The sequence below is a fragment of the Gemmatimonadales bacterium genome, assembly GCA_041390145.1.
Classification (GTDB): Bacteria; Gemmatimonadota; Gemmatimonadetes; order Gemmatimonadales; family GWC2-71-9; genus SPDF01.
The window spans coordinates 113,444-171,114 of sequence record JAWKQM010000002.1 but is presented as its reverse complement, the minus strand read 5'-3'; the positions used below and the strand labels follow the sequence as shown (position 1 = coordinate 171,114).

General features: G+C 67.7%; 44 protein-coding genes and 1 tRNA gene (2 of these 45 running past the window's edge). 12 read left to right on the top strand and 33 right to left on the bottom strand.

The window, feature by feature from the left end:
- The 7 genes from R2910_00770 to R2910_00740 all read right to left on the bottom strand — a co-directional run.
- A protein-coding gene (locus R2910_00770; protein MEZ4411499.1) for a GWxTD domain-containing protein crosses the window boundary here: on the bottom strand, window positions 1–1,377 show its 5' portion. Its footprint begins 759 nt before the window's first position; the window shows 1,377 of its 2,136 coding nt (coding positions 1–1,377); the start codon lies at window positions 1,375–1,377; the stop codon falls past the left edge of the window.
- Window positions 1,378–1,379: 2 nt separating this feature from the next.
- Window positions 1,380–2,474, bottom strand: a complete 1,095-nt coding sequence (locus tag R2910_00765) for a hypothetical protein (GenBank protein MEZ4411498.1) — start codon at window positions 2,472–2,474, stop codon at window positions 1,380–1,382.
- On the bottom strand, window positions 2,474–3,298 hold the full coding sequence (mutM, locus tag R2910_00760; protein MEZ4411497.1) for a DNA-formamidopyrimidine glycosylase: 825 nt from the start codon (window positions 3,296–3,298) through the stop codon (window positions 2,474–2,476). Before mutM ends, R2910_00765 begins: the two co-directional genes overlap by 1 nt.
- Window positions 3,299–3,363: 65 nt before the next feature.
- Window positions 3,364–3,720, bottom strand: a complete 357-nt coding sequence (locus R2910_00755) for a plastocyanin/azurin family copper-binding protein (GenBank protein ID MEZ4411496.1) — start codon at window positions 3,718–3,720, stop codon at window positions 3,364–3,366.
- Window positions 3,721–3,790: 70 nt separating this feature from the next.
- Window positions 3,791–5,074, bottom strand: a complete 1,284-nt coding sequence (gene purD, locus R2910_00750; GenBank protein MEZ4411495.1) for a phosphoribosylamine--glycine ligase — start codon at window positions 5,072–5,074, stop codon at window positions 3,791–3,793.
- The gene (locus tag R2910_00745; protein MEZ4411494.1) at window positions 5,071–6,099 is read right to left on the bottom strand and encodes a M48 family metallopeptidase; all 1,029 of its coding nucleotides are present in this window, start codon (window positions 6,097–6,099) and stop codon (window positions 5,071–5,073) included. The genes purD and R2910_00745 overlap by 4 nt, the downstream gene beginning before the upstream one ends.
- Before the next feature lie 79 nt (window positions 6,100–6,178).
- The gene (locus R2910_00740; protein MEZ4411493.1) at window positions 6,179–7,345 is read right to left on the bottom strand and encodes a cystathionine gamma-synthase; all 1,167 of its coding nucleotides are present in this window, start codon (window positions 7,343–7,345) and stop codon (window positions 6,179–6,181) included.
- On the opposite strand from R2910_00740, the gene R2910_00735 reads away from it, so the two are divergent.
- Genes R2910_00735 through R2910_00715 form a run of 5 tightly spaced genes read left to right on the top strand, consistent with a single transcriptional unit; the run spans window position 7,339 to window position 12,795 of the window.
- The gene (locus R2910_00735; GenBank protein MEZ4411492.1) at window positions 7,339–8,499 is read left to right on the top strand and encodes a response regulator; all 1,161 of its coding nucleotides are present in this window, start codon (window positions 7,339–7,341) and stop codon (window positions 8,497–8,499) included. The genes R2910_00740 and R2910_00735 overlap by 7 nt on opposite strands.
- A 26-nt stretch (window positions 8,500–8,525) precedes the next feature.
- Window positions 8,526–9,890: a phosphoglucosamine mutase gene (glmM, locus tag R2910_00730; protein MEZ4411491.1), complete on the top strand. Its 1,365-nt coding sequence runs from the start codon at window positions 8,526–8,528 to the stop codon at window positions 9,888–9,890.
- A gap of 18 nt (window positions 9,891–9,908) precedes the next feature.
- Window positions 9,909–11,735, top strand: a complete 1,827-nt coding sequence (gene glmS, locus R2910_00725; GenBank protein MEZ4411490.1) for a glutamine--fructose-6-phosphate transaminase (isomerizing) — start codon at window positions 9,909–9,911, stop codon at window positions 11,733–11,735.
- A gap of 41 nt (window positions 11,736–11,776) precedes the next feature.
- Window positions 11,777–12,220 (top strand): D-aminoacyl-tRNA deacylase, encoded by a 444-nt coding sequence (dtd, locus tag R2910_00720; GenBank protein ID MEZ4411489.1) that lies wholly within the window; start codon window positions 11,777–11,779, stop codon window positions 12,218–12,220.
- Window positions 12,217–12,795 carry a Maf family protein gene (locus R2910_00715; GenBank protein MEZ4411488.1) on the top strand — a complete coding sequence of 193 codons (579 nt, stop codon included), beginning with the start codon at window positions 12,217–12,219 and terminating at the stop codon, window positions 12,793–12,795. Before dtd ends, R2910_00715 begins: the two co-directional genes overlap by 4 nt.
- 15 nt (window positions 12,796–12,810) lie before the next feature.
- Here R2910_00715 and R2910_00710 read toward each other — a convergent pair whose 3' ends face one another.
- Together R2910_00710 and R2910_00705 are read right to left on the bottom strand one after the other, a co-directional pair.
- Complete coding sequence (locus tag R2910_00710) at window positions 12,811–14,427, bottom strand: adenylate/guanylate cyclase domain-containing protein (GenBank protein MEZ4411487.1); 1,617 nt, start codon at window positions 14,425–14,427, stop codon at window positions 12,811–12,813.
- Window positions 14,428–14,457: 30 nt separating this feature from the next.
- Window positions 14,458–14,946, bottom strand: a complete 489-nt coding sequence (locus tag R2910_00705; GenBank protein MEZ4411486.1) for a hypothetical protein — start codon at window positions 14,944–14,946, stop codon at window positions 14,458–14,460.
- A 135-nt stretch (window positions 14,947–15,081) separates the two neighbouring features.
- On the opposite strand from R2910_00705, the gene R2910_00700 reads away from it, so the two are divergent.
- The 4 genes from R2910_00700 (at window position 15,082) to R2910_00685 (ending at window position 21,366) form a co-directional block, all read left to right on the top strand.
- A complete protein-coding gene (locus R2910_00700; GenBank protein ID MEZ4411485.1) occupies window positions 15,082–17,124 on the top strand; it encodes a hypothetical protein in 2,043 nt (680 codons plus the stop codon).
- Window positions 17,125–17,194: 70 nt separating this feature from the next.
- The gene (locus tag R2910_00695) at window positions 17,195–19,447 is read left to right on the top strand and encodes an ATPase, T2SS/T4P/T4SS family (protein ID MEZ4411484.1); all 2,253 of its coding nucleotides are present in this window, start codon (window positions 17,195–17,197) and stop codon (window positions 19,445–19,447) included.
- Window positions 19,448–19,471: 24 nt separating this feature from the next.
- Complete coding sequence (locus R2910_00690; protein ID MEZ4411483.1) at window positions 19,472–19,939, top strand: NUDIX domain-containing protein; 468 nt, start codon at window positions 19,472–19,474, stop codon at window positions 19,937–19,939.
- On the top strand, window positions 19,933–21,366 hold the full coding sequence (locus tag R2910_00685) for a NosD domain-containing protein (protein MEZ4411482.1): 1,434 nt from the start codon (window positions 19,933–19,935) through the stop codon (window positions 21,364–21,366). Before R2910_00690 ends, R2910_00685 begins: the two co-directional genes overlap by 7 nt.
- A gap of 6 nt (window positions 21,367–21,372) precedes the next feature.
- Here R2910_00685 and R2910_00680 read toward each other — a convergent pair whose 3' ends face one another.
- From R2910_00680 to R2910_00660, 5 genes are all read right to left on the bottom strand, one after another.
- Complete coding sequence (locus R2910_00680) at window positions 21,373–21,969, bottom strand: hypothetical protein (protein MEZ4411481.1); 597 nt, start codon at window positions 21,967–21,969, stop codon at window positions 21,373–21,375.
- Window positions 21,970–22,042: 73 nt separating this feature from the next.
- Window positions 22,043–23,749: a fibronectin type III domain-containing protein gene (locus tag R2910_00675; protein ID MEZ4411480.1), complete on the bottom strand. Its 1,707-nt coding sequence runs from the start codon at window positions 23,747–23,749 to the stop codon at window positions 22,043–22,045.
- Window positions 23,750–23,869: 120 nt separating this feature from the next.
- On the bottom strand, window positions 23,870–26,623 hold the full coding sequence (locus R2910_00670; GenBank protein ID MEZ4411479.1) for a TonB-dependent receptor: 2,754 nt from the start codon (window positions 26,621–26,623) through the stop codon (window positions 23,870–23,872).
- Window positions 26,624–26,787: 164 nt separating this feature from the next.
- A complete protein-coding gene (locus R2910_00665; GenBank protein ID MEZ4411478.1) occupies window positions 26,788–28,788 on the bottom strand; it encodes an ATP-binding protein in 2,001 nt (666 codons plus the stop codon).
- A gap of 59 nt (window positions 28,789–28,847) precedes the next feature.
- A complete protein-coding gene (locus R2910_00660) occupies window positions 28,848–29,699 on the bottom strand; it encodes an acyltransferase (GenBank protein ID MEZ4411477.1) in 852 nt (283 codons plus the stop codon).
- Between the two features lie 122 nt (window positions 29,700–29,821).
- On the opposite strand from R2910_00660, the gene R2910_00655 reads away from it, so the two are divergent.
- Window positions 29,822–30,850: an FAD:protein FMN transferase gene (locus R2910_00655; GenBank protein ID MEZ4411476.1), complete on the top strand. Its 1,029-nt coding sequence runs from the start codon at window positions 29,822–29,824 to the stop codon at window positions 30,848–30,850.
- Between the two features lie 12 nt (window positions 30,851–30,862).
- On the opposite strand, the gene R2910_00650 is transcribed toward R2910_00655, so the two are convergent.
- The 16 genes from R2910_00650 to R2910_00575 form a co-directional block, all read right to left on the bottom strand.
- On the bottom strand, window positions 30,863–31,513 hold the full coding sequence (locus R2910_00650) for a hypothetical protein (protein ID MEZ4411475.1): 651 nt from the start codon (window positions 31,511–31,513) through the stop codon (window positions 30,863–30,865).
- Window positions 31,510–32,103, bottom strand: coding sequence for a ribosome biogenesis GTP-binding protein YihA/YsxC (gene yihA, locus R2910_00645; protein MEZ4411474.1), 594 nt, complete (start codon window positions 32,101–32,103; stop codon window positions 31,510–31,512). The genes R2910_00650 and yihA overlap by 4 nt, the downstream gene beginning before the upstream one ends.
- Before the next feature lie 44 nt (window positions 32,104–32,147).
- The gene (gene clpX, locus R2910_00640; protein ID MEZ4411473.1) at window positions 32,148–33,395 is read right to left on the bottom strand and encodes an ATP-dependent Clp protease ATP-binding subunit ClpX; all 1,248 of its coding nucleotides are present in this window, start codon (window positions 33,393–33,395) and stop codon (window positions 32,148–32,150) included.
- A 69-nt stretch (window positions 33,396–33,464) separates the two neighbouring features.
- Window positions 33,465–34,073, bottom strand: a complete 609-nt coding sequence (clpP, locus tag R2910_00635) for an ATP-dependent Clp endopeptidase proteolytic subunit ClpP (GenBank protein ID MEZ4411472.1) — start codon at window positions 34,071–34,073, stop codon at window positions 33,465–33,467.
- 5 nt (window positions 34,074–34,078) lie between these two features.
- Window positions 34,079–35,323: a trigger factor gene (tig, locus tag R2910_00630; protein MEZ4411471.1), complete on the bottom strand. Its 1,245-nt coding sequence runs from the start codon at window positions 35,321–35,323 to the stop codon at window positions 34,079–34,081.
- Window positions 35,324–35,623: 300 nt separating this feature from the next.
- Window positions 35,624–35,704, bottom strand: a tRNA-Leu gene (locus R2910_00625).
- Window positions 35,705–35,724: 20 nt separating this feature from the next.
- Window positions 35,725–36,633, bottom strand: coding sequence for a hypothetical protein (locus R2910_00620; protein ID MEZ4411470.1), 909 nt, complete (start codon window positions 36,631–36,633; stop codon window positions 35,725–35,727).
- A gap of 4 nt (window positions 36,634–36,637) precedes the next feature.
- Window positions 36,638–37,132 (bottom strand): hypothetical protein, encoded by a 495-nt coding sequence (locus tag R2910_00615; protein ID MEZ4411469.1) that lies wholly within the window; start codon window positions 37,130–37,132, stop codon window positions 36,638–36,640.
- Between the two features lie 81 nt (window positions 37,133–37,213).
- Window positions 37,214–38,806 carry a trypsin-like peptidase domain-containing protein gene (locus R2910_00610; protein MEZ4411468.1) on the bottom strand — a complete coding sequence of 531 codons (1,593 nt, stop codon included), beginning with the start codon at window positions 38,804–38,806 and terminating at the stop codon, window positions 37,214–37,216.
- Window positions 38,807–38,907: 101 nt separating this feature from the next.
- Entirely contained in the window at window positions 38,908–40,818 is a 1,911-nt protein-coding gene (gene dnaK, locus R2910_00605; protein ID MEZ4411467.1) for a molecular chaperone DnaK, read from the bottom strand.
- Between the two features lie 208 nt (window positions 40,819–41,026).
- A complete protein-coding gene (locus tag R2910_00600) occupies window positions 41,027–43,183 on the bottom strand; it encodes a hypothetical protein (protein MEZ4411466.1) in 2,157 nt (718 codons plus the stop codon).
- Window positions 43,184–43,213: 30 nt separating this feature from the next.
- On the bottom strand, window positions 43,214–45,853 hold the full coding sequence (locus R2910_00595; GenBank protein ID MEZ4411465.1) for a BamA/TamA family outer membrane protein: 2,640 nt from the start codon (window positions 45,851–45,853) through the stop codon (window positions 43,214–43,216).
- Between the two features lie 41 nt (window positions 45,854–45,894).
- A complete protein-coding gene (locus tag R2910_00590; GenBank protein ID MEZ4411464.1) occupies window positions 45,895–46,740 on the bottom strand; it encodes a tetratricopeptide repeat protein in 846 nt (281 codons plus the stop codon).
- A gap of 91 nt (window positions 46,741–46,831) precedes the next feature.
- Window positions 46,832–47,989, bottom strand: coding sequence for a glycosyltransferase family 1 protein (locus R2910_00585; protein MEZ4411463.1), 1,158 nt, complete (start codon window positions 47,987–47,989; stop codon window positions 46,832–46,834).
- A gap of 34 nt (window positions 47,990–48,023) precedes the next feature.
- The gene (locus R2910_00580; GenBank protein MEZ4411462.1) at window positions 48,024–48,914 is read right to left on the bottom strand and encodes a protein phosphatase 2C domain-containing protein; all 891 of its coding nucleotides are present in this window, start codon (window positions 48,912–48,914) and stop codon (window positions 48,024–48,026) included.
- A gap of 21 nt (window positions 48,915–48,935) precedes the next feature.
- The gene (locus R2910_00575; GenBank protein ID MEZ4411461.1) at window positions 48,936–51,179 is read right to left on the bottom strand and encodes a S9 family peptidase; all 2,244 of its coding nucleotides are present in this window, start codon (window positions 51,177–51,179) and stop codon (window positions 48,936–48,938) included.
- A 192-nt stretch (window positions 51,180–51,371) separates the two neighbouring features.
- On the opposite strand from R2910_00575, the gene deoC reads away from it, so the two are divergent.
- Together deoC and R2910_00565 are read left to right on the top strand one after the other, a co-directional pair.
- Window positions 51,372–52,376: a deoxyribose-phosphate aldolase gene (gene deoC, locus R2910_00570; protein ID MEZ4411460.1), complete on the top strand. Its 1,005-nt coding sequence runs from the start codon at window positions 51,372–51,374 to the stop codon at window positions 52,374–52,376.
- 32 nt (window positions 52,377–52,408) lie between these two features.
- Window positions 52,409–54,808 carry an aldehyde dehydrogenase family protein gene (locus R2910_00565; protein MEZ4411459.1) on the top strand — a complete coding sequence of 800 codons (2,400 nt, stop codon included), beginning with the start codon at window positions 52,409–52,411 and terminating at the stop codon, window positions 54,806–54,808.
- On the opposite strand, the gene R2910_00560 is transcribed toward R2910_00565, so the two are convergent.
- The 3 genes in view from R2910_00560 to pstB are tightly spaced (each overlapping or abutting the next) and all read right to left on the bottom strand, a layout consistent with a single transcriptional unit that may run on beyond the window.
- Window positions 54,777–56,387 carry a Ppx/GppA phosphatase family protein gene (locus R2910_00560; GenBank protein MEZ4411458.1) on the bottom strand — a complete coding sequence of 537 codons (1,611 nt, stop codon included), beginning with the start codon at window positions 56,385–56,387 and terminating at the stop codon, window positions 54,777–54,779. The genes R2910_00565 and R2910_00560 overlap by 32 nt on opposite strands.
- Window positions 56,384–57,091: a phosphate signaling complex protein PhoU gene (gene phoU / locus R2910_00555; protein MEZ4411457.1), complete on the bottom strand. Its 708-nt coding sequence runs from the start codon at window positions 57,089–57,091 to the stop codon at window positions 56,384–56,386. The genes R2910_00560 and phoU overlap by 4 nt, the downstream gene beginning before the upstream one ends.
- A protein-coding gene (gene pstB, locus R2910_00550; protein MEZ4411456.1) for a phosphate ABC transporter ATP-binding protein PstB crosses the window boundary here: on the bottom strand, window positions 57,088–57,671 show its 3' portion. The gene runs 271 nt beyond the window's last position; the window shows 584 of its 855 coding nt (coding positions 272–855); its start codon lies beyond the right edge, outside the window; it ends in the stop codon at window positions 57,088–57,090. The genes phoU and pstB overlap by 4 nt, the downstream gene beginning before the upstream one ends.

Sequence of the window (57,671 nt, the reverse complement as noted above, 5' to 3'; positions counted from 1 at the left end):
GTGGGCATCCGTGGTAGTGCTGGTCGCGATGCTCTCCTTGCCCATTTTGTAGAGCGTCGCCTCGTACCGCTGGGCGGCGGGCCCCCCGGAGTAGTACAGACGACGATAGGTGTCGTTGACGACGCGAAGCTGTTCCAGCAGCGTGATCTCGTCGCATCCCGACGTTGAGGTGCATGCGATGTCGGTATACATCCGGATGAGCACCATGTCGCCGATGCTGTTCTGGGCTGCGAAGGTCAGGAGCAAGGTGTCCTGGACGCGATTGTACTGCCACGTCTCGCTCGCGACATACCCTGGCACGTTTGGCTGGAACCGGATGTCCGGTGGGCCCATCCGCACATACACCACTCCTCGGCTGTCGAGCATGGAGTCGAAGGGGAAGGCGTCTTGCAGGTCATCCGGCTTGTGCCAGTGTCGGGCATCACTGAATGCAAAGTGCCGGTCGGCATAGGCGATGCGCGCGTAGTGTTCCCGGATCCGTTCCCCAGGCGAGCGCAATGCCTGGCCGTCCCGCAAGTCCCAGAACTGGTGCAGGAACGCGGGACGGGACGAGGGAGATGTGGTGTCGAACACGGCCATCTCGTCCGGTGTGGCGATGAGCGTCATGTCCCGTCGCAGCATGAGCAGCATGGCTGGGTCATCGGCCGAGACCGCCTCCCAATAGTAGAACTCCCCGTACGCATCGCCCTCGGCGAGCAGGGTACGGGCCCGTTCATACTGGATGGCGGGTGTGGCATGATCGCTCGGGACCGCCTGGAGCGCCGCCTGCGCCGCCTGCACATTTCCCATGCGCCATTCTGCGCGGGACAGCGCCACCAGGAATGCCGGGGTGGCCGCGTCTGGGGGGATCTGGTGCGCGTGCGCGAGTGCAGTGGCCAGGAGAGCGGTGTCGCGCCGCTCGACGGCGAGGCGCAATTCGCCCTCGATGCCGGGGGTGAAGCGCGGGTCGAGCCTCAACGACCGTCCGTAGGCGTCGGCCGCTTCCTGGAACTCCCCCATGCCAGGACGGGTGCCGAGGTTGAGCTTGTTCTGCAGGGTGATGAGGCCGAGGGCGGTGTGCGCATCGCCCAGCCCCAGCCAGGGCACCGGCCAGGTGGGCTGGAGCTTGGCGGCGCGGCGGAAGTCCCTCTCCGCGAGCGCCGGCTTCCCCGCCTGGAGCCTCGCGTATCCGGCTCGGATACGGGCCAGTGCCTCTGTCGAGTCGCCCGTCTCGACACCTTCGTATTGGGTGGCCAGGGACGCGAGGTACTCCGAATCGGTGGAGGCTGCGAGCGAATCCCGAAACGCGCCCAGCGCCTGCCTGTCGCCCGGGCTTTGGGCGTGCAGCGGCGGTGCCGAGACCGCCAGCAGGACGATGACCCACCGCCGAAGGTGCACTGCTAGACCGCCCACTCCTCCAACGGGACCGTCCGCTTTAGTGCCTCCGGGTGCGTCCGGAACCATGACATCAAGAGCAGGATCTCGTCGATTGCCTCGAGGGGGAGCGGCCCCGCCGCCGGTTCCTCCCGACCGAGCTCTTCCTTGACGACCCCGCCGAACGCGATTCGTTCGATCGGCGTCGTGGGATAGGGGAAGCAGGCGCGCACGGTGCCGCGCCGAACCAGGTAGGCCCGGTCGTCGCCGAAGACTCCAGGGTCGCGATACACGAACGTCAGCAGGTCCACCGCCGCCCGTGAGCGCGCCGTCGCCGCCAGCAGCCATTCGAGATGCTCGAACCGCTCCCGCCACTTGGCGGCGCGCTCGTAGTCCTGCGCGACCGCCGCCTCCTGCATCGCCACAATGGCGCGGTCGATCGGCTGAATGGTCCGACCCTCGAGGAAGGCGGCGGCTGTCTCAATCCGGCGGCGGTAGTCCACTTCGCTGACCAGCCCGGCGCAGGGGCCGGTGCACTGCCCAAGTTCATGCCGATGACAGGCCGCCTGGGTTGCGGCGGTGAAGAGGTCGCCCTGGTCCGCGAAGACGATCGGCATGCGGGCCTCGCAGTCGCGCAGCCCGAGCAGGTCGTTGAGCACGCGGAGCGCCTCCTCCACGCGCCCGCGGGAGCGAAAGGGTCCGTACACCCGGCCGTCCTGCCGGCCGATCGTCGCGCCCTGATAAACCTTCGGCGCGGGCGAGTCGAGGATCTTCACGAACACGGCGCGCCGCGTCCGGTTCATGGCCACGTTGAAGGGCGGACGGAATTGCCTGATTTGCCGGAGTTCGCCGAGACAGGCGGCGAAGTCGCTATGCACGTAATCCCAGGTGATGTCCCCGGCGGCGTGGAGGATACGCGCCGCCTTGTCGTCCGGGAAGCTGGCCCGGAAATACGTCATCAGCCGTGCGCGGAGCCGCTTCGCCTTGCCGACGTACAGCAGCCGCCCCGCCGGGTCGGTCATCCGGTACACCGCGGGCCGGTTTTCGGCGAGCAGGCGGACCCGTTCCCGGAGGGCGCCGAGGTCGGCGGAGGCGAGCGGGAGGGCGGCGAGCTGGGACATCAGACCTGGCAGCGGTGACAGAAGACGGTAATGCGTGCGTCGAGCGCGTGGGTGCCGGCGAGGGTCGTGCCGCAATGGACGCAGGGCTCCCCTTCGCGACCGTACACCAGGTGCGAAAGCTGGAACTTGCCCTGCTCACCGGTGCCGGTGCGGTAGTCCCGCACCGTGCTGCCGCGGCCTGACACAGCCGCCGAAAGAATCCGGACCAGCTCCCGGTGCAGCGCATCCCATTCCGGGAGGGAGAGGCGCACCGCTTCCCGCGAGGGATCGATGCCGGCGGCAAAGAGCGCCTCGTTCGCGTAGATGTTGCCCACGCCGGCCAGGAGCTTCTGGTCCATCAGCGCCTTCTTGATCGACTGCCTGGTCCGGCCGAGCGCCGCGCGCATCGCGACCGCGCTGAACCCGGTATCGAGCGGCTCCGGCCCGATGGCGGCGTCGTAGGCCGCCCACCCCTTGGCGTCGAGCCAGAGGAGTGTCCCGAGGCGCCTGACGTCGCGGTACACCAGGGTCCTGCCGTCATCGAGCTCGGCACGCAGCACCGCGTAGCGGGCCTCCTCATCGCTGAGGGGACGGTCGTGGACCAAGAGGGCGCCGGTCATCCCCGGCTGCACCACGAGGCGCCGCTTGCCGAAATCGAACACCGCGTGCTTTGCACGTCGAAAGAGATCGCCGATGGTCGCCCCCGCGAGTCCGCGGCGCAGGGCAGGCCTGGTGACGCCGCGGAGGACGTCGGTGTGGGAGAGTGTCACCCCCACCACGGTCCGTCCCAGGACCTCGGGCCGAATATCGCGAACGATGGTCTCGACTTCCGGAAGTTCAGGCACGCGCGCCAACCCGGTCGTTCATCGCGGAGTCCGGTCGGTCGTGCGGCATCGGTGCGGACCGAATCCTATGGGGTGACCACCAGCGTGCCGACCATGCTCGGGTGGATGGCGCAGTGATACGAATAGGTGCCCGTCGCCGAGAAGGTGTGGGAATAGGCCTCTCCACTGCTGATGCTGCCTGAATCAAAGGCCCCGCTGTCGGCCGTGACGGTGTGTCGCAGTCCGTCGTCGTTTGCCCAGATGACCCTGGGATGCGCGGCCAGACTGACAGTGATGGAGTCCGGGTCATACGCGGCGGCCCCCTTCGTGGCGGCGCCGGCGACGATGATGACGTCGCTGGGCGGGAGCGTCGGGCCGCCGGAGGATTCGGTGGAGCAGGCCGCAAGGGCAACGACCACCAGGACGGCGGGCAGCGTACGCATGGGAACCTCGGTGGGGGAGGGCCGACCTCTCAACAATAACGCGCCGTTCTCACGCCAGACAGCCTGAACACTAACTTCTGCCTGACCGCCGACCCGCTTCCCGCCAACCGATGTCCCGCCGCCAGACCTTCCCGTCAAAGGTGATGGCCTCGGCGCCGGCACGACTTCCGGCCTGGGCCTCGGCGAAGGTGGGCGCCACCGCCGTCACGTTGAGCACCCGTCCGCCTGAAACGCGGAGCACGCCGCCGGCATCCCGTGCCGTGCCGGCATGGAACACGGTGACGCCCGTCGGCAGTTCCGCCGGCAGGGAGATCGCCGCGCCCTTCTCGGGGGTGTCCGGATATCCGCGGGCCGCCAGCACGGTTGTGACCGAGGCACCGGGTCGCAACGCCAGCGGACCCGAGGGCTTGCCCTCGGCCACGCGGACCAGGGCGTCGGTGAGGCCACCGTCCAGCATCGGAAGCACGACCTGCGTTTCCGGATCCCCGAAACGACAGTTGAACTCCACCACGAACGGCGCGCCCGCCGGGTCCACCATGATCCCGGCGTAGAGGCATCCCGCGAACCGGGCGCCTCGACGATCGAGTTCGACCAGCGCGGGGATCATGACCTCCTCGCGCACCCGCTGCAGCAACGCCGGAGTTGCCGGGGTTACCGGGGCGTAGGCGCCCATGCCGCCGGTGTTCGGACCGGTGTCGCCCTCGCCGAGCCGCTTGTGGTCTTGGGACGCCGGCAGGAGTGTGATCTCCTCTCCGTTCGTGAGCCCCAGCACCGAGAGTTCCTCGCCCACCAGGAACGCCTCGACCACGACGGTCCGCCCGGCCTCGCCGAACCGTCCGTCGCCCAGCATGCCCTTCACCGCGGACGAGGCCTCGGCGCGAGTGGCGCAGACGATGGCCCCCTTGCCGGCCGCCAGCCCGGACGCCTTGACCACCAGCGGTTCGGCGTGGCGGTCGATGTACGACAGGGCGGTGGGCAGGTCGGTGAAGGTCCGGCTCGCCGCCGTCGGAATACCGGCGGACTCCATGACTTCTTTCGAGAAGGCTTTGGAGGCCTCCACGGCAGCGGCCGCCGCCGAAGGGCCGAACACCAGCCGCCCCCGCGCACGAAGCCGGTCGGCCAGGCCGAGGGCCAGTGGAACCTCGGGACCCACGACGGTGAGGTCGAAGTTGCCGGACACCGCCGCCTCGGTAAGGCGGTCGATGTCGTCGGCGGGGATGGGAAGGAGATTGGCGAGTGCGGCGATGCCGGGATTGCCCGGAGCGGCGCTGAGCTGGACGGCGGGGTTTTCTCGCTGCAGCGCCCACGCGAGCGCATGTTCGCGGCCCCCGCCGCCGACGATCAGGATCTTCACGCGCTCGAGCCGCGCTTCTGTGCGTTGCGGAACGCCTCGGCGGCCTTGCTCGCGGTGCTCCGGACGGCGTCGCCGACCTGCTGGCCAAAGTCCTTGGCCGCATCGGCGTAGTAGTCCTTGGCGTCCTTCCAGTGCTCACCGAGAGGCCGCTGATCCTCCGGGCTGCCGCGGCGCACGTACTCGCCGGCAAGGATGCGTTCGTAGTCGCCGCTGGCGACCCACGTCTGGATTTCGGCGGCGCGCACCGTGTGCATCGGGTGCGTCACGCCCAAGGTGTGCAGCACCTTGTAGACGATGTCGAGACCCTCGTTGGTGTTGACGTACTCGTGTGCCTGCGCCATGAAGGCGTCGAGGTTGAGGTCGGCGTCGGTGAAGAACTCGCCGCGCCCACCGCCCGCCATCTTCAGGTCGAGGCGCTGAGCCACCATGACATCCTGGACGCCGAGGAGCCCGGCACGGTCCGCGGACAGCTCCGACTTTCGGCTCCACTCGAGGAACGCCAGCTTCACGGGCAGCAGGGCGATTCCGGCGAACATCGGGAGGGCGCCGAGGCTGACCAGGGCCAGGATGGCGGCGATGGTGCGGTAGAGGGAGTGGCCGCTCATGACGTGGCCGAGCTCATGCGCGAGGAGCGTCAGGATTTCGTCCTCGTCGAGAATTTCCAGCGCGGCCGAATGGAGGACGATGAAGGGATCGTCGATGCCGTACGCGCCGGCGTTGAAGATCGGCGTCTGGGTGACATACACCTCGGGAACCTTTTCCCAGCCGAACGTGGCGCAGTTCTCGACATGCATGTGCCAGAGCCGGGGGAACTGGGTCGGCCCGACCCGGACGGCGTTGGCCTGGAAGAGCAGCCGGATGCCGCGCTCCCCGCCGAGCAGGGCGAGGACCTTCCGGATGACCTCGTCCACTCCCGGCAGGGCACGGAGCGCCTGCAATGCTGCCCGGTCGGCGGGATGCTCCCAGCTGACGGGGGCGATGTCTGGCAGAGTGCGGCGGGGCCGCGGGGCAGGGAGATTCGACATGTCTTCGGCCTGGTTATGGGATTCCACCAATACGCCGGGCGGACCCTGCTTGTTTCAGAATGCTACAGCGTACCGGCCCTCAGGTGGCAAAGGCCTGATCGAGGTCGGCAATCAGGTCCTCAACATCCTCGATCCCGCAACTCAGCCGGAGCAGTGAGTCGGTGAGCCCCATCGCCTCCCGCATGGCAGGCGGGACAGATGCGTGCGTCATGCTTGCGGGGTGACCCATGAGGCTCTCGACGCCTCCCAGCGACTCCGCGAGCACAAAGATCCGCGTCCGTTCCGCGATGCGCCGGGCCCGCGCCGGATCCCCGATGTCGAAGGAGATCATCCCGCCAAAACCGCTCATCTGCCTCTTGGCCAGCTCATGTTGTGGGTGCGATGTCAGGCCCGGATAGTAGACCTGCTGCACATCCTTCCGCTCGGTGAGCCACTTGGCTACGGCCCTGCCGTTGGCATCGTGCTGGCGCATGCGGAGGGGGAGCGTCTTGGTACCGCGGAGGGCGAGGAAGCAGTCCATGGGCCCCGGCACGGCGCCGGCGGCGTTCTGGATGAACCCGAACTGTTCGGCAAGGTCCTCGCGCCGCGTCAACAGGAGTCCGCCCACCATGTCGCTGTGGCCGTTCAGGTACTTGGTGGTGCTGTGGAGCACCACGTCGGCGCCGACTTCGAGCGGGCGCTGGAAGATCGGCGTGGCGAAGGTGTTGTCGACGGCGAAGAGATAGCCGTGGGCCTGTGTCAGGTCGCCCACGGCGGCGAGGTCGGTGAGTTGCATCATGGGGTTGGTGGGCGTCTCGCAATAGATCATCCGGGTCTCGGGGCGGAGCGCCGCCTCGACGTTCCGGATGTCCCGGCTGTCGACGTAGCTGAACCGGAGCCCAAACCGGGTGTAGATCCGTTCCATGAGACGATGACTGCCGCCGTACAGGTTCTCACCGCAGACCACGTGGTCGCCGCTCTTGAGCACCTTGAGCAGGACGTCCAGCGCCGCCAACCCCGATCCATAGGCGAAACCGTATGTCGCCCCTTCGAGGGCAGCCACGTTCCGCTCCAGCGCCTGGCGGGTCGGATTGTCGGTGCGGGCGTACTCGTAGCCCTTGTGCTTGCCGATCCCCTCCTGGACGTAGGTGGAGGTCTGGTAAATCGGCGTCATGACCGCGCCAGAAAGCGGTTCTGGCACCTGGCCGGCGTGCACGGCCCTGGTGCCCAGCCCTGATTCGAGGTCGTGCGGAAGAATCTGTGTCATGGATCACACCGGTTGAGGTGGAGGAACCTTATGGGGGAAAAGGCGTTGCGGCAAGGCGTCTCGTTGAGAATTGCCCCGGTCAGCCCTACCTTCCACCTGTGCCAGACACCCCCGAGACTTCCCCTCCGCCAGTCGCCGCCCAATGCCTGGTCGTCGACGACGACCCCCAGGTGCGTGACGCCCTCGTCCGCGTCGTGCAGTCGCAGGGACTCACGTGCATCTCAGCCTCCTCGGCTGACGAGGCGTTGGCAACGCTCGCCGGGCAGGGTGAGGTGGCCGTGCTCATCAGCGACATCAGGATGCCGGGTCGCGATGGAGTCGAGCTGCTGGAGGAGGTGCGGCGACGCTATCCCGACACGGCGGTGATCATGCTGAGCGCGGTCGCGGATGTGGAGATTGCCGTGGACTGTCTCAAGAAGGGCGCGCTGGACTATATCGCGAAGCCGATGGTGCTCGGCGAGGTCCAGGCCCGGGTCGCCAAGGCGCTGGAGAAGCGGGAGTTGACGCTCCAGAACCGGTATTACCAGAAGCACCTTGAGGAGGAGGTCAGGCGGCAGCGGGCCAGGATCCAGGAACTGTTCCTCGAAGGCGCGCAGACGCTGGCCCATGCGCTCGAGGCCAAGGACGCCTATACCCGGGGCCATTCGCAGCGGGTGCGCGAGTACGCGGTGCGCACGGCGGTTCACCTGGGCTACACCGGCGACTTCCTCGACAACATCAGGCTCGGGGCCGAGTTGCACGACATCGGGAAAATCGGCACCCGGGAAGACATCCTGAACAAGCCGGCTCGGCTGACCCCGGACGAATTCCGGCACGTCATGGAGCACACGGTGCTCGGGGAGAAGATCCTCGCGCCGCTGGCCCACGATCGGCCGGTCGTGCTCCATATCGCCCGGTCCCACCACGAACGGTTTGACGGTCGCGGCTTCCCCGACGGGCTGGGGGGGGAGGATATCCCCGTTGAGGCGCGGATCGTCGCGGTGGTCGACGCATTCGATGCGATGACGACCAATCGAGCCTACCGCGAGTCGTTGGTGCCGGTCGCGGCCTTCGAAGAGCTTCGGCGCTGCTCCGGTCCGCAGTTTGACCCGACGGTCATCGACGCCTTTTGTGAGGCGTTTCCCGAACCCGCGAAGCTTCCTATCCACGTCTGACGCCCGTGCAGCACGGGGGACTTTCGATGAGCGACACCCTGATGGTCAGTGTTTCCGGGATGCGTGGGATCGTCGGGAAGGACCTGACGCCGGAGCTGGTGGCGCGCCATGCCGCGGCGCTTGGCGCCTGGGCGGCGGCTGCCGGTCGGCCGAAGGTGGTCCTTGGCCGGGACGCCCGGACCAGTGGGCCGATGTTCGCCCATGCCGCCAAGGCAGGGCTCATGTCGGTCGGTGTCAGCGTGATCGACATCGGCATCGTCCCCACCCCGACGCTGCAACTGGCCGTGGAGCACCACCATGCCGGTGCAGGCCTGATGCTCACGGCCAGCCACAATCCCGTGGAGTGGAACGCGCTGAAGCTGGTGGGCCCCGATGGCATTTTCCTCGACGCCGACTCGGGCGCGGCGGTACGCGCGCTCGCGGAACAGGGCCCACGGCGTGCCGGGTGGGACGCCGTCGGCGGGGTGCAGGAGGACCGCGACGCCATCGCCCGTCATCTCACGCAGGTGCTTGCCCTGCCGATGGTGGACGTCGCGGGGATTCGTGCCCGCCGCTTTCACGTGGCACTGGATTGCGTCCGCGGGGCCGGCGGCACCTCGATCCCGCCGCTGCTCGAGGCGCTGGGATGCCAGGTAAGCGCCATCAATCTCGAGACGGACGGACGGTTCCCGCGCCCCCCTGAACCGCTCCCGGAGAATCTGGGCGACCTGTCCCGGCTGGTGCGCGAGTCCGGGGCCGATATCGGGATGGCCGTCGATCCGGACGTGGACCGCCTGGCGCTGGTGGATGAGCGGGGCGAGCCTATCGGGGAGGACTACACCCTCGCCTTTGCCGTCCGGGCTGTGCTTGGCAACTTGGGCGCGAAGGCCGCTTCGGCCACCGTCGTGGTCAACCTGTCGACCAGCCTGGTGGTCGAGGACGCGGCGGCCGGGCACGGCGCCCGCTTCTTCCGGGCGCCGGTCGGCGAGGCGCATGTTGCCCGGATGATCCAGGAGAAGGCGGCGGTCATTGGCGGGGAAGGGAACGGCGGGGTGATCCTGCCCTCGGTCCATATCGGCCGGGACGCCCCGATCGGGGTGGCCCTTATCTTGCAACTTCTCCTTGAGTCGGGGCAGACCGTTTCCGGACTCGTTGCGGGCGCCCCTCGCTATCACATTGTCAAGGCGAAGGCTCCGCGTGGTGCGGACCTCGCCCCAGCGTACCAGGCGCTGCGGAAGCGTTTCGCGGATGCCACGGTCGACGACCGCGACGGATTGCGGCTCTCCTGGCCCGATCGGTGGGTCCACCTGCGGCCCTCGGGCACCGAACCGATCATCCGGTTCATCGCCGAGGCCCCCACCGCTGTGGACGCGGAATCGTTGATCGAGGCATGCCGGTCGCTCGTGAGCTGAACAGAGGGAGTGGGACCTATGTGCGGTGTCGTCGGGTATGTCGGGCCACGTCAGGCTGCAGGGATTCTGCTCGACGGCCTGCGTCGGATGGAGTACCGCGGGTACGACTCGGCCGGAATCGCCGTCATCAACGGGACCGGCCTCAAGGTGCACAAGGCGGCCGGCAAGCTGTCCAATCTCGAGAAGCAGGTGACGGACCACCTCCCGTCCGGTACCGTCGGGATCGGTCACACCCGCTGGGCCACGCACGGCGCCCCCACCACCCTCAATGCGCACCCCCACACCGACCAGTCTGGCCGGATTGCCCTGATTCACAACGGGATCATCGAGAACGCCGGCTCCATCCGCAAGGCGCTGCTCAATCGCGGCCATACCTTCACCTCGGAAACGGACACCGAGGTGCTGGCGCACCTGGTCGGCGAGCTCTATCAGGGCGACCTGGAGGAGGCGGTGGCCGCCGCGCTCCGTGAAGTGGACGGCGCGTACGGCATTGCGGTGATTTCTTCCGATGAGCCGGATATCCTGGTCGCGGCCCGCAACGGATCACCGCTGATTGTCGGCGTCGGCGAAAACGAGCGCTTCGTGGCGTCCGATGCCTCGCCGCTCCTGGAACACACCCGGTCCGTGGTCTATCTCGATGACGGCGAAATGGTCATTCTCACGCGCGACGGGTACCGGGTCCGCGATCTCGAGGTCAAGAACATCGACAAGCCGGTCAACCAGATCGACTGGGACCTCGCGACGATCGAAAAGGGCGGCAAAGAGCACTTCATGCTCAAGGAAATCTGTGAGCAGCCGGATTCGCTCGCCAACACCCTCCGCGGCCACTTGCTGGAGGAGGAGGGCACGGCCCGCGTCAGCGGCCTGAACATGACCGATGAGGAGCTGGTCGCGGTCGAGCGGATCATCATCACGGCGTGCGGCACGTCGTGGCACAGTGCGCTCATCGGCGAGTACATGCTCGAAGAACTTGCCCGCGTGCCGGTTGAAGTCGAGTACGCCTCCGAATTCCGGTACCGGAACCCGGTCGTCAACGAAAAGACGCTGGTGATCGGGATCAGTCAGTCCGGGGAAACGGCTGACACCCTGGCGGCGATTCGCGAGGCGCGGCGCCGCGGGGCGCGGACGATCGGCCTGGTCAACGTTGTGGGCAGCACCATCGCCCGCGAGGTCGACGGCGGCACCTACCTGCATGCCGGCCCCGAGGTGGGCGTGGCGTCCACCAAGGCCTTCACCAGCCAGGTGGCGGCGTTGGCGCTGCTGACCCTCCGCCTCGGCCGCCTCCGGAACCTGAGCATCCTGCAGGGCCGGCAGTTCATCCAGGCGCTGAAGGCGCTCCCGGCCCAGATCGAGCAGATCCTGGCCAAGGAAGCCGAGGTGAAGCTCCTCGCCGAGCGGTTCTTCTCGGGCAACCACGCCCTGTATCTCGGCCGCGGGGTCAATTTCCCCGTCGCGCTCGAGGGCGCCCTCAAGCTGAAGGAAATCTCCTACATCCATGCGGAGGGGTATCCCGCCGCGGAAATGAAGCACGGGCCGATCGCGCTGATCGACGAGAACATGCCGGTCGTGTTCATTGCCCCAATGGATGCGGTGCACTCCAAGATTGTGTCCAACATCGAAGAGGTGAAGGCGCGCGGTGGCAAGGTGCTCGCCATCTGTTCGGAGAACGACCCCGAAATTGAGCGCCTGGCGGATGCGACCTTCACCATCCCGCAGACGCTTGACCTCCTGACCCCGATCCTGACGATCGTCCCGCTCCAGCTGCTGTCGTATTACGTGGCCGTGCGCCGCGGGTGCAACGTGGACCAGCCCCGCAACCTCGCGAAGTCGGTCACCGTCGAATAGCGACCGCTGCACCGGCCCTGCCGCCGGTGTTAAACTCCGTCATGCGTGTCGTCCTCCAGCGCGTCTCCCGCGCCAGCGTGACGGTCGGCGGTCGGGTGACCGGCGCCATTGGCCGTGGCTTCCTCCTGCTGGCCGGCTTTCACGCCACCGACACCCCAGAGCAGTGCGACTGGATGGCCGCCAAGGTGGCTGGCCTGCGACTCTTCACCGACAACGAGGGGAAGATGAATCGCGCGCTGTCCGACGTGGACGGGGGCGTCCTCGTCGTGAGCCAGTTCACGCTGTACGGGGACACGGAGCGGGGACGGCGTCCGTCCTTCATCGGCGCGGCGCGTCCCGAGATCGCCATCCCGCTCTACGAAAAGTTCCTGGCCGGGCTGCGCGCCGCCGGCCTCCATGTGGAGGCCGGAGAGTTTGGCGCCGACATGCAGGTGGAACTCCTGAACGACGGTCCCGTCACCCTCATCCTCGAGCGCTCCGCATGACGTCCCTCATCCTTGCCTCGGCGTCGCCGCGCCGCCGCCAGCTGCTCGAGATGCTCGGTATCCCGGTCGACGTCCGCCCCTCCCAGGTGCCCGAGGTCCGCAAGTCGGGTGAGGGCCCACGCGATTATGCCCTCCGCCTGGCCCACGACAAGGCGACGGCCGTGCCCGGGGACCTGGTCCTGGCCGCGGACACGATCGTGGTGCTCGATGATGAACTGCTGGAAAAGCCGCTCGATGAGGATGACGCGGTGCGGATGCTGCTGCGCCTGCAGGGCCGGACTCACCATGTCATTACGGCGGTGGCGCTGCGCGCTGCCGAGACCGTCTTCGAGGCGGTGGACGTCACGGCGGTCACCTTCCGACCGGCGCGCGAGGGCATGCTCCGGGCCTATGTCCGCACCGGTGAACCGATGGACAAGGCGGGGGCCTATGGCATTCAGGGGTACGGGGCGGCGCTGGTGGAAGGGATCGACGGCGATTTCTTCGGGGTGATGGGGCTGCCGATCAGGCTGGTGCTCGATCTGCTGGCGGAAGCCGGGGTGCCCTACGCGTTTCCGGGCAAGCCGGGGAGCTGACCTCGCTGGGAGCCCTCAGTCCTTGCTCCCCAGTCCGTTCATCCGGTACACCGTGACCTTCCCGGTCCGCCCCTTGATGTCGATCCCTTCGGCCCGCTCCACGGCGGGCTTCTTCTTGCCCAGCTGACGGTGAAACGCCTCGGTCATGAGGATCTCGCCGGGGGCGGCGGCCGAGCAGAGCCGCGAAGCGACATTCACCGCGTCACCGATGACGGTGTATTCGAGGCGGCGGTGGCTGCCGATGTTGCCCGCGAAGACCTCACCATAATTGATGCCGATGCCGATGCTGATGGTCGGTCGGCCCTGGGCGGCCCACCGCGCGTTGATGTCGCCCACCGCGCGCTCCATGCCCAATGCGGCCTGGAGCGCCCGCTCGGCGTCGTCCGGGTGGCTGATCGGTGCTCCCCACTGGGCCATGATCGCATCACCGATGAACTTGTCGAGCGTGCCGCCGTGCTCGAAGATCACGTCCACCATTTCAGTGAAGTATGCGCTCAGGAGTTCCGCGATCGCGTCGGGCGGCATCGATTCGGCGAGCGCCGTGAATCCGCGAATGTCGCTGAAGAGGATGGTGAGCGGCTGGCGGGTCCCGCCGAGCTCGATGGCGCCCTGTCGTCCGGCAATGTCCGCCGCGACGGACGGCGCGAAGTACCGCTCAAAATTGGCGCGCGTGGCCGCCTCCCGTTGTACGGCGTCGGCGGATCGGGCTGCGCGGATCCCACCCGCCGCGATGCCACCGAAGGCCACCAGGAACTGCAGGTCCTCCTCGGTGAAGCTCCCGGGCGTCGCGAGATTGTCGACGTAGAGCAGGCCAAGCACCTGGTCTCCCTCGGCCAGCAGCGGGGCGCACATTGCCCCGCGTACGCTCTGCTGCACCACCGACTTTCCCGTGAAGCGCTCGTCCGCGGCGGCATTGTCGGTCTGCAGTGCCACCCGCTCCTCCACCGCCTTCCGCGCGATCGACTGCGGCACGCGCAGGCCTTCCGCCCCGCCGAGCCGGCTGCGCGACGCCGCGGGCACGAGGTCTCCGCTCTTGGCGTCCCGCAGCAGGATGGCGACCCGGTCCACGTTGAGCACCTGGAAGGTGGTTTCGGCGACCGTGTTCAGCAGTCGGTCGAGGTCGAGTTCGCCGGAGAGGCGGTTCGAGAGGGCGAGCAGGTGAGCGAGCTTCTCCGCCTGGCGCTCCGGCCCTCCCGACCCGACCCGAAGCAGTCCGTCCGCGGCGGCGGCATCGACCCGTGCCGGGGTGTCCACGTTGACCACCAGCTGCCGGACGATGCTGCCACCCTTGGGGCCGGTGGGGGGCGCGGGCATGGGCACCCGGTGTTCCGCCGTGACTTCGAGGGCCCGGAGATAATAGGAGATCTTCCCGAAGGCGACGGTGTCGTTCGGAGCCAGCCACCCTTCGGCGACGCGCACCCCGTTGATCGAGGTGCCGTTGGAGCTGCCGAGGTCGCGGACGCGCACCCCTTCACCCAGCTCATCGGCGGTGAGTTCGGCGTGGTGGCGAGACACGGTGGGATCGAAGACCGGGACGTCGCACTCGACGGCCCGCCCGACCAGCAAGGTGCGGCCGGCCGGCAGCTCGAATCGCTGGTCTCCGCCGAAGCTGATGAGGGAGAAGAGTGGCATGATGGGGCGAAATCTAGCGCCTCAGGCGCCTCAACGCGGAGCGACCAACTGGTAGCGGCCAAGAATGGAGATCGTCGCACTCAGGTTGTCGCTGGCGGGGCGGGTGGACCGCAGCGTCCGGAACTGGGCGCCGTCATCCTCCACCAGGGCGATGGCGAGCGCCTGTTCGAAGAGCACGTCGGTGGGATAGCGGGCGCGGCTGTCCGACGGGGCCGCGAAGTGGACGGGGTACTTGAACGTGAGCACGATGGGCGAGGTCAGGGCGGCCTCGCTCTCCACCGTGAGGCCGTAGATGCCCGGCGTCGGGTGGATCGAAACGGCAACCGAGTCGCCGCTGCCCCGCGGACTGAAGGCACCCTCAGGTATGTCCATTTCAGCGAAGACGGTGTTATCGGGCGGGCCGTGTCGCAGGACGATGGACCGGCCGCTCGAGGCGGCGAATGTGACCACCGTGTCCGGCGCCTGCGCCCCCCAGACCTCGACGGCAAACACCTGCGAGGCGGGATAGACCCGCGGCACCGGGCCCGGTGCCGGTCCCTCCAGCCCGGGTGTCGAGCCTCCGCAGCCGCCGATGGAACAAGCCAGGGCGAGTGTCAGGGCGATCGCAACGGCGTCGCTTGCTCCAGCCCTCGGTTCCCGGGATATTCTCAATCGATGCGCCTCCGCCTCTGGGTTCTCTCCGTCGTCGTGCTCAGCTTCGCTCCGCCACTCGCGGCGCAGCAGTGGAATACGCCGGAGGTCCTGGCCCTCGTCGGTCGCGGCGTGGCGCGCCGGCAGCAGGTCGAGGCTGACACCACCCTGCAGTCGTACCGGTCCGAGGCGCACGGCTTCGTCCTCTTCCTGGCCCAGGTCGGTTCCGGCCTCACCGAGCCTCCCAGGCTCGTCAAGGCGGACGAACTCAAGCTGGAAGTGTATTGGCGAGTACCGGGGATCAGCAAGCAGACGATTCTCGGCTGGCGCGACGGCACCTGGCTTCCCACCGACATCAACTACCATCGGGATCATCTGGGCGTCGTCACCAACAACTACGGTAACCGGATTCGCATCGGCGAAGGGGACGAGGTCCGGGACGTCTATCATCCGCTCTCACCCCAGGGGCTGGCGGCATACGACTTTGCCCTGCAGGACTCGCTGGCACTTTCCGCGAACACTCGCACGGTCCAGGTGTACGAGGTCGCCGTGCGCCCCAAGTCGTTCACCCAGCCGCTGGTGATCGGGACCCTGTACCTCGACGTCGAGACGGCGGAGGTGGTGCAGTTCCGTTTTAGCTTCACGCCCGTCTCCTACCTCGATCCGCAGCTCGAGGACATCAGCATCGTCCTCGAGAACGCCCTCTACGAGGGTCGCTACTGGCTGCCCGAGCGCCAGAGGATCGAGATTCGGCGCCGCACCACCTGGCTCGATTTTCCCGCCCGCGGGATCATCCAGGGCCGGTGGGAGGTGGGCAACTACGAGCTGAACGCGGAATTCCCGCGCGCCCTCTACGCCGCACCGGCGATCGGCGGGCTCCGGGAGCCCAAGCCGGACGCGACCGAGTGGAGCGAGTCGCTGGATGACGCGCTGGCCGGGGTGGCCGAACCGGTGACGCGCCAGGACATGCTGGCGCTGCGGCGCCAGGTGGAGGACCTTGCGGGCGACCGGTCGCTCAGCGGATTGCATGGGACGCGAATCGCGTCCAATTCGATCAGCGAACTGGCCCATGTCAACCGGGTGCAGGGACTGACCCTCGGATTTGGGTTGACGCTCCAGGCGGCGGAGCGCCGGGTGGCCCTCCGTCCCTATGCCGCCTATGGCACCAGCGATGGCAGGCTCTTCGGTCGGCTGGTTGTGGATCTCGGCCTGGGCACGAACACGCTGAGCCTGGGCGCGGGGCGCCGCGTGCAGGACGTGAGCGACTTCCTGATCACGGCCCCTGTGGTCAACTCCCTCACCTCCCAGGAGGCGGGGCAGGACTACGGCGACTATGCCCTGGTGGACTGGCTCCGCCTCGGCCTCCTGCGGCCGGTGGCCGATCGAACCACGCTGGCGCTGTCGGTCGGGGCGGAGGAGAGCCACGACATGGGGGTGGCGGCGACTCCCGCCCGTGGGACCTATCGCCCCAACCCGCCGCTCGGAGCGGGCCGCTACTCCCAGGCGACCCTGCGCCTGACCCGGGCAGCCGCGGGGATGGAGGCCCCTCACGACCTCAGCGGCGAGTTGTCGTTCGAGGGGGGAACAGGGCCGACCGGGTACCTTCGGGCGGCGGCGGCGGTCCGCTGGCAGGCGCCCCTGGGAACGGGCGTCCTCCGTGTGCTCGGGTACGGCGGGGTTGGGGGCGACGGCATGCCGGCGTATCGGAGCTTCGTCATGGGCGGGCGCGGCAGCCTGGTCGGGTACCCCTTCCGGGCCTTCGGGGGGAGGAGCCTGGCGCTGGCGCACGCCGAGTGGCGGTTCCATGTGCCGGCCCCCGCCATTCCGCTCGGATCGTTTGCGAGCACCGGCCGGACCTTCATCCTCGCCCCCTTCATCGGGGCCGGATGGAGCGAACGGGCGGTCGCTGGCACGCCCTGGGCGGCGAGCGACGGCCTCCGCAGCACCGCCGGGCTGGCTACGGAGTGGTTCATGGGGCTCGTGCGTCTCGAGGGCGGGTATGGGCTCCGGGACGGATTGTTCGAGGTGACGCTGGACATTACCCGGGAGTGGTGGAACATCCTGTAGCCGCGGCACTACCCAATGCCCCCCGGGCGGCCTTTATTTCGGGTTCCAATTCGTTGAGGTAATCCGCTGAATGGCGTTTCTGGACGAGTGGCTGGTTCCCACGCTGGAAATCACGGTGCCCGAGGAGGCCATGGCGGCCATCCGCGAGGCCGCCGAGGCGACGCCCACGTCGCTCTGGGAGCAGCTCGTCCAGCGCCGGATCATGACCGACGACGAGATCCTCGCCGCGATTTCCGCGCGGTTCCGGTTCCCGCTGGCCGACTTGACGACGATGGACATGAAAGTCCGCGACGTGGTGCCGGAGAGCGTCGCGCGGAAGCACCACGTGCTTCCCCTGCGAATCACCGACTCGTCCCTCGACGCGGCCACGGCCAATCCCTTCGACATCGATGCCGAAAAGATGCTCGCCTTCGCGACGGGGCGGGAAGTCCGGCTGCTGCTCTCCTCGCCGGGGCGCATCAAGGACCGGCTCGAGGAGTTGTACCGGGGCGAGAACCTCGTTTCCAAGCTGCTGGGCGGGCTGGAGACGGGTGCCGAAGTGCAGCAGATCGAGGACGCCGAGGAGGATATCGGTGCTTCCGCCGACGAGGCGAGCCAGAAGCCGATTATCCGCCTGGTCGACATGATGCTTGCCGATGGCGTCACCAGCCGGGCCAGCGACATCCACGTCGAGCCGGTCGAGGGTGGTGTCACGGTCCGGTACCGGATCGACGGTGTGCTCCGGCAGGTCATGACGGTGCCGCGCGCCGCCGGGGTGCCGCTGATTTCCCGCATCAAGATCATGTCCGGCCTCGACATCGCCGACCGACTCCGGCCGCAGGACGGCCGGGCCCGCATCGCCATCAACAACGACAAGGTGGATCTCCGCGTCTCGACCCTTCCCGCCACGTATGGCGAGAAGGTCGTGATCCGAATCCTCAACCAGAAGTCCACGGTCTTGTCGCTGGAGACGCTGGGGCTCTTCCTCGAGGAACGGAAGCAGATCGAGCGCCTCCTGGGATACAAGGAAGGCATCATTCTCGTGACCGGCCCGACCGGGTCGGGCAAGACCACCACGCTCTACTCCGCCCTGCGGATGATCCAGAGCGAAGGGGTCAACATCGTCACGATCGAGGATCCCGTCGAATTCCGGCTGGGCAAGCATATCGTGCAGGTGCAGATCAACGAGAAGGCGGGGCTCACCTTCTCCACCGCCCTGCGCTCGATCCTGCGGCAGGACCCCGACGTGGTGCTGGTCGGCGAAATCCGGGACGGCGAAACGGCCCAGATCGCGGTGCAGGCGTCGCTCACCGGCCACTTGGTGCTGTCCACGCTGCACACGAATGACGCGCCCAACTCCGTCACCCGCCTCGTCGACATGGGCATGCAGGCCTACAAGATCGGCGCGGCGCTGCGTGGCGTGATCGCCCAGCGGCTGATGCGCCGCCTCTGCCTCTCCTGTCGCGTGGTGCAGAAGGAACCGGTGCCCGAGCGGGTGATGCAGTACTTCACCGGCGCCAAGACGCTGTACCAGCCGAAGGGGTGCCCGGACTGCGCCATGACCGGCTATCGCGGCCGGTTCTCCATCGTTGAGATCCTCACGATGAGTCCCGACATCGAACGGCTCATCGGCCAGGGCGCTACCGTCGACATGATTGCGACGGCGGGGCGTCAAAATGGCATGCTGTCGCTCTTCGAGAGCGGGCTTCGACACGTGCTGGAGGGGGACAGCTCGGTCGACGAGCTCTTGCGGGTCACCGATATCCCGATGGAGGGGCGCTACGGCGCGGCCGGGGCCCGCCAGGCGGCGCTCGGCATTCCCTCGCTCTACCCGACTGGCGTCTTCCCCGCAGTTCCGCAGGGCCAGGAAGCCCCCGCCGCCCCCGCGGTGGACCTGACCACCGCATTTGAACTGCTGGAGGACGCTCCCCCGGCGGCGGAGGAGCCGGTGGGCGACCAGTCCCGCGGCGTCTCGGTGCTCCTGGTCGATGACGAGGACCAGTTGCGCCGGGTGATGAAAGACCTGCTGGAGCGGGACGGGTACCTCGTCCACGAGGCGCGCGACGGGGTCCAGGCGCTCGACCAGGTCGACCGGGTGGCGCCCGACATCATCGTCCTCGACCTCAATCTTCCCGGACTCGACGGGTATGGAGTGCTGGCCAAGCTCCGCTCCCGCCCCACGACGCAGGACATTCCTGTCATCGTCCTGACCGCGAAGGGCGACGAGGACAACGAAGTCCGCGTGTTCGAGCTGGGCGCAGATGATTTTCTCACCAAGCCCTTCCGGGCGCGGGCGCTCTCGGCCAGGCTCGACGCCGTCCTCAGTCGGCGGCGGGCCGGGTAGCCTGACGCCGGAAAGTTCCCCACGATGACCGACGTGTGCGTGTCGATGATCGATCTCTACGTGGCCCGCCCTGTCGGGGCGGGCTTCGAGTTTCTGGTGCTCCGGCGCAGCGAGCGCGGGCGCTCACCGGGAGCCTGGGAAGTCGTCCACGGCCATCTCGAGGATGGGGAGCCCCCGGTGGAAGGTGCGCGCCGCGAGCTGAAGGAAGAGACCGGGCTCACACCGTCCGCGATGTACAACCTGAGCCGGGTCGAATCCTTCTACCTGCACCGCACCGATGCGGTGGCCCTCATCCCCTCGTTCGTGGCCTTCGTGCCCGCCGACGCCGAGGTCTCGATCTCCGACGAGCACGACGCCGCGGAATGGCTCTCGGTCGACCTCGCCCGCAGCCGTCTCTCGTGGCCGCGCTCTCGCCGTGCCCTCGATGACATCCTTGTCCTGTTCGCGCATGGTGGCGCCGGCCCCCTGGAGGATCTACTCCGCCTATGCTGAACCGCCCCGTCCTGCTCTGTGCGTCCGCGCTCGTCCTCCTGATCCAGCCCCCAACACGCGAGCCCTGCCTGCGCCTGGCGCGCGCCGGTACGCAGGTGCAGGGAGACGTGACGGTCTGTCCTGGCCGCTACCGCATCGCGGACCACGGGGAGCTCGGCGTGCTGATCATCGCCGGCTCCGGCACCCGGCTGAATCTCACCGGCGTCACCCTGGAGAGCGGCGACAGCGTGCAGGCGGCGTTTCTCGGGGCCGGCGTGGTCAGCCGCGGGCTCGACAACGTCGAGATCTATGGCGGGACGATTCGGGGATTTCGGCACGGCATCCGGATCGAAGGGGGACGCGGCCATCGCATCGCCCGGGTCGACGTCTCGGGGTCCCGCGCCCAGTCGCTCCGGTCCACGCCGGACCGGTACGACGAACGCGATTGGCTCGACATCTTCCGAGCGGACTCTGCGGAGGCGTATGGTGGCGGCATTCTCCTGAAGAACACCAACGGCGCGACGATCGTCGGGAACTCCGCCCGCCATGCCCAGAACGGCATCGGGTTGATCGACGCGCGCGCCAGCTACGTGGCCGACAACGACGTCTCGGAGAACAGCGGGTGGGGCGTGCACCTCTGGGCCTCGTCGCAAAACGTGGTGGTGCGCAACAAGGCGCATCACAACGTGCGCTGCGAGTCGCCGGCCTATCGGCGGGGGTGTGATTCCGCGGGCATCCTGCTCCGGGAACAGAGCGACTCCAACCTGGTGGCGGACAACGACATCACCTGGTCGGGCGACGGTTTCTTCCTCAGCGGACAGCCGGGGTACGTCCGACCTTCGAACGGCAACATGGTGCTTCGGAACGATGGATCGTCCGCCTACCACAACGCGTTCGAGTCCACGTTCAGCCATGGCAACGTCTTTCTCGAGAACCGTGCCGACAGCTCGGACTACGGTTTCTGGCTCGGCTATTCCACCGGCACGACCGTGCAGGGGAACATTATCCTGGGGTCGCGCTCGGTCGGGATCGCCATCGAGCACGGCGGGACCAATCGGCTGCTGACAAACCTGATCATGGGTGGCAAGACGGGAATCCTGTTGTTCACGCGGGACTCGGCGGGTCCCTCGAGCCGCGACTATGTGATCGACGGGAACACCATCGCCGAGGTGACGCGTGGCCTGGTCCTGGAGCGGACAGCGCACGCCCGAGTGCGCGGGAACACCTTCGATGCGGTGGATGAGGCCTTCGTGGCCGACTCCGTCGGGCGGGACGCGCAGGTCACGGGCAACGTTTTCCTCCGCGCTCAGCGGTACTTCATCGTGGCGCCGTCGCTGACGGCCGGCAGCAACTACTGGGCGACGGCCACCGAGGCGGAGGCCGTTGCCCGGACGAGGGGTTCGGTCGTAGTGACTCCGTGGTTTCCGGCGTCGGCGGCGGGGTACTGACCGCCGTCAGAACTTGTTGGCATGGGTCGTGATCTTGTACATGCCGTCTCGACCGAGGATCTGCCCAAAGAGCCGCTCGTTGACGGTATCCCCGGGTGCCACCACCCGCCGGATCAGGCACGGCCCCCAGAGGGTATTCGGTCCCTCCACCACCTCCGCTCCCTCGCAGACATACCCAGCGTAGGGGTACGGTTGCCCACCGAGCTCCGCAAGCGCGCGTGTCAGTCCCTTGCGCGACTGCTCGTCCATCATGAACCACATCAGCGACGGGCTGAGGTCATAGGGCGGGAGCCCCTGCGCACTTTCGGGATAGTAGAGCCAGGCGAATTCCGCCCGCGTCATGGTCAGGCGGATGATCGCCGCGGTGTCTGCAGCCGCCAGCGCTTCCACGTATTCGCGCACCAGCGCGTCCCGGCTCGAAGCGCCTCCCGTCAGCGTCGTGACGGTGTCCAGGCCGACCCGGAACCTCCGCAGGGCCTCGTCCCTTGGGATCGCGGAATCGACGACCGTGGCCGCGTTGGAACTTGCCGGCGGGGAGTGCCCACCTTCCGGTCCGCAGGCGGCACCGAGGGCCAGGGCGGCCACCACGAAGTACAATCGCATCAGGTCTCTCCAAAGACCGGGGGCCGACCCGCCACGATGGCGAGCCGACCCCACGGTGTCACAGAAAACGTGGTCAATTGATCTGGTAGACGGTCCAGCCCTGGTACCAGGTGCAGACAACGTCGCAGGCACCGAGATAGCTGGTGTTCTGCCAGGTGCCGCCAAAGTACCCGCTCACCTTCGCGGCCGGGACAGCCGTCGCCCCGGATGCGGCCGGCGAACCGGCCTTCGGCGCCCAGTTGAGTCCAGCCGGGTTGGTGCTGATGCCGAGGAGGGTATCCACCGACACGGAGCTGGAATACAGCTTCAGGCTGTTGTACTGGGCAATGGGCCAGTTGCTCGGCGCGGCGTAGGCCGTGCCGGTGGTGTCGAAGTTCCCGCCAGGGCCGTTCTGGGCCATGATGATCGAGTAGAACGAGAGTGAGTCGAGCTGCGTAAACAGCGTGTCGGTCCAGGCATCGCGGATGCTGATGCCATAGCCCTTCCAGCGGGAGAGGACGCCGTTTGCCACGTAGCCGCCGGTCCCTCGGCGCCAGACGCCGCCGTTGCCGTCGTTCGGGATGCCGGCGAGCTGGCCGGGGCCAACCATGGTGAAGTTGGCGAACACCGGGTTGGAGTACGGGGTGCTGGTGCCGGTCGCGGTGACGGTGCAGCCGCTTACACCCGGGTCGCAGCCGTCGCCCTCGAAGCCGCGCGGGTCACCGGAGAAGGTGCCGGCGCCGGGGGCGGGGTTGAGGCGCTGGGTCTGGAGGGCGAGCATGAACTGCATGCGGCCCTGGTACCCCTCGGTCCAGTCGAAGTGGTCGTCGCCGGACTCGTATGACACGAGGTATCGGCCGTCCACCGCGCCGCCCCAAAACTCAAAGGAGTCATCCAGGCCGGACATCGACTGGAGGTACTCGTAGGTGGTGCCGCGTCCGACGGCGTAGCTGGACAGGGTGTTCAGCTCCTGGCCGGCGCCGTTGGAGATGTCGTACCCGGCGAACTCGATGCGAACGTACTTGAGGATGCCGCTGTTGTCGTTGTTGTCCGTGCCGCCCGAGTAGTCCTCGGCTACGCCAGCGGAACCACCTTCGGTCAGGATCGGGGAGCCGGTCCGGTTGATGATGCCGTTGCCGATGATGATGAGGCCGCCCCAGTCGCCGGGCTTCCGGTTGCCGGGGGCGCGGGCGGAGGTGAAGACGATCGGCTGCGTCACGGTCCCCTGCGCGTCGATCTTGGCGCCGCGGAGGATCCAGAGTGAACTTCCGAGCACGCCGGTGTCGCCTACGATCTTGGTGCCGGGCTCGATGGTGAGCGTGGCCCCGCTCTGCACCTTCACGTACCCGCTGAGCGTATACAGCGTGTCGGCGTAGAGCGTGCGGTTGGTGGTGATGTTCCCGGAGATCGTGGCCGCCGACACACCCGTGGCCGCGGTGACCGCGGAGGTGAAACCGCTGGTGTCGGAGGCCGTGACGGACGCGACGCGATAGCTGTAGGCGACCGTCGGGGTGAGCCCGGTATCGCTGAAGCTGGTGGCGGCCAGGACGCCTCCGCCGATCTGGGTGAAGACACCCGGGTTCGAGGCAGACGCGCGTTGCAGCAGGTAGGAGGTGGCCCCGGAAGCTGCCGTCCAGCTGACCTGCAGGGAGGTCAGCGAGAGTTGGGTCACCGCCAGGTTGGTCGGGGCCGCCACGGGCGTCGGGCCGGTCCCGCCGTTGTCGTTGTTGCTGTCCGAGCAGGCGGCGAGCGCCAGTGCGATCGCGGGTACCACCCAGAGCGCCTTCAGTCGATCCATCATCGGTTCCTCTCGTTCGTTGCGTGTCGGGGAGACTTCCGCGGGCCGTCCCGCGCGCCTCAAGGAAAACAGCGGATGGTCGCGGCGAAGCGACGACCGCGTCACGATCAGGTCAATTCGAACTCAGGGCCGCCATTTGAACGCCACGACCCAGATCCGGCCAGTGGTGTAACGAAGCCGGGTCACGCCCCCTTGCGTCATGAGATATTCGCTGTTCAACAGGTTGCGGGCGTCGACCTTCACGCTGACATCACGGGAGAGGCCGACTTCAACCGACGCGTCGAGGATGCTTCGCGGCTGTTCGTAGGCGTCCGGCAGGCCGCCGCTCCCGACCTCGAGGATCCGCTCACCCGCGATGTTGTAGAGCAGGGAGGCGGTGGTGCGCCCGCCGGGGCTCAGATAGGTGAGCCCCGCGTTGACCACATAAGGCGACTGACCGATCATCGGGCGGTCGGGATTGGTGAGGGAAGCGATGCTGTCGTTGCCGGTGACGATCTGACTCTTCATGAACGTGGCGTTGGCGAACGCAGAGATTCCCTCGAGGGCATCGCCGACGAACCCAAGGTTCTTCCTGACCTCGAGCTCGATGCCATAGTTCTGCGCGCTCTCGGCATTGACGAAGCTGAGGGAGTTGGCGCCGGAGGCCTGGATGATCACCTTCTCGATCGGCGCCGTGAAGTTCTTGGCGAAGAGGCCGACACTCACGACCTCGCCGCCAGAGGGGTACCACTCCCAGCGCAGGTCGTAATTCTGGATCAAGCTTCGCGTCAGCAATGGGTTGCCAAAGGTCGTGGCGAAGCCGACCTGCTCGAAGTACGGCACGGGGCTCAGTTCCCGGTACTCGGGGCGGGCCAGGGTCTGCGTGGCCGACAGACGGATCACCTGGTCAGGGGGGAGCCGGTAGGTGATGGCCAGCGAGGGGAGCACGTCCGTCGCCTGAGGGTTGGACGGGACCACGTTGCCCGCGGCCGTGCGGGTATCGACCTGAAGCTTCCAGTCTTCCACCCGAACACCGCCGAGCAGGGTCCACCGGTCCCCGATCGGCACCGTGGCCATGGCATAGCCGGCCAGGATCTTGTCGTCAGCGGTGTAACGGCCGCCATTGGCGTTGGCCACCAGGAGGAAGCTGCTGTCGGCGATGTTCTGCTGGGTGAAGATCTGCTCGGGTGTCAGCGCCAGCGCGCTGTCGGCCAGATTGATGTTGTTGATGTCGTAGGCCCGGCTGTTCGCGTCCCGATTGGCGGTGCGATAGGCGCCGCCGATCTTCACGACGACGGTGGAGGCGCCCTTCCCGAAGTTGCGCGCCAGGTCCAGCCCCAGGTCCCACGCCGATTCCGTCGTGTTGTCCCAGGTCCGGGTGGCAAAGCGCGGCTGTCCGAACCACTGGTACGGCTCGAACACCCCGTTCCCCTTGGGGTGTGCCAGGTAGCCGATGCTGGAGCGGTCGGGCGCGTCACGGCTGACCGCCGCGTTGGTTATCTGCCAGTCGAGCGTCGTGTTGTTGCCCACCAGGTGCTGCCCGGCGAGCTGGTCGGATCGGACGGACCGCTGGATGTACGTCAGGTTGGAGAACTGAAATGTGTCAGCGAACTCCTCATTGAAGCCCCCCAGCAGGCTGGCTTCGTTGTCCGCGCTCCGCGTGTAGGTGTTGTTGAAGGTGATGCGCCCCGAACTGCCCAGCCGGGTGTAGAGATTCAGCATGCCGCCCCAAAGCACCGACCCGAAACTGGTGGATCCGGTGAAGGTGTTGAGCGGCTCCGCCGTGTCCTTGTCGGGCCCGTTCTTGGCGAGGCTCTTGATTTCGCCGTCCCGGATATCCTGCGTATAGGTGTACGTGAATGAGCCGACATAGCCAAGCGGCTGCCCGAACACCGGGTCTTCGCCGCCGAGGGACGCGTTGAAGGTGGCGTTGGGGAGGCCGGATTCGTAGGTGGGGGACCAGACATTGCGGAACGAGCCAATGAGGCCGTTTACCTCGGTTTGCGTCAACCCGTTCAGGTTGTTGGCGTCGGCCACGTTCTGTGGAATGGCACGGGGAGGCGCGCCATTGGCAATCCATTCGCCTCCCGCGGTTGGCGCCCTGGCCAGCTCAACGCCGGTGGCTGCCGAGTTCCATCCCGAACCGACGGTCATCGTGAAGATGTGGTTGGCCGAAAATTCCCGGGTGGTGATGTTGACTGACGCGCCGCTGAAGTCGCCTGGCTGGTCCGGGGTGAACGTCTTGGAGGTCTGGATGCCCGAGAGCAGGTTGGTCGGGAAGATGTCCATGGGGACGACCTTGCGATCCGGCTCGGGGCTCGGGACCCGAGCGCCATTGAGCGAAGTCGTGGTGTAGCGTTCGCCAAGTCCCCGCACAAAGACGTACTTCCCGTCCAGGACCGACGCGCCACTGACCCGCTTGATCGCGGCGCCTGCATCGGCGTCAGGGCTCTGTTCGATTTGCTGCGCACTGATCGAATTGGTGACATTCGGCGCCATGCGTTGCGCATCAAGGGCGCCCGCTACGGTGCTCTTCTCAGCGGTGGCCGTCACCGTCAGCTCATCGAGCGTGAACACCTGGGCGTTCAGGGAGATGTCTTGTTCCACCGTGGCGCCGGCTGGCACGATCAGCCCCTTGACGTTCTTGGGGCCGTAGCCGATCTGGCGGACGCGTATGGTAACGGGGCCGGCCGGCACATTGCGGAGGGAATAGTGCCCGTCGATCGCCGACGTCGTCCGGATCGGGACGGGGGCGCTGTCCACCTCCACGGTGGCCCCGGCGATCGGCGTGCCCAACGCCTGGTCGAGGATCCTGCCGACCACTCTGCCGGTCTCCTGGGCGGTCCCGACCGTCGGGACGAGGATGAGGATGGTCACGAGGGGAAGCAGGCGGGACACACGGGAACGTATCGACATTGCAGGCCGGGATTCGGGAGCGTGTGGGGCGGGCCGGCCGTCTGGCCCGTCCGCCGTGGATGCAGCCCGAATACTCAACGACTCGTGTCGGCCCTCTTTCACGGACCGGCAACAGTTGTGTCACACTGCAGCGGGGGGTGGTTGGACTACGAGCCCAGCAGGCGCTGCAGCACCGCCCGTGCGTCGCGCGGGACCAGCGGTTTGGCGAGGTGGGGGATCTCTGGCAGGTCGGCGTGGAGGGTGCGGCCGTCGTCGCCGAGGAGGACCAGGCGCGAGAGAAGCTCGGGCCGCTGGGCCAGCAGCAACGGGACGAGCGGCTCCGAGGCCCCCGACAACGTCGGGTCGACGAGCACGATGTCGTAGGCCAGTTCGTTGGACATGACCACGGCTTCTGCTCCCGTTCGCGCCGTGTGGATCTGTACCCCGTTCTGCGTCAGGAGGGCGGTGACCACCCGGTGGACCGACCGATCCGCATCGGCCACCAGCACCCGGCACGGCACGAGCTGCTTCACAGGGCCGCTGCCGTAGGCTGGCAGCTCGATCGCGAAGGTCGATCCCCCCTCCTCTCCTGGTGCGTACGACAGCCGCCCGCCGTGTGACTCCACGATACCGTAGCTGATGGAGAGTCCAAGCCCGGTGCCCCGGCCCGGTTCCTTCGTGGTAAAGAACGGCGTGAAGATGCGTCCGACCAGCGCGGCAGGGATGCCGGGGCCGGTGTCCGTGACCCGGACAAAGGCCCGGTCGTCCTCCTGGCCGGTGGCCACGAGGATCCGCCGGTCCGCATCGGGCGGGAGGTCGGAGAGCGCGTGGACGGCGTTGGTCAGCAGGTTCAGCAACACCTGTTGGATTTCGTACCGGTCACCGCGGACAATGGCGGGCGCGCCGGTGGTGCGCTCGAGCGTGATGCCGCGCAACCGAAGCTCCGCCTGGATCAGCAGCGTGGTTCGCTGCGCCACGTCCTCCAGGTCGACGACCGCCTGCTCCGGCGTGCCCTTGCGCGCAAAGGTCAGCAGGTTGGCCACGATTCGTCCGGCGCGATCTGCCTGTTCGTGAATCACGTTCAGGTGCTCCCGGACAGCGCCGGGCAGGCGTTCCTGCTCGAGGAGGAGCTCGGAGAGCCCCGCAATCGACGTCAGCGGATTGTTCAGTTCGTGCGCGACGCCGGACACCAGCTGCCCGACGGCCGCCATCTTCTCGTTCTGGATCAGCTGCGCTTCGAGGGCGCGCTGGTCCGTGACATCCTCCACCATGACCACGATCGACGCGGTCCCCTCGTGCGCCGGAAGCGGCGCGCCGGCCAGCCGCAGGGTGCGGTGCAGCTTGGTCGAGGGCAGCAGGGTCGGGATCCGCGACTTGCCGAGGCGCGCGCCCGCGAGCAACTCCTCCGCGGGCGCTGACTCCGAAAAAAGGGAGGAGACGAAGGGCCGCCCGACCAGGGAGGCGAGCGGGACGCCGGCCAGCAGCGCGAGCGCCCGGTTGGCCCGGGTGATGCGGCCGGCCCCGTCGACCAGCGCGATGCCTTCGGAGAGGGCGTCGAACGTCGTTTCCCACTCTTCCTTGCCCTGTCGCAGCAGCCCGAAGAACCGGCTGTTGGTCAGCACCACCGCCGCCTGCATCGCGACGGTGGATATCAGCCAGAGGTCCTGGGTGGAGAACGGCCGGTCGCGGCGTGCCGCGACGGCCATGGCTCCGAGGGTCATGCCATGGGCGCGCAATGGGGCGACGGCGGTCCGCGCCACGAGCACGCCCGCCACCAGTTCCACGCCCGGCGGTGGGCCCTCGGCGAGCTCAATCCGCTCACGACCGATGGCCTGGGTGAGGAGGCCCCCCTCCCCGGACGGGATCGAGCGACCCAGGAGGGAGGCGAGCGATCCTTCGGCCGACGCGATACGGAGTTCGGGATGCTCCTCCGACGCGAGTGCGACGACCGTTCCCTCCGCTTCGAGGAATCGGGAGGTAAACCGGGCCACCTGCTCCACGATCCGCTCGGTCTGGAGCGATTCGGAGAGCACGTAACTGAGTTCCTGGAGGGAGAAGATCTCGTTGATGCGCCGGTCAAGGCGGCGCGCAAAATCGTCGCGCTCGGCCTGCACCTCGGCGAGCTGCGCCGCGAGGGCCGCGGACTCGACCTCGTGTCGGCGCCGCACACGCCACGACCAGACCAGCGCCGCCGCGCAGGCGAGGAGCGTGACGATGATGAGCGCGGTCAGGATGGCCCCGGCTCGCCAGCGTGGCGCGTAGGCAGGTCGGTGTGGATCGTCTCGGGCGGCGCGTTCGGCTTGACCCGCACCGACTTGGCCGGGATGCCGACGTTCACGTGGTATGGCCGGACGTGCTTGGTGGCGACGGCGCCGGCGCCCACCATTCCGTTTTGGCCCACGCGCACGCCGGCGAGGACCGTGGCGTGATAGGTGATCCTGGTGTCGTCCTCGAGAATCGTTCGCGCGTTCGTCACTTCGCGCTGATCCACGATACTGTGGGTGTGGCTGTAGATGTTGGCGTAATCCGACACGCTGACCCGGTCGCCCAGGGTCAGGCCGCCCCGGTCATCCAGCAGGACATGCCGGTGAATCACGACGTCGTCACCGACCTCCATGTTGTAGCCGTAGGAGAACTCGACGTGCTGAAAACACTTGAAGTTGCGTCCGCACCGGGCGAAGATCCTCGGCGCCAGGCGTCGGCGGAGCGCGATGCCGAGCGCCACGTTCTGACCGGCGAGCGGGGCCCGATCGAAGCTGTACCAAAGCCAGAGGAGCGGCTTGACGCGGGCGAAGCGCACGGGGTCGACGTCGCCGTAATATTCCGGTTCGAGGGTAATATTCGTCGGGTCCAGCGCGAGCAGGGCCGCCAGCGACGCGGGGGAACGGCGCGGGTCCGCCACGGCGGTCTCCCAGTCCGGCAGGTCGGGATGAAAGAGGTGGAGCAGCGTCTGGCGCACGACGCGCGACCAGTCGGCCCCGGGGGCGTCCAGTTGGGACTCGAGTTCGTCCAACCACGCCTCGTACGCCGCCTCGGCCCGCTCAGGCAGACTCACGGATCGCAGGGGTAGATATGCCATTAGCAGCTCTCCATAGTTGTCCGGAGTTTACCGGGGTGGAGACCTCGGCGCCACGGTTCCGGGGTCAATCGCGCGGGCCCCGCGCCCACCCGTTGCCCTCCACCTCCCAGCAGGTGCGGCGCATGGATCGACTTCTTCCCGTCCTGGCTGGTCTCCTCCTCCTCGCCTGTGATGGAAAGGGAGCGGGCGGGGGACCGGTCTGGATCGATCGCAAAGCGACGGCGATGGAGGCCACCCTGCAGATGTCGCTGGAGGCCCCCAGCCGGATGGCCGCGGTCGAGGCGTCCCAGGCGGTCCTCAGCGCCGTCGGGGCCTCGGACGCCCTCCTCTCCCCGAACCGCACCGACAGCCGGGTGAGCGAGCTGAATGCCACGGCGGTCGGGGCCACAGCGGAGATCGACCCGTCGCTGTGCCAGGTGCTGCGGGAGGTCGACCGGAGTGCGGCCGAAGTGCCTGGGGTGTTTGACTTGGTGATCGGCTCGCTCGTGGACGCCTGGGACCTCGATGGCGACGGGCGCGTCCCCTCCGTCGTGGAACTCGAGGCGGCCCGGCGGGCCGCCGGCAACGGCGGCATGCAACTCGACCTCGATCGGTGTGTCGCCCAGCGCCTCGCGGCGGCGGCGGGGTTCATGCCTTGGGGGTTTGTGAAGGGGTACAGCCTGCGCGCGGTCCGCGACAGCTTGCGCGCACATGGGGTCCACTCCGCGCAGGTCACGTTCGGCCAGCAGGTGGTTGTGCTTGGTCCGACGCGAACGGGTGGGCCGTGGCGGCTGGCGATTCCGAGCCCGGAGGACAACAAGGAGGAGGTCTTCACCCTCTGGCTTGCCGGCGGATCGGCGTCGACATCCAGCCAGTCGGGCCGGTACGTCCGCGCAGCAGGGCAAACCATTGGCCATATCCTCGACCCGCGGACCGGAACCCCGGTGCCCGGGTGGGGCAGCCTGACCGTCGTGGCGGCCGACCCACTGCGCGCCGATGTGCTCTCGACCGCGCTCTTCGTGCTCGGGCCAGACAGCGCGTACGCATGGGCGGAGGGGCACAACGACGTCGGGGTGTTGATTCTGGACCGCCGGGACGGCGCGATCCGTTTTCGGTACAACGAGGGCCTGCGTCCTGCACTCGACTCTGCAACGGCTACGCCGATCCGCTGACCGGACCGGCCGCTAGGGCGTTGCGGCGGAGTCCGGCACCGGCTGTGTCTGCTGCGACCGTGCCCGGGCGGAGACTCGGGCAAGTTCCCGGTCCAAAGTCGGAATCTTCTGTGCCCATCCCTCCACCGCCACCGAACCGTAGCTGAACACTATCGGTGAGTAGACCGGAAGCTCCTCCGAAAATACGTAGAGCCCCTGGCCGACCGCCTGCCGCGGGAGCTGCTGCCGGCTGAAATTCGCATTGAGCGGGATGATCCCGATGGGGTCGATCCGCACCGAGTTGACCGACACACCGACTGAGCTGGCGTCGAACCGGACGTCGGGGACGTTGCCGTAGACGGTCACCAGCATCAAGCCCGGCTGGGAGGTCCCGCTGTACTGGCTGATCGAATCGATGGCGCTTCCACGGCTCGCGATCATGCCCGAGAGCGCCCGATAGGCGTCCGGAGCCAGCAAGCGGAGCAGGCGTTCATTGAGCGGCTGAAAGCGGATGGTCAGCTGGCTGTTCGCGATCGAAACCGACATCTGTTCCTGGGTCAGCGAGCCGAGGCCCATCGGGGGCATCGTCCCCATCGGATCCGGCGTCTCCTGGGAATGCGCCTTGTTTGAGTGCGCGCAGGCGCAGAGCGCGAGCACCGCGACAAGCCGGCTGAAGTATCTCATGCGTCGTGTCCTTGGTCGGCGACGGACAGGATGGACTCGCTCAGGTCGGCGATCCCTTCCCCTGTCACGGTACTGGTCGGCTGCAATTCGTCCACGGCGAGCTGGAGTTCCCTGGCGAGGGCCAGCGTCCGGTCGCGGGCGGCCGCCCGCCCCAGCTTGTCGATCTTGGTCAGCACCGCCAGCACCGGGTGGCCGGAGGCCGCGAGCAGGCCGCGCACCTCCTGGTCGTCCTCGGAAAGGTCGCGTCGGATATCGAGCATCCAGACCACGCCGGCGAGCGTGTCGCGCTGCGCGACGTAGCCGTTGAGCAACTCGCGGAATCCGGCACGCGCCGTCTTGCTGGCCCGAGCGAACCCGTAGCCCGGCAAGTCCACCAGGTAGAGGCCGGGCAGCCGGAAGACGTTCACCAGCCTGGTCTTGCCCGGGGTGCCGCTCACGCGCGCGAGCCCCTTCTTGCCCACCAGCGCGTTCAGCAGGCTCGACTTCCCCACGTTCGACCGCCCGACGAACGCCACCTCGGGAAGTGGTGGCTCCAGCCGGACGCCCGGATCGGGAAAGGATCCGACGAACTCGATGGGAAGGCTCGACAACAGGGGGGCGGGGGAGCCGCTTGCTCGGGAGGCCGTCGCGACTCCTACGCTTCTTTTTTCTGCTTGACCCGCTCGGTGACCACCAGCGGGGGCTTGCCCTCGTTGACGCATTCCGGCGTGATCACGACCTCGCGCACGTCCTCCCTGTCCGGCAGGTCGAACATGATGTCGGTCATGGTCGTTTCGAGGATGGCGCGGAGGCCGCGGGCGCCGGTGCCGCGCTTCAGCGCCTTCCGGGCCACGGCCCGCAGGGCCTCGGCATCGAAGGTCAGCCGGGCGTCCTCGAGCTCGAAGAGCTTCCGGTACTGCTTGGTGAGGGCGTTCTTGGGCTCGAGCAGAATCTGCACCAGGGCGGCCTCGTCCAGCGACTCGAGCGATACCGTCACGGGCAACCGGCCCACCAGCTCGGGAATCAAGCCGAAGCGAAGCAAGTCGTCCGGTTCCACGTCGGTGAACGGGTCGTGTGCCGCCTCGGCCGGGCGTTCGGCCCGGGCGCCGGAGGTGAACCCGATCTTCTGCCGGCCGAGACGCGCCTCGATGATCTTCTCGAGCCCGTCGAAGGCGCCGCCGCAGATGAACAGGATGTCCTTGGTGTTGATCTGGATGTATTCCTGCTGTGGATGCTTGCGTCCGCCCTGCGGCGGTACCGACGCCACCGTGCCCTCGAGAATCTTCAGCAGCGCCTGCTGGACTCCCTCGCCCGAAACGTCCCGCGTGATGCTGGGATTTTCCGACTTGCGGGCGACCTTGTCGATTTCATCGATGTAGACGATGCCCCGTTCGCATTCGGCGACGTTGAACTCACCGGCCTGCAGCAGCCGCACGAGGATGTTCTCCACGTCCTCGCCGACATAGCCGGCCTCGGTCAGGGTCGTGGCGTCGGCAATCGTGAACGGGACGTCGAGGATGCGGGCCAGCGTCTGCGCCAGCAATGTCTTGCCCACGCCCGTCGGCCCGAGAAGCAGAATGTTCGACTTCTCGAGCTCCACCTCGCCATCGCGGGCGGCCGCGGCGTTGATGCGCTTGTAGTGGTTGTAGACGGCCACGGAAAGGGTGCGCTTGGCGCGCTCCTGGCCGATCACATATTCGTCGAGGGTGCTCTTGATCTCCGCCGGGGTCGGAACGGAGGTGATGCTCTCGGCAACCTCCCGCTCTTCGTCCTCCGCCAGAATCTCATTGCAGAGGGTGATGCACTCGTTGCAAATGTAAACAGACGGACCGGAAATAAACTTCCGGACCGAATCCTTGGACTTCCCGCAGAAGGAACAGCGGAGATGCTTGTCGTTCGACATGCGCTGGCCGCCGATGGTAAAGGGGGGACCCCACCCCAAAGGTGGGCCGGGTCCCGGGGGGCGTCAAGGCTAGGCCTGGGGGGCGAGCCAATCCTTGTGGGGCTCAAAGACCGTGTCAATCAGGCCGTATTCCTTGGCCTCTTCCGCGCTCATGAACCGGTCCCGGTCCATGTCGCGCTCGATCGTCTCGATCGGCTGGCCGGTGTGTAAGCTGTAGAGCTGATTCATCTTAGAGCGCAGGTAGAGGATCTCTCTAGCCTGGATTTCGATGTCCGAGGCGGTGCCCTGGGCGCCGCCGGACGGCTGATGAATCATGATGCGGCTGTGGGGCAGGGCACTCCGCTTTCCCTTGGCACCCGCCGAGAGGAGGAAGGACCCCATGGAGGCCGCCATGCCCATGCAGATCGTGTTCACCGGCGCCCGGAGATGCTGCATCGTGTCGTAGATGGCCATGCCGCTGGAGACCACTCCGCCCGGGCTGTTCAGGTAGAGGTAGATGTCCTTCTCCGGATTGTCCGCCTCGAGAAAGAGCAGCTGGGCGATGATGATGTTGGCGACGTCGTCGTTGATGCCGGCGCCAAGGAACACGATACGGTCCATCAGCAGGCGGCTGAAGATGTCGTAGGTCCGCTCGCCGCGGCTGGACCGCTCGATGATGTACGGGGGATAAACTGACACTGGACTCACCCTTCCACGGTGGATTGCTGCAGCAGGTAGCCGAAGACCTTGTCTTCGGTGATGGCGCGCTCGAGTTCCGGCAGTCGCTTGGCCTTCTGTAGTGACGCGTAGACCTGACCCGCTGGCACGTTGCGGGCCTCGGCCATTGCCGCGATCCGGGCGTCGACGTCGGCTTCGGTCGCGTAGAGGCTCTCGGCTTCGGCAACGGCGGCCAGGACGAGGTCGCGCCGGACCTGGGCCTCAGCCACCGGCTGGAACTGCGCCGCGAACTCCGGCTCCTTCTCGTGCGGCACGCCGTAGGCGTGCAAGTAGCCGTGAATGACGCGATGCACGAGCGACGGGGGCGCCTCGATGTTGTTCGCCTCGACCAGCTTCTGGATCAGCTGATCCCGAACCCGGGCGTCGGCCTCGCGCACGGCGTCCTGCCCGAGATCGGAGCGCACCGCCGCACGCAGGGCGGCGAGGTCCTCGAAGTCCCCGACCTCACGCGCAAAGGCGTCGTCGAGCGGGGGCAGGTCCTGCCGCTTCACCTCGTGGAGTGCGACCCGGAGCTTGCGCACCTTCCCGCGGCGGCTCTCGTCCGGATGGTCGTCGGGGAGCCGGACTTCCGTCTCCGCCACCTCGCCGGGCTGGAGTTCCATGATTCGCTCTTCGAGGGCCGGCAAGGCCTGCCCTTCGCCGAGCACGATCGAATGCGGCTGCGGCTCGGGTGACGCATCGTCGTCGAGCGCGGTGACGTCGACCTGGACCATCTGGCCGGGGCTGGGCTTCTGCCCCTCCACCGGAAGCCAGGTGGCCTTCTGCTCGCGGAGCCGCCCGAGCTGCTCGTCCACCTGCTCGTCGGTGACCTCGGACACTTCGCGGGTCAGCGTGAACCCACCAACCGTGGCGACGGTAACCTCCGGCCGCACCTCGACGTGCAGCTCGAACTCGATGGCGCCGCCCTCGTCAAACTTGAGGTTGCGGACCGAGGGGTCGGCCACCGGCTTGAGCGACTCGGACTCCCGCGCCTGGTCCCAGCTTTCGCGGATGACCTCGTCCAGCACGGTCTGCCGGATGGCGTCGTGGTAGCGCTTCCGAACGATGGCCGGGGGGGCGTGACCCTTCCGGAAGCCGGGGAGGCGCACGTTGCGGGAGACCTGCTGGACTGCCCGGTCCTCGGCCAAGCGCACGCGCTCGGCCGGCACGGTCACCTGGAGGGACTTTGACGCGGCGTCGCCGCTGGTCGTTTCGATCGTGATAGTTGTCATGGCGGGGGAAATCTACCCGGCCGCCGTGACCCGGGCAAACGAGGCTTGCGGGTCAGCTCCCCGGGCGGGGAGGGAGGTCCCGGGCGACGGCTGGCTCCCGAAACCCCTCACGGGCATGTGCCCCATCGCAGAACGGTTTGTTGGCGGAGTGACCACACCGGCACAGGGTGATCGTGGACCGGCCCCCGAGGCCAAACGCGGTCCCTTCCACGTCCACTATCGAGAAGTCGCCCTCGATCCGGATGGGGCCGTTGGGATTGACGACGATGCGGGTCGTGATGTGACCTCCCTTGGGTTGAGTGCGACCGGAGGGACTCGAACCCCCACGGGTTTCCCCACCTGGTCCTAAGCCAGGCGCGTCTGCCATTCCGCCACGGTCGCCGATCTTGAATCAGGACGGGTCAGGAGTCCCCGCTGGAGCCTCCCCGTAGCTCGCGCTCGATGGCTCCGAGCGTCTCCTTCGCCTCCGGCGAGTCCTCCCCCGACTTCCGCAGTCGCCTGGCCTCGCGCTCGAGTTCCTTCTTGAACAGTTCCTCGGCGACCTCCTGCCGATGCTTCAGCTCCGCGGCAAACTCGGGGTCTGTCGCCAGCCGCTGGACGTCCTCTCGGACGCGGGTGACGAGTTCGGCCACATGCTCTCGCGCGTGGCGCGCATCGACGTCATCAGCGGGCAGGGCTTCCAGCCGCCGGCCGACCCGTTCCAGCAGCCGCAGGTAGGCCTCACTTGGCTCGGCCTGCCGCACACGGTCGAGGTCGTTGGCCGCCGCGGGATTGGTTCGTGCCCGCCGCTCGAGATCCGCCGTCTCCGCGAGAAGCGCCCCGGCCACCAGGTTGGCGGACGTGCGGAATTCTCCGTACGACTCCCGGCCGCTCCGCCCGAGCGCCCGGGCCACGATCAGCCCGTTCAGGGCGCCGAGCCCGGCAACGATGAGCGGGGCAAATGTTCGGTTGAGCCCGAGCACCTCTCCCCGGCCCAGGAGGCGGAGGAGGCCCAGGTAAATCAGTGCCGCGCCGGCGTTCGCAATGATCCAGAGGGCGTAGTAGCCCAGCGGCCCCGCATTGCGCAGTCCGGCCAGGACGAGGGCGATGGCACCACCGGCTGCCCCGGCCACGAGTCCGGCCGTCCCCATGTCGAGGATCGCGGCCGGGATATCCGCGCGCCCCTGGACGAGCCACAGTGGCACGCTGGCAAGAACCAGCCCTGCCGTGACCGCCAGGCCGAGCAGCGCCCCCCAGAACGGAGGCTGGAGCGCCGGCGGTAAACGCTCGGCGGTTTCGACCACTCGAAGGAGGCGGGAACGACCCGTCATGATGTCACTCCAGAAGCCAGCCGAGAAAGATCCACGAGACGCGCCCGTCTTCCAGCCCCACACGCATGACATGCAGACCGTCGGGATCGTCCGTGGCGACATAGTCCCACGTGGCTGCCGTCCCGCGCCTGGGGCGGCCGTAGAGCTCGAGCACCCGCGTCTCAGGGTCGCCAGGGTGCAACCCGCGGGCAGTGACCGCGTTGGGGCTGGTCAGGGTGATGCCGTAGCGGAGCCCATCATCGGCCAGCGCAACGGCGAGGTCCGGATACACCCACGCCAGCAGTTCAATGTCCGGCTCGTCGGGGTCCGGAAGCGAAATGATGGAATCGGGTTCGCCGAGTACCGCCAGTATCTCAACGGAGTCGGCGTCGTCGGGCAAGCCGGCCACCACGAAATCGCTGTCGGTGAGCCAGGGACTCCCGGCGTCCGGTTGGACGTCCGGGGAACAGGCCAAAGTGAGGGCCAGCACGGCCCAGCGGAAGGGGGTACGGGAATTCACCCCGTAATGTAAGCATCGAGGCGGTATTGGGGCACGGCACGCCGTGCCCCAATACCGCCCCGTCCCACGCCCGTGGAGGCGCTATTCAGCCAGCTTGATCCGTTCGATCCGGCGCTGATTGCTGGTCGGACGCAGGACATCGAGCGTCACGATGCCGCCGGGGCCAGGCTTTGCAAGCGCGGCGCGGAGCTCCGCTTCATCCGAGACCGGCTTCCCCTCGACGCTCAGGATCACTTCTGGCGGACCGCCGGCGCGGGTGGCGCTGAGGACCCCCCAGGAGGGACCGTCCGGCGTGACATCCAGGACCACGAGGCCGCCAGTTCCGCGCGGAAGCCCCATTTGTGCCGCGTCGTCCGCCGAAATCTTCTGGACGGTGATGCCGAGCGGGGCGATCACGGCCCCCGCTTCCGGCGCGGCCTCTTCGTCCGGTTGTGCCGACGGGCCCTGGGCCACCTCGGGGACGTTCAGGGCGGTGAGCTTCACCGCGTAGGTCTTGCGGGCGCCACCCTTCCGGGCGACTTCCACCTGGACGACCTGCCCCGGGCGCATGAACCCGATGGCGGTCTGCAGCTGGGCCGTGTAGTTGACCGGCTTCCCGTCCACGCTGATGATGATGTCGCCTGGACGGAGGCCGGCGGTCTCGGCGGGCGAATTGGGCGAGAACGTCTCGACCTTCACGCCACGAATTTCGGCCAGCCCGACGTAGGCGGCGTCGTTGGGCCCGGCGTCTCGGATCGTGATGCCCAGGGCGGCGCGCTCCACGTGGCCGGTGCTGACCAGCTGTTCCATGACGTTCCGCGCCAGGTTGATCGGAATCGCGAATCCGTAGCCGGCGTTGAGCCCGGTCTCGCTGGCGATGGCGGAGTTGATGCCAATCACCTCGCCGCGGACGTTGATCAGCGGACCGCCGGAGTTGCCGGGGTTGATGGCGGCATCGGTCTGGATGAAGTCCTGGATGCTGCCCTGCGAGCGGTTTGGCAGGCCAATCAGCCCGCGACCGGTGGCGCTGATGATGCCGCTGGTCACGGTGAACGTCAGGGCGTTGCCCAGCGGGTTCCCGATGGCCAGGACCCATTCGCCGACCCGCGCGTCGTCACTGTTGCCAAGCACCACGGGCTTCAGGCCGGTGGCCTTGATCCGCACGACCGCGACGTCGGTGTTCGGGTCGGTTCCCACGACCGTTGCATTGAACACGCGGCGGTCGGGCAGCTCGACGGTCACCTTGTCCGCCCCTTCGACGACGTGATTGTTCGTCAGGACGAGGCCATCGGTGGATACCACGACGCCGGTGCCGCCGCTCTGCTCGACCCGTGGTCCCTGCCGGTTATGCGGAAAGAAGCGCTGCATCTCGGGTGGCAGCTGCGCCTGGGGTGCGGCGCTGGTCTTCTGGGAACGAACGACGACGACGCTGGGCTTCACCCCCTCGGCCACGTCGGCGAACGCGTCGCTCAGGGCGACGAGCATGCTGGCGGCGGACCCGTTGGAGGGGACCGGCTGGCGTGTGACCGCCGGGACGGCCGACTGGAAGCTTGCGGGCTGGGCCAGCAAGCCCGACTGGGACTGGGCCTGAGTGGCGCCCGGCAACTCCAGGACGCCGGCGAAGAGGAGGCCCAGCATGAAGGCGAGGCCGACGAGACTTCCAAACTTGAGCCAATTGCGGGTGCGAACGGACATGAGGGGGACTCTCTCAGTTGTTGGCGTATGAATGCACTTCCCGGCGCAGCCGGGCTATTCCATCATAACCCGGATGCGCAGGAAAAGGTTTCAGTCGCGCGCTACTTCTTGGTGTCGTCCACGATCTCGTAGTCGGCCTCGACGACATCCTCCGCCGGGGCCGCGCCTTCCGCCGGCCCGGCGCCATCGGCTGCCGGCTCCGCGGTGCCCTGGGCGCTCTGGTACAGCGAGGCTCCAGCCGCGGAGTAGGCCGCGTTCAGCTCGTCCAAGGCCCGGCGGATAAGATCCGGGTCGCCGGTCTTCAGGGCGCCCTTGCCGCCTTCCAAGGCATTGTCCAGCTTGGACTTGGCGTCTTCGGAGAGCCGGTCCACCCACTCCTTGCTGTCCTTCTCAACCTTGTACATCAGGCCGTCGAGCTGGTTGCGCGCCTCGATCTCGTCGCGCCGCTTCTTGTCGTCGGTGGCGTGGGCCTCGGCGCTCTTGACCATCTTCTCGATGTCCTGGTCGGACAGTCCGCTGGACGCCTCGATCTTGATCTTCTGCTCCTTGCCCGTGGTCTTGTCCTTGGCCGACACGTGCAGGATGCCGTTCGCGTCGATGTCGAACGCCACCTCCACCTGCGGCATGCCGCGCGGTGCCGGCGGGATCCCGGTGAGCTGGAACTTCCCGATGGTCCGGTTGTCCACCGCCATCTGCCGCTCGCCCTGCAGGACGTGAATCTCGACCGTGGTCTGGTTGTCCTCGGCGGTGGAGAAGACCTCCGACTTCTTGGTCGGGATGGTCGTGTTCCGCGGGATCAGGATGGTGGTCACGCCGCCGAGCGTCTCGATGCCGAGCGAAAGCGGAGTGACATCCAGCAGGAGCACGTCCTTCACGTCGCCGCCGAGGACGCCGCCCTGGATCGCCGCGCCGATGGCCACCACCTCGTCGGGATTGACCGAGCGGTTCGGCTCCTTGCCGAAGAACTCCTTGACCACTTCCTGGATCTTCGGAATGCGCGTCGAGCCGCCGACGAGAATCACCTCGTCGATGCTCTTCGGGTCGAGCCCGGCGTCCTTGAGCGCCTGCTGCATCGGCGGCATGGTCCGCTGGATGAGGTCGTCCACCAGCTGCTCAAACTTGGCGCGGGTCAGGTTGTAGTTCAGGTGCTTCGGCCCCGACTGGTCGGCCGTGATGAACGGCAGGTTGATGTCGGTCTGCTGGGTGCTCGAGAGCTCCATCTTGGCCTTTTCCGCGGCCTCCTTCAGGCGCTGGAGCGCCATCGGGTCCTTGGAAAGGTCGATGCCCTGATCCTTCTTGAACTCGGTGACGAGCCAGTCGATGACCCGCTGGTCAAAGTCGTCGCCGCCGAGGTGGGTGTCGCCGTTGGTGCTCTTGACCTCGAAGACACCCTCGGCAAGCTCGAGCACGGAGATGTCGTAGGTGCCGCCGCCCAGGTCGAAGACGGCGATCTTCTCGTCCTTCTTCTTCTCGAGGCCGTACGCCAGGGCCGCCGCCGTCGGCTCGTTGATGATCCGCTTGACGTCGAGGCCGGCAATCTTGCCGGCATCCTTGGTGGCCTGGCGCTGCGAGTCGTTGAAGTACGCCGGCACGGTGATGACGGCCTCGGTGACCGTGGTGCCGAGGTAGTCCTCCGCCGTCTGCTTCATCTTCTGGAGGATCATCGCGGAAATTTCCGGGGGTGTGTACTTCTTGCCCTGGATTTCCACGGCCGCCAGCCCGTTGGCGCCGTCGGCGACCGGGTAGGGGACGCGGCTGGCCTCCTCCTTCACCTCGCCGGTCCGACGTCCCATGAACCGCTTGATGGAAAAAATGGTCTGCTTCGGGTTGGTGACCGCCTGCCGCTTGGCCACCTGACCCACCAGGCGTTCCCCGTCCTTCGTGAACGCCACCACCGACGGGGTAGTGCGACCACCCTCGGCGTTGGGGATGACGACGGGGTCGCCGCCTTCCATGACGGCCACCACGGAGTTGGTGGTGCCGAGGTCGATTCCAATGATTTTCGAGGCCATGCTGTCGGATTCCTTTCTCGGGAAATCACGCACGCCGACCGGCGGCTGGAGGCCACAGGCTCAGGGCGGGCAGAGTTGCCCACCCTCAAGGCAACCCCCATACCGTGATTCTCTGCCATTATGACAGACACGTATCTTGTTTATATGGAATGATATACAACGCGCCCGACCCGGACAGCCGGGCCGGGCGGGGAGGGCGGCAGGATCGCTAGAACGACTGTGCGAATGCGAAGGTAAACGTCCAGGCGCCCCCGTCCGTCGGGCGTGCCACGCCGAAGCCAAGCAGGGTGCCGAAGAGGCTCAATCGGATCTCCTGGGTCGTCTTGACCCCATCGGAGACCACGGAAAAGGGCTGATTCACGCCGTTGACGGTCTGGCTCCCGACCGCATTCAGCGCCGCCTGCGCCGCGTCGTTGGTCGTATCGGTGTATCCGGCATAGAACCGGTATGACAGGTTGGGCGCGATCGGCGGGATGGTCGCGTTCCCGATTTTGAGCGGCGTCTGGAGGAAGGGCAGCGGGACCGCCAGCATCCAGCGACTCAGCGCGCCCACATTGCCGCCAAACTGGTCGTAATCGTACCCGGGCATCGAACCGGAGCCGCCGATGAGGAACAGCTGCTGCGTGGGCGGATTGTTGGAGATCGTGGTGCCGCCATCGGCGACCATGGTGAAGGTGACGATCTTCCAGTTGAGTCGGACGACGAAGCCGGCCTGGATCCGCTGATAGGGCAAGTCGCCCCCGCCCGCCTCATAAGTGGCGTGCAACGCGACGCCTGTCTTCGTGAAGTGCGAACTGATTTCCGGGTGCCAGTGCACGCCGACCTGGACGCGGGGGTACTCATAGGCCACCACGTTCGGGTTGATCGTGTAGGTCTGGCCGAGGGGGCCGGTCGAGAGGTCCGCCACGGTGCGGCGGTCGTCGATCCAGTCGACGCGGGCCGTCACCCCGCCGGGGTTCAGGGGGTTGAAGAACCACTCGCCACCAACCCCGATGGTCCGCCGGTCGACGTAGTCGTAGTTGTCCTGCTGGAAGAGGGCGCGCACGCCGCGGTTGTAGTCGAGCGGGTCGGCAAACTTCGTGGTGAGATCCAGGTCTCGCATGGCGGTCACGTTCGTGGCCCAGCGCGGTCGGCCGAGGGTGGCCGAAATGCCGCCACGGGGCAGCCCGGGCCACATGGCATACCCGGCGGTTCCGCGCACCTTGAGTCCCGGCACGGCGTCCCGGAAGTACATGGTGCCGGAGACGCCGACGTACAGCCCTTCCACCCGGTTGAACCGAAGTGCCTCAAGCGTGGTGGGGCCGCGCCAGAGATACTCGGGCGGGCCATCCGGCCGAAACGCGAGGGGCCCGACGCTGAAGAGGTCGGCGGTTTCCACCGAGTTCATCGGCGTGTTGGGCGGCAGCTTCCACCCGCGGAAGTCGTGGAGGCTGTCCTTGGTGGTCACGGAGCGGCCTGGCTGGAGCGCCGGCAGGGTTCCCGGGGGTGCGCCGGGCGCAGCCACGACGGCCTCCATGTCCCCGAGGCGCGTCATGACGCGGAGAATGCTCCAGCTCTCCGTCGTGAGCGGAATCAGGACCTCGAGGTCGATCCGCTGGTACGTGGGAATCCAGCCCGCGCCCGGAACTTCCGTGGTCACGAGATCCGCGATGGCGCCGTTCAGGGCAAGCTTGTTGAGAAACTTCGCGCGTCCGGATTCTGGGGGGCCGCCGATGGTGAGGAACTGGCCCCGCACCCGCCGAAGCACACCAGTTTCAGGATCCAGGTAGATGTCTCCGCGGAACACTTTTTCACGCGTGGTGCCGGCCTCGCGTGGCCAGACCGCGATCCGAACCATCCGGGCCTCGGGGCCGGTCGGAAAGGCGATAGTGACGGTGTCGCCGCCCTCAAACCGGTAGAACTGGTCGCGGCTCGCGCCGAGCGGCGACCACGCCGAGTAGTCACCGCCGGAGTCGGCTCCGACGGCCGTCTTGGCGCCGCTCGAGGACCCGAACAGGCTCCACTTCTCTCCAGTGAGGGTCGGGATGATCCACCCATTGGTCAGCGCCGCCGATCCGGGGAGGGGCACCCCGGTGGTCACGACGCGGTAGCCCAGCTGATGCTGCCCAAAGCCACTGTCGGCCACCCACGTGAAAATACCGGCCGTCTGCTCGATGGTAGAGGCGCCCTGAATCCGACCCGGGAGCAGCTTGACCAGGGCCACTTCGGACTCGTACCGGGCGGTAAGTGCCCTGAAGTCCGCGGGCGGCGTGGCGTTCACGGCCGCGGCGCGCTCAAGGAGGGCACGGAGCTCCGGTGTCGCGTAGCCGGTGGTGTCGGGCAGTTGGCTCGCGGCCTGGGCCAGGATCAGGAGGATGGGTAGCATGAGCAGTCGTCCGTCGCGAGAGACGCGAGACTAGAAGGTGAACCCGCCGAGCGCGTTGATGAAGATCCCCTGTCCGGCGCCGCCCGCCACGGTGAGGCTCGCCGCGAGGGAGCGGTCCAGGAGGGCGGCCCAGAGTCCTCCACCGAAGCTCGGATGCCAGACGTTGGACTGCTCACCGGTCACCCAGACCCGGCCGACGTCAGCCAGCCCCAGCACCCCGAAGTCCCAGGGCAGTACGAACTGGATCTGTGTGACCCGGAGGCGGAGGTCCAGGTTTCCGTAGAGCGAGTGGTCGCCTTCGTACCGGCCCTGTGGCAGTCCCCGCACCGTGCGCCCGCCGCCCACGAACGCCGCCTGATAGTACGGAACGCTGCCGGACGTCGTGGTGCCGCCGATCCGGGTCGCCACAGTCATGGCCTGCCACCAGCGGGGGGTGAGATAGGTCGCGAGCGAGCTGGAGACGGTTGTGAAGTCACCGCTCCCGTCCTTCACCCAGGGATACCAGCCGCCGGTCACGCTGGCGAGCACGCCCTTGCGGGGGGCGCCCCGGACGTCCCGGGTGTCGAGGACAAACTCGCCCGTGAAGCCCGCCTCCCCGAAGTCCGGGCTGCCGTACGGTTGCGCAATGCCGATGTAGAGGTTGCTGTCCAGTGGGGTATTCACCGATTTGAGCTCGATTCCCACCCCGACCTTGATCCGGTCCGACAGGGGAAGGAGCAGTGTCGGCGCCAGCCCGTAGAGGTTCCGTCCCGCTCGGTAATACGCGTTGGCACTGTCGCCGGGCGTCTGGTTGCCGTACCCATAGAAATAGACCGCCCCGACGCCGGACGCGACCGCTTCGACCTGCAGCTGGAGCGGGGAGCGCGCGAAGCGAAAATCGCCCAGGAGCTCCACCACGCCGTGCTTCGAGTCGGAACCGTAGGCGGCGCGGAGGGTGAGGCGATTGCGGTACGGCCGGGCATCACCCGACCAGTCGGTCCGGACCACCCCACCACCGATGAGCAGGCCGACCCCGGAGGTGAGCGCGAGCCAGCCCGTGGGGTGGTAGGTCCGCGGGACATCGGACCGCTCCTCCCCCGTGCTGTCGATGAGGGCGAGGGGATCGGTCAGCGTGCGGGACTGGATTCGCAGGTCGCCGGGCCGGTCGGTGATCATGTCGGCCGACTTGCCGAAGATGGTCAGCGCTCGCTGATCGCCGGACCCGGTGACGAACAGGGACTCCCCCGGCAGCGGTGCGATCCGCACGGCGGGCGCCTTCCCTGGCCCGCCCACCACCTCGAGCGTGTCCGTTCCCGTTCCCAGGAAGAGCGTCAGCCGGTTGGTCTCACGCGCCAGATATGGCGCCGGACGCCTGGTGCCGATGCGGACGGCGAGCGAGTCCCTTCCGTCCCACTGCAGGACGACGCGGTCCGATGCGGTCGTCGCGTAGATCTCGGCGTCCTGGCGCACCTGCCGATACATGCGATCGACCAGCGTCGACATGTGATCCCGCCGATGCCGCAGCCCGCTCGCGATATCCGTCCCGACCTTGCCCTGGTACGCGGAGGGCATGCGGGCCACCGCCGCATCAATGACCGAGTCGGTCAGCCGCTCCTGCAACGACATTGCCACCGAGTCCCAGGTGGATCGGGCGAGGGATCCCACCATCAGCCGGTACGCGCTCTGCTGGTCGGAGTTCCCCGTCACGACGTGCGGGTACTTCTTCCCGAAGTTGACCAGGTCGGGGGCGAGCGGCCGCCAGGCGCTGGATACGATGCCGTTGTACTTGGAGAGGGCCGTCGCCCGAAAGAGCCCGAGGGGCCGCCAGCGGACGCCCGAATCCTCGACCGCGGCCTGCCATCGCCACTCGAGAAAGCGTGGATTGAGGTTGCCGACGTATGCGTTGAAGAGGACCGCCACCAACACGGCGCGCGCGTCGATCCGCTCCTGCGGCTGCGTCAGGACCCGGTGCAGGAAGGCCCGGGCGGTGATGACGGTGCCGTCCGTCACCGGCCCGGTGGAGTCGGTGGTCGCAACCGGGTCGCCGCGGATCAGGTAGCCGGCGCGTGCCGAGTCCCCGGCCGCCACGAGCTGCAGCCCCGAGCCGGCCGGCACCGCCACCAGCCAGGCGTCCTGGTTCGGCACGTCAGCCGCCTCGGCCAACGCAGCCGCCACGAGCGGACCAGCGGGGTTCCGTCCGCTCACCAGGTCGGTGACGAGCCCGTCACCGACCGCCTCGGGCACGACACCCGCCGGAAAGGAGTGCGGTTCCGGGCGGTCCAGCGGGTAAAAGACCCAGTGGGACCCATCTGCACCCGTGAGGTAGATGAACCCCGCCTGCATGCCCGCGCCGCGGCCGGACACCGCCAGTCCCCCGGCCGTGGCCGCCAAATCGAGGAGGGGGAGTGTGATGGGTGTGCGCCAGAGATCGCGATAGCGCGAGCCGAACATCGGGGTCCCGAGCCACCGGATCCAGGAGGTCGTGCTGAACTGCGGGCCTGGGGCCACCGTGATGCTGTCCCGCGTGACCGGTGCTCCCTGGGCCGCGGCGGTGGTGGCCGACAGCGCGAGCAGGACCAACACCGGTGCCAGCGAGCGACAAGTCCGGCGGATCGAGTTCGCAGGTTGCACCGCAAGGCTCTCCACTGGATGAGGCAACTGATCGGGCAGGTCGACGGCGGGTCCGGTCATCACCGCGAATAATACACCGCGCGGGAGACGATGGCCCGTCGCTAGGGCAGCTTTGCGCTGGCCTCCCCGATCACCCGCTTCACCATGGGATTGTCCGGGTATTGGGCCGTCAGCTGCTGCAGGACGGCGCGCGCTGAGTCCGGCTGGCCCATCGCCACGTAGACGTCGCTTCGGAGCATGCCCGCCTGCAGCGCCATGCGGGGATTGTCCGCGGGAACCTGCATGCGGTCCAGCACCGCCATGGCCGCGGCTGGGTCGTGCAGGTCAACCAGCTGGGACCGTGCGGCAAGCAGTTGCACGCCGAAATCCTCCGGCATCTGCCGGGCGAGTTCCTCGGTCAGCCGGGCGGCACTCGCCGTGTCGCCGGCCTCCCGTTTGGCGCGCGCCCCGTTGTACAGCCCGGCGACGAGCAGGTGTTTGACGTCCGCGGGATCCCCGGAGCGGGTGCCGACGCCACCAGCATACCCGTACACCACTCGACCCCCATGCTCTGCCGCCTCAAAAAGAAAGAAGGCGGCGACGACGCCCGCGACGGCGGAGCCGACCAGCGCGATCCGCCGCACCTTTTCCCGCTTGCGCACGGCGAGCGCGAGGATTTCAAAGCCGGCGACGACGAGGAAGAGATTCCGCGCCCGCTCCCCGAGTTCCTCGTGCTCCTGCACGGCCGCACGCGCGCCTGGGATCCGTTCGGCGGGCCCGTGCGCCTCGGAGCCGGAACGGGCCGCCAGCACGCCGGCCGTGGCGGCGGCCAACAGCGCCAGCGTGGCGGCGGGCTTGAACCACTCGACCTTCACCAGCAGCGAGAGAATCCGGAGCCCAACGCCGACGAAGCCAAGGACCACGATGAAGTGGACGATCTGCGGATGAAACTCGGCGATGTTGGGCATGTCACTCGTTTCCGTGTGAAGGAGGCTCGTGCGGTCGGCGCCACAGCACCAATGATACGTTACCCTCGGGCAGCGAGGAAGTCGGGGGCCGTCAGCGGGCGTCCAGCGCCCGCCGGTACGCCGCCGCGGTCTGCCGTGCGGCGCGGTCCCAGGTGAACGGGGCGGCGCGCGCAATACCGGCCCGGGTGAGGGAGGCGCGTCGGGCCGGATCGCCGAGCAAGCCGTCGATGGCATCGGCGAGCGCGACCGCATCCATCGGCTCGACCAGGACGGCCGCGTCGCCCGTCACTTCCGGGATTGACGTCGCCCGGGCTGCAATGACGGGGCAGCCCACGCTCATCGCCTCAAGCACGGGAAGACCGAACCCCTCGAAGTAGGACGGAAAGACGAAGAGGTCGGCCGCGGCGTACGCGCCGACGAGCCGGTCCTCGGGGAGGCTGGGGAGATAGCGGACGTGGCGCTCGAGATGGTGCCGGGCAATCCGCTTGCGACTTCGCGCACTCGAACCGCCAACCCGGAGCAGCAGGAGGTCGGGATGTCGCCGCACCAGCAGGGCGATCGCGTCGAGCAGCGTCTCCACGTTCTTGCGCCGCTCCTCGCTTCCGACGTGCAGCAGGACCGGGCGGCCCGGCTCCAGGCCAAGCGCGCGTCGACTGGCTTCTCGATCCTGCGGGGCGAAGGTTGGGCGCACCCCGTGATGGATCACGCAGGTCTGCGACTCCGGGTAGTCGTAGGCCGAGAGGAAGTCCTGGCGAGAGGACTCCGAAATGAAGATCAGTTCTCGCGCCCGTCGCAGCGGCCGAAAATGCCGGCGGCGCAATCGGGTGGAAAGCCCAGGGTGATTGGCACGGAGTCGCACGGCGATGAGGTCATGCACCGTCACCACGGCCGGCGCGGCATGCCCCACGCCGGCCCCCATCATCTGGCTCGAGAAATGGTAAAGATCGTACCCTTTCGGGACGCGCCGCGGAAAGTAGCAGTGCGAGTTGAGCAGGTAGACGGTACCGAATCCCCGGCGCTTGGCCCACCATGGTCGGGGCTGAACGGTCAGGGTCGACCCGTCGCGCGTGTCCTCGGGGGAGTGCCATTCGTCCGGGTCCACCCGGCCCGGCACGTTCTGGAGCAGGAGGTCGACCCGGAACGGGGGCGGAGCGAGGGCGCGCAGCGCGTGACGGAGCTCCAGCGTATACCGGCCGATCCCACCCCCGGCGGGGTGATCGTTGACGAGCAGGATGCGTGGGAGGGTCACCGGGGGAGGGCAGGGGCGCAGCGCGGTCGAGCCGTCACCCGACCGCCTCGGGCGCCTGCACCGCCCGTCCGACCACGATCGAGATGTTGTCGCTCCCGCCGTCTTCCAGCGCATCGGCGAGCAACTGTTCGCACACCTGCTGCGAGGAGGTCATGGACTTCAATCGTTCCGCGATCTTCTCGTCGGAGACGTGCTTCGTCAGCCCGTCGCTGCACAGCAGAAAGACCTGGTTCCAGACGCTCTCCACGCGCGTGACCACCGGCGCGGTCTGGTGGCCGCCGATGGCGCTCGAGAGCACGTGCGCCCATCGGGTCCGGGGCGCGTCCGCGCGGGTCAGCACCCCCTGGTCCACCAGTTCCTGGGCCATGGTCTGGTCGCGGGTGATCTGGGTGAGCGCGCCGTCCCGCAGGAGATAGCACCGGCTGTCTCCCAGCTGGAGGAGGTACGCCCACGGCCAGACGCCGAGAAAGAGCGTGAGGGTCGTGGCCATGTTGCGGCCGCCGGGATCGGCCTTGGCGCGCTCGACCACGCGCTCGTGGGTACGCATGGCCGCCTCCTGAAGGGCGGCCGCGAACTGGTCGTCCGCGACGGCGTCCGCGGTATAGTAGGCTCGCATGCTCTGCGCCACGTATTCGGTGACGGCTTCCACGGCCAGGCGGCTCGCCTCTTCCCCGTGCGAGCTGCCGCCCACCCCGTCAGCCACCATCGCCAGGAACGCGAGGCGCTCTGCCGCGGGCCAGCGACTCCCGTCCGGCAGGCTGGTCCGGTGGATCTGGACCTGCCGCTTGAGCGAGGCGATCAGGAAGTGGTCCTGGTTCTGCTGCCGGACACTGCCCGTGTGTGTCAGGCCGTAGACGTCGACTTCCTCGTCCGTCGGCTTGCGCGTCGAGGCCACACCTGGAGGCGTCTCGGAGTACGCAGTCATGCGGTCCCCTTTCGAAGGCACCTACGGGGTGCTCCCGGCCATGGTCGTCCCGCCGCCGATGGTCCGGGCGAGGAACCGGTCGGTGACTTCCTGGATCATCTTGAAGCTGGGGAAGTTGTACGCCGCCCCGTGGCGCCCCGGCGGGTAGATCCGGAGCTCGGCATCCACGCCGGCGTCGGTCGCGGCGGTCAGGAACTGCATCGTATTCACGGGATGCACGTTGTCGTCCATCATCGAATGGATGACGAGCAGCTTGCCCTTGATGCGCCCGGCCCGGGGGTTCACCGCGGAACTGTCGTAACCCGCGGCGTTGTCGGGCAGGATGTCCATGTACCGTTCGGTGTAAATCGTGTCGTACAAGCGCCAGTCGGTGACCGCCGAGTTGGCAATACCGGACGCAAATACCTCCGGGTACGCGGCCATCGTGTACAGCACGCTGTATCCGCCATAGCTGGTGCCGTCGATCGCGATCCGGCTTCCATCCACATATGACTGCCTGGACAACCACCGGGCGGTCTCCGCAAAATCCATCGCCTCGTACTTCCCGAGGTGCCGGTAGACCTGCTTCATGAAGGCGCTGCCGTAGTTGTTGGAGCCCCGGTTGTTGAGGCCCACGATGATATAGCCTTGCTGGGCGCGCCACTGGTCCACCCCGTTCGATCCGAAGCGGTCATAGACCTGCTGCGATCCGGGGCTGCCGTAGATGGCGAGAATGACGGGATACTTCTTGGCCGGGTTGAAGTCGGGCGGCTTGATCATCGAGCCGTCGAGCACCTGGCCGTCGGAAGTGGTGAACTGGAAAAGTTCCACGGGGGAATACGCGTTGGTCGACAGCCATGTCGTGACGGCCGCGTTGTCCTCCAGCTGCTTGAGCAACTTGCCGCCGGTGGCCCACAGCTCGACCTGTCTCGGCTGCGTGGTGGACGACCAGCGATCGATGTAGTACCCGGCGTTGGGCGCCATGTCGATGGCGTGGGTGCCAGGCGCCTTGGTCAGCCGCTTTTTCCCCTTGCCGTCAAATCGCACGGCGTAGAGCTGGCGCTGCAGCGGCGAGGCCTCCGTGGAGCTGTAGTAGATCATCTTGCGGGCGGGGTCGGTGCCCTCGATCCTCGTCACCGTGTAGGGCCCGCTGGTGATCTGGTTGATCAGCTTCCCGGAGTAGTCGTAGCGGTAGATGTGCTGCCAGCCGTCCTGGTCGGAGATCCAGAAGAACTCCCGACTGCCGGCCGGGAAGGTCATCATGTCCTGGATGCCGGCGTAGAAGTCGTACACGTCGAGCCAGGTGTCGCTCGTCCAGGTCCGCACCAGCCGGCTGCCTGCATCGTTCACGTTGAAGAAGAAGAGCCGGAGGGTGTTCTGCTTCCGGTTCAGCTCAAGCACCGCCAGCGTGTCGGGGGCGCTGGTCCAGTAGATCCGGGGGATGTAGAAGTCACCCGTGGCCTTGGTGTCGAGCCACACCTGCTTTCCGGTGGCGACATTCACCACGCCGATGCGAACCTTTGGATTGGAGTCGCCTGGCTGCGGGATGCGCAGCTTGTCCCATTCCGGATGCGCCCCCTCGTAGTTCGACAGCTGGATGATCGGCTCGGCGCTCTCGTCGACCTGCCAGTAGGCCAGATGCCGGCTGTCCGGCGACCAGTTCCACGCCTGGGCCATCCCGAACTCTTCCTCGTAGACCCAGTCAAAGCGGCCATTGTGCAACGTCTCGGTGGCCCCGGTGGTGAGGCGCTTGTCGGCGTTGCTGGCCAGATCCCGGACGTACAGGTCGCCGCCGAGTTCGTACCCGAAGAGCGCCCCGTTCGGCGAGAGCTCGCCGGTCTGGGCGCCCTTGGCCGCCAGCTGCATGGACTTGTCGGCCAGCGAATAGACGAAGTAGTCGGAGCTTCCCGAGCGCCGGTAGATCTGCTTGAACCGGGTCTGGAACACCAGGTGCTTCGAATCCTGTGCGAACTGAAACGACCGGTAGCGGAACGGCGCCGCGGTGTCCGGGAAGGTGACCCCCTTGGCGGAGAAGAGCAGGGTGTCGCTGCCGGTGGCGGGGTCGGTTGCGCGAATCTCCTCGCCGTCGGCCCCACGAATGGTGTAGGAATAGCGCTTGCCGCCGTCAATCCAGTTGACACTGCGTGGCCCCGATTGGCCGGCCATGGCCCCGGACGCCTGCAGCGCTTCAGTCACATTGGCAAAGGTCTTCTTGTCCTGCGCCTCGCTCGTGGCAGTGAGGAGGGTGGTAGCGAGCAGTACGAGCGGCAGGGTGCGGTAGCGCATCGAAGTCCACGTCCTGTGACAAGTGAAGAGGGGGAGTCCCATGAAGGTACGCTTGGCTGAAAGTTGTGCAATACGGACTCTGGAAGATGCCGCCGGTGCGGCTGCGCCGCCAGCGGTGCCGGGATACCATATATTAGGGCTGTTCCATGCAGGCCTGCGGCGCAGGCCATCTGCCCATCGACGGGGAGCTGAATGCCCACGAGTCCAAGCCGCCCTGGCGCGCCGCCGGCGGACCTTCCAGTCTCGGTACATCCCCGCAATCCCGGGGTGCCACTCGATTTGTCCTGGGTCCAGGCCATCCGCGCCAACCGGAGCGCCATCGAGCGTCGGGCCGCCACGATTCCCAAGCGGCGCACGGTCAAGAAGGAATACCAGGCGGCCTGGCTCCTCCGCGCCATCACCCTGATGGACCTCACCACCCTGCAGGGCGACGACACCCCGGCCCGGGTGCGCCGCCTCTGTGCCAAGGCCCGTGCGCCGGTCCGGGAGGACCTCCTCGCCGCCCTGGGCGCCGAAGGACTTGGCATTCGGGTGGCGGCGGTCTGCGTTTACCACAGCCTCGTGCCGGCGGCGGTGGAAGCGTTGCGCGGCACCGGCATTCCGGTGGCCGCCGTCTCCACCGGATTTCCTGCCGGACTCAGCCCGTTCCCCCAGCGGGTGGCGGAGATTCGCGCCTCGGTCGAGGCGGGGGCGGATGAAATCGACGTGGTCATCACCCGGGGACATGTGCTCGGCGGAGACTGGCAGGCGCTGTACGACGAGGTCCGGACCTTTCGCGATGCCTGCGGCGATGCCCACATCAAGGTGATCCTCGGGACGGGTGAACTCGGCACGCTCCGCAACGTGGCGCGGGCCAGCGTGGTGGCGATGATGGCCGGCGCCGACTTCATCAAGACCTCCACCGGCAAGGAGCCGGTCAACGCGACACTCCCTGTCGGGCTGGTGATGGCGCGCGCCATCCGGGACTACCTCGAGCGCACGGACAGCCGAGTGGGATTCAAGCCCGCCGGTGGGATCCGCACCGCAAAGGACTCGCTGGACTGGCTCGCCATGATGAAGGACGAACTGGGCGATCTGTGGCTCCGCCCGGAGCTCTTCCGGTTCGGGGCGAGCGGACTGCTGACCGACATCGAACGGCAACTCGAATATTTCGTCACCGGCCGCTACTCGGCCTCGCATCGCCACCCGCTGGCGTAGCATTCACGGGCCGACGACCTAAGGACTCCGCCATGGCAACCATCCCCGAGATCTTCGCCTCGATGGCGTACGGGCCCGCGCCCGAATCCGCGAAGCCCGCCGAGGAGTGGCTCGCGCGGCATGACGGACGTTTCGGGCTGTTTCTTGGAGGGGCGTGGACGGCGCCAGGTGAGCTCTTCGAGACGGTCAACCCGGGGACCGGACGGCCACTCGCCCGGGTAACCCAGGCCTCGGACGCCGACGTGGATCGTGCCGTCGCCGCGGCGCGCGAGGCCCAGCCGGGGTGGTGGGCGATTGGCGGGCACGCGCGCGCCCGACACCTCTATGCCCTCGCCCGTGCGGTGCAGCGGAACGCGCGGCTGCTCTCGGTGGTGGAGTCGCTCGACAACGGAAAGCCGATCCGCGAGTCGCGCGACATCGACATTCCGCTGGTGGCGCGGCATTTCTACCACCACGCCGGCTGGGCACAGTTGATGGAGCGGGAACTCCCCGGCATGGAGCCGGTCGGTGTCGCCGGCCAGATCATTCCGTGGAATTTCCCGATGCTGATGCTGGCGTGGAAGATTGCGCCGGCGCTGGCCATGGGAAACACCGTGGTGCTCAAGCCGGCGGAATTCACCTCGCTGACGGCGTTGCTGTTCGCCGAGCTGTGCGAGGAGGCGGGGTTGCCCGCCGGGGTCGTCAACATCATCACCGGCGATGGCCGGACCGGCGCCGCCCTGGTGGCCCATCCCGGCGTGGACAAGATTGCCTTCACCGGCTCGACTGACGTCGGCCGCCTCATCCGGGTCGCCACCGCCGGGAGTGGCAAGAAGCTCTCGCTCGAGCTCGGCGGAAAGTCCCCCTTCATCGTGTTCGACGACGCCGACCTCGACAGTGTGGTCGAGGGCGTTGTGGACGCGATCTGGTTCAACCAGGGGCAGGTGTGCTGCGCGGGGTCGCGCATCCTGGCGCAGGAGGGGATTGCGCCCAAGCTGGAGGCGCGGCTCAAGGCGCGCATGGAGACCCTCCGCATCGGCGACCCGCTCGACAAGGCCATCGACATCGGTGCCATCATTGCGCCGGTGCAGCTCGAGAAGATCCGCGAGCTGGTGGCGAAGGGGGAGGAGGAGGGGGGCCGGATGTGGCAGCCGTCATGGAGCTGCCCGACCGAGGGTTACTTCTATCCCCCCACGCTCTTCACCGACGTGGCGCCGTCCGCGACGGTGGCCCAGGTCGAAATATTCGGACCCGTCGTGGTGATGATGAGCTTCCGGACCCCGACGGAGGCGGTGGAGCTCGCCAACAACACCCGGTACGGCCTGGCCGCCAGCGTGTGGACGGAGAGCATCAACCTCGCGCTCGATATCGCCCCGAAGGTCAAGGCCGGCTCGGTCTGGGTCAACTGCACCAACGTGTTCGACGCCGCCGCCGGCTTCGGCGGTTATCGCGAGAGCGGATTCGGCCGCGAAGGGGGAAAAGAAGGGCTGTGGGAGTATGTGAAGGACGGCAGGGCCGCGGGGCAGGGGGGCAGGGGGGCGGCGACCGCCTATTCGGCTTCCGCAGGCGCCACGGCCAAGTCGCCCCGCCGCCCCGCCGCCCAGCCTTCCATTGACCGTACCCCCAAGCTCTACATCGGCGGCGCGCAGGTGCGTCCCGATTCCGGCTACAGCCTGCCCGTGCATGACCGGTCGGGTGCGGTGGCGGGGGAGGTGGGGCATGGCAACCGGAAGGACATCCGCAACGCCGTGGAGGCGGCCCATGCGGCGCGCGGCTGGGGCAGGGCCACGGCGCATCTCCGTGCCCAGGTGCTGTACTACATCGCCGAGAACCTGGACGCGCGCCGCGACGAGTTTGTGAGCCGCATCGTCGACCTCACCGGGCGGAGCAAGAAGCAGGGCCGGGAGGAGGTGGACATGTCGCTGTCGCGACTCTTCAGCTATGCCGCCTGGGCGGACAAGTGGGATGGGCGGGTCCACCATACGCCAATCCGGAACGTGACGCTCGCGATGCCGGAGCCGCTGGGAGTCATGGCGGTGGTCTGCCCGGAGGAATGGCCCCTCCTGGGGTTCATCTCCACGACGATTCCGCCACTGGCCATGGGCAACGCCGTCGTGGCGGTGCCTTCTGTCCGGTGGCCGCTCCTTGCCACTGATCTCTACCAGGTGCTGGACACCTCCGACCTGCCCGGGGGCGCTCTCAACATCGTGACCGGGCCCAGCGAGGAGCTGGCGGCGGTGCTGGCGGCACACGACGACGTGGACGCGATGTGGTACTGGGGGTCAGCGGCGGGGAGCGCGGAGGTGGAGCGACTGTCGGCGGGCAACCTGAAACAGACCTGGGTGGATCATGGCCGGGGTGTTCGCTGGGAGGTGCCTGTGGACGGGGAGGGGGAGCGGTTTCTCCGTCACGCCACCCAGGTCAAGAACGTCTGGGTGCCTTACGGGGAGTAGCGCGCTTTCGGGCCTTGGGGGCCGGGGCCAGGGACGCGGTGATGGTGATCTTGCGCCCCAGCACCTTCTGCAGCAGATCGGCCTTGCGGCGCGCCGCCCATCCTTCGAGGGCCATGTTGGCGCCGGCGCGCTTCGGGGCAATCCGCAACACGAGTTTCTTCCGCGTCAATTCTGCGACCACCTGATCGACGACCGCGGTATGCCCGCGATCGAGACCGTCGGCGACCCGGAGGAGTCCGGCCACGCGGCGGACCAGCGCCTGGTCGTCAGGGGTCAGGGCGGCGAAGGGCGGGTCGGACTTCTTGGGTCCGCGGCGGCGATGGTATCGACTGACCAGCGCCACGAGTGACCGTTCGCGCGCGCCAAGGCCGATGCGGTCGGCATGCATGATCAGCTGGTAGCTGTGTCGGTGATGACTCTTGTAGCTCACCAGCTGCCCGACATCGTGCAGGATGCTGGCGGCCTCGAGGATGTGCCGTTCCTCCGGCGCGCACCCCACGGCCTCGCCGATCTGGTCGAAGAGCGAGAGCGCCAGCAGGCGAACCTGTTCGACGTGCTGGCGATCGGTGCGGCAGCGGTCGGCGAACTCCCGCACCAGCTGCATCGGGTCGACCGGGGGCGCATCGGCGGCGGACGCCCCAACCATCTCCCACAACAGTCCCTCACGCAGGCCGTAGGCGCTGACCGTTACGCTGCCGGCGTCGAGGCGTTCGAGCAGCGCGGCAATGACGGTGAGCCCCGCCAGGATGATGTCCGCGCGCTCGGGGTTGAGTCCCGGGACGCTGCGGCGCTGCACCGCGGTGCGCGTGGAGAGCCATTCCAGCAGGTGCTCCAGCTCGGCGACCGTGATCTCGATGCCGTGCACCGGCTCCGTGGGGTCGCCGCCGCGCCGGGCCACCACCATCCGACCGAGGTTGGTGAAGGTGCCGCCGGAGCCGATGATCCGTGCCCCGGTCCAGGCCCGCTTGGGGAGCTGGCGCGCGAGGCGCTTGGCCAGGTGCTTGCGCAGGGCACCGACCTCGCGATGCTGCGCCCGCTTCCCCGGCATGAACTGCTCCGTCAGCCGGACGGCGCCGTAGGGCAATGACCGGCTGAGCTCGACGAGGCCGTCCACCGCGCCGACGAGCTCCAGGCTCCCGCCGCCGATATCGGCGATGAGCGCCTTGGTGTTGTCGAGACGGAAATGATGGCGGACGGACCGATAGGAGAGCTGGGCTTCGTGCTCGGTGGTGATGACCTGCAGGGGGAGTCCGATTTCGTCGCGCACCCGGCGGACAAACTCGCCGCCGTTCTTTGCTTCTCGCACCGCGGCGGTGGCCACGGCCGCGATCCGGGTGGCCCCGCGGCGCCGGGCCACATCGGCCATGCGGCGGAGCGCCGCGAGCGCGCGTTCGATGGCCTCCGGGTCGAGCCGTCCGGTGGCGGCGAGCCCCTGGGCCAGCCGGGGCTGGGCCTTGATTTCATCGATCGGCGACAGCCCCGTGCCGGGGTCGTACTCGGCGACCAGGAGCCGGATGGAATTCGACCCCACGTCGATCGCGGCCAGGCGCGTGCGCGCGGCCCGGCGCGCCCGCGTCACCGTTTCGGGGCCCCCGCGGGCCAGGCCGCGTCACCCACGTCTTCGGCGTGATGCTTGATCGACTTCCCCTCCACCAGGAATACCACGTCCTCGCCGATGTTGGTGGCGAGGTCGGCCACCCGCTCGAGGTTGCGGCTGACGAGGAAGAGTTCCATTCCCGCGCCGATCGTGTGCGGGTCCTCCATCATGTGGGTGAGGAGGATCCGGAACACCGACCGGTGGAGCACGTCCACCTTGTCGTCACGGCGGCATACCTCGCGCCCGGCTTGCGAGTCGCCCCGGATGAAGGCCTCGAGCGCGTCGGAGAGCATGTCGCGTGCGAGCCGGGCCATTTCGACGATTTCCGGTTCCGGCGCGATGGCCCGCTGGTCCGCGAGGCGCAGCGCCGATTGCGCGATGTTCACCGCGTGGTCACCGACCCGTTCGAGGTCGTTCGCGATCTTCAGCGCGGAGGTCAGCATGCGGAGGTCGCGCGCCATCGGCTGCTGCAGGGCCAGCAGGTTGATGCACATCTCCTCGAGCTCGACCTCCATCTGGTCGATAACCCGGTCGCTGGCCACCACGGCCTCCGCCTTGGCGGTGTCGCGCTCGAGCAGCGCGTCCACGGCCAGCCCGAGCGCGGCTTCAGCCTCCCCGGACATGGTCAGCAGGCGAATCTTGACCTGGCTCAGGTCGTCGTGAAAATGCCGATGGGCCTCGGTCATCCGAATCTCCCCGTGATGTACGCCTCGGTGCGGTCGTGCGCCGGGGCGGTGAACAGCTGCTCCGTGTCACCGAACTCGATCAACTCACCGCGGTCGAAGAAGCCGGTGAAGTCGGACACGCGGGCGGCCTGCTGCATGTTGTGCGTCACGATCGCAATCGTGTAGTGCTGCTTCAACTCGAAGATGAGTTCCTCCACCTTCTGGGTCGCGATCGGGTCCAGCGCCGAGCAGGGCTCGTCCATCAACAGGACGTCAGGGGCATTGGCCAGCGCGCGGGCGATGCAGAGGCGCTGCTGCTGGCCGCCCGAGAGCCCGGTGCCGGGTTCGTGCAGGCGATCCTTCACCTCGTCCCAGAGGGCGGCCTGCCGGAGGCAGCGCTCCACCAGCTCGGGGAGGTCCCGCTTCAGGGTCAGCCGGTTCACCACCGGGCCGTAGGCGACGTTGTCGAAGATAGACTTCGGGAAGGGGTTGGGGCGCTGGAACACCATCCCGATCCGTCGCCGAAGGTCCACGAGATCCCGCCCGGGCCCGTAGATCGACTGGCCGTCGAGCAGCAGCTCACCGGCGTGGGAGACGTCGG

Bases quoted from the DNA above. Each gene is read 5' to 3' on its own strand.
- R2910_00765 (MEZ4411498.1), bottom strand. From the start codon at position 2,474: ATGTCCCAGCTCGCCGCCCTCCCGCTCGCCTCCGCCGACCTCGGCGCC.
- R2910_00755 (MEZ4411496.1), bottom strand. From the start codon at position 3,720: ATGCGTACGCTGCCCGCCGTCCTGGTGGTCGTTGCCCTTGCGGCCTGC.
- R2910_00745 (MEZ4411494.1), bottom strand. From the start codon at position 6,099: ATGTCGAATCTCCCTGCCCCGCGGCCCCGCCGCACTCTGCCAGACATC.
- R2910_00740 (MEZ4411493.1), bottom strand. From the start codon at position 7,345: ATGACACAGATTCTTCCGCACGACCTCGAATCAGGGCTGGGCACCAGG.
- glmM (MEZ4411491.1), top strand. From the start codon at position 8,526: ATGAGCGACACCCTGATGGTCAGTGTTTCCGGGATGCGTGGGATCGTC.
- glmS (MEZ4411490.1), top strand. From the start codon at position 9,909: ATGTGCGGTGTCGTCGGGTATGTCGGGCCACGTCAGGCTGCAGGGATT.
- dtd (MEZ4411489.1), top strand. From the start codon at position 11,777: ATGCGTGTCGTCCTCCAGCGCGTCTCCCGCGCCAGCGTGACGGTCGGC.
- R2910_00715 (MEZ4411488.1), top strand. From the start codon at position 12,217: ATGACGTCCCTCATCCTTGCCTCGGCGTCGCCGCGCCGCCGCCAGCTG.
- R2910_00710 (MEZ4411487.1), bottom strand. From the start codon at position 14,427: ATGCCACTCTTCTCCCTCATCAGCTTCGGCGGAGACCAGCGATTCGAG.
- R2910_00700 (MEZ4411485.1), top strand. From the start codon at position 15,082: ATGCGCCTCCGCCTCTGGGTTCTCTCCGTCGTCGTGCTCAGCTTCGCT.
- R2910_00695 (MEZ4411484.1), top strand. From the start codon at position 17,195: ATGGCGTTTCTGGACGAGTGGCTGGTTCCCACGCTGGAAATCACGGTG.
- R2910_00690 (MEZ4411483.1), top strand. From the start codon at position 19,472: ATGACCGACGTGTGCGTGTCGATGATCGATCTCTACGTGGCCCGCCCT.
- R2910_00685 (MEZ4411482.1), top strand. From the start codon at position 19,933: ATGCTGAACCGCCCCGTCCTGCTCTGTGCGTCCGCGCTCGTCCTCCTG.
- R2910_00680 (MEZ4411481.1), bottom strand. From the start codon at position 21,969: ATGCGATTGTACTTCGTGGTGGCCGCCCTGGCCCTCGGTGCCGCCTGC.
- R2910_00675 (MEZ4411480.1), bottom strand. From the start codon at position 23,749: ATGATGGATCGACTGAAGGCGCTCTGGGTGGTACCCGCGATCGCACTG.
- R2910_00660 (MEZ4411477.1), bottom strand. From the start codon at position 29,699: ATGGCATATCTACCCCTGCGATCCGTGAGTCTGCCTGAGCGGGCCGAG.
- R2910_00655 (MEZ4411476.1), top strand. From the start codon at position 29,822: ATGGATCGACTTCTTCCCGTCCTGGCTGGTCTCCTCCTCCTCGCCTGT.
- R2910_00650 (MEZ4411475.1), bottom strand. From the start codon at position 31,513: ATGAGATACTTCAGCCGGCTTGTCGCGGTGCTCGCGCTCTGCGCCTGC.
- clpX (MEZ4411473.1), bottom strand. From the start codon at position 33,395: ATGTCGAACGACAAGCATCTCCGCTGTTCCTTCTGCGGGAAGTCCAAG.
- tig (MEZ4411471.1), bottom strand. From the start codon at position 35,323: ATGACAACTATCACGATCGAAACGACCAGCGGCGACGCCGCGTCAAAG.
- R2910_00620 (MEZ4411470.1), bottom strand. From the start codon at position 36,633: ATGACGGGTCGTTCCCGCCTCCTTCGAGTGGTCGAAACCGCCGAGCGT.
- R2910_00610 (MEZ4411468.1), bottom strand. From the start codon at position 38,806: ATGTCCGTTCGCACCCGCAATTGGCTCAAGTTTGGAAGTCTCGTCGGC.
- dnaK (MEZ4411467.1), bottom strand. From the start codon at position 40,818: ATGGCCTCGAAAATCATTGGAATCGACCTCGGCACCACCAACTCCGTG.
- R2910_00600 (MEZ4411466.1), bottom strand. From the start codon at position 43,183: ATGCTACCCATCCTCCTGATCCTGGCCCAGGCCGCGAGCCAACTGCCC.
- R2910_00595 (MEZ4411465.1), bottom strand. From the start codon at position 45,853: ATGACCGGACCCGCCGTCGACCTGCCCGATCAGTTGCCTCATCCAGTG.
- R2910_00590 (MEZ4411464.1), bottom strand. From the start codon at position 46,740: ATGCCCAACATCGCCGAGTTTCATCCGCAGATCGTCCACTTCATCGTG.
- R2910_00580 (MEZ4411462.1), bottom strand. From the start codon at position 48,914: ATGACTGCGTACTCCGAGACGCCTCCAGGTGTGGCCTCGACGCGCAAG.
- R2910_00575 (MEZ4411461.1), bottom strand. From the start codon at position 51,179: ATGCGCTACCGCACCCTGCCGCTCGTACTGCTCGCTACCACCCTCCTC.
- deoC (MEZ4411460.1), top strand. From the start codon at position 51,372: ATGCCCACGAGTCCAAGCCGCCCTGGCGCGCCGCCGGCGGACCTTCCA.
- R2910_00565 (MEZ4411459.1), top strand. From the start codon at position 52,409: ATGGCAACCATCCCCGAGATCTTCGCCTCGATGGCGTACGGGCCCGCG.
- phoU (MEZ4411457.1), bottom strand. From the start codon at position 57,091: ATGACCGAGGCCCATCGGCATTTTCACGACGACCTGAGCCAGGTCAAG.